This window comes from Halomonas sp. GT, from assembly GCF_002082565.1.
Taxonomy (GTDB): domain Bacteria; phylum Pseudomonadota; class Gammaproteobacteria; order Pseudomonadales; family Halomonadaceae; genus Vreelandella.
Window position 1 is genome coordinate 3,277,637 of sequence record NZ_CP020562.1, and the last position, 57,671, is coordinate 3,335,307.

The 57,671-nt window shown below is 53.7% G+C and carries 32 protein-coding genes and 2 tRNA genes (2 of these 34 running past the window's edge); 14 read left to right on the forward strand and 20 right to left on the reverse strand.

Annotation, left to right across the window (positions count from 1 at the left end):
- The 3 genes from B6A39_RS14985 to B6A39_RS14995 all read right to left on the reverse strand — a co-directional run.
- Positions 1-7,500: the 5' portion of an ESPR-type extended signal peptide-containing protein gene (locus tag B6A39_RS14985; RefSeq protein ID WP_083006959.1), read on the reverse strand. The gene continues 6,330 nt to the left of window position 1, outside the view; 7,500 of the gene's 13,830 nt are visible here — the first part of the coding sequence; the start codon lies at positions 7,498-7,500; its stop codon lies beyond the left edge, outside the window.
- A 419-nt stretch (positions 7,501-7,919) separates the two neighbouring features.
- Entirely contained in the window at positions 7,920-8,747 is an 828-nt protein-coding gene (locus B6A39_RS14990) for an OmpA family protein (protein WP_083006961.1), read from the reverse strand.
- 11 nt (positions 8,748-8,758) lie between these two features.
- Positions 8,759-22,327, reverse strand: a complete 13,569-nt coding sequence (locus tag B6A39_RS14995; RefSeq protein WP_083006963.1) for a YadA-like family protein — start codon at positions 22,325-22,327, stop codon at positions 8,759-8,761.
- Between the two features lie 795 nt (positions 22,328-23,122).
- On the opposite strand from B6A39_RS14995, the gene B6A39_RS15000 reads away from it, so the two are divergent.
- Positions 23,123-23,863, forward strand: a complete 741-nt coding sequence (locus B6A39_RS15000) for a response regulator transcription factor (RefSeq protein WP_083006964.1) — start codon at positions 23,123-23,125, stop codon at positions 23,861-23,863.
- A gap of 113 nt (positions 23,864-23,976) precedes the next feature.
- On the opposite strand, the gene purC is transcribed toward B6A39_RS15000, so the two are convergent.
- The 3 genes from purC to dapA all read right to left on the reverse strand — a co-directional run bounded on the left by purC (position 23,977) and on the right by dapA (position 26,667).
- Positions 23,977-24,690: a phosphoribosylaminoimidazolesuccinocarboxamide synthase gene (gene purC / locus B6A39_RS15005; RefSeq protein ID WP_083006966.1), complete on the reverse strand. Its 714-nt coding sequence runs from the start codon at positions 24,688-24,690 to the stop codon at positions 23,977-23,979.
- Between the two features lie 30 nt (positions 24,691-24,720).
- Positions 24,721-25,701 carry an outer membrane protein assembly factor BamC gene (bamC, locus tag B6A39_RS15010; protein WP_083006967.1) on the reverse strand — a complete coding sequence of 327 codons (981 nt, stop codon included), beginning with the start codon at positions 25,699-25,701 and terminating at the stop codon, positions 24,721-24,723.
- Between the two features lie 81 nt (positions 25,702-25,782).
- Positions 25,783-26,667, reverse strand: coding sequence for a 4-hydroxy-tetrahydrodipicolinate synthase (dapA, locus tag B6A39_RS15015; protein ID WP_083006969.1), 885 nt, complete (start codon positions 26,665-26,667; stop codon positions 25,783-25,785).
- A 383-nt stretch (positions 26,668-27,050) separates the two neighbouring features.
- Between dapA and B6A39_RS15020 the strand changes: the two genes are divergently transcribed.
- Positions 27,051-27,527 (forward strand): peroxiredoxin, encoded by a 477-nt coding sequence (locus tag B6A39_RS15020; RefSeq protein ID WP_083006971.1) that lies wholly within the window; start codon positions 27,051-27,053, stop codon positions 27,525-27,527.
- 87 nt (positions 27,528-27,614) lie between these two features.
- Here B6A39_RS15020 and B6A39_RS15025 read toward each other — a convergent pair whose 3' ends face one another.
- Positions 27,615-28,712 (reverse strand): AI-2E family transporter, encoded by a 1,098-nt coding sequence (locus B6A39_RS15025; protein ID WP_083006972.1) that lies wholly within the window; start codon positions 28,710-28,712, stop codon positions 27,615-27,617.
- The gene (locus B6A39_RS15030; protein ID WP_083006974.1) at positions 28,709-28,987 is read right to left on the reverse strand and encodes a sulfurtransferase TusA family protein; all 279 of its coding nucleotides are present in this window, start codon (positions 28,985-28,987) and stop codon (positions 28,709-28,711) included. The genes B6A39_RS15025 and B6A39_RS15030 overlap by 4 nt, the downstream gene beginning before the upstream one ends.
- Before the next feature lie 233 nt (positions 28,988-29,220).
- On the opposite strand from B6A39_RS15030, the gene B6A39_RS15035 reads away from it, so the two are divergent.
- Positions 29,221-30,681, forward strand: coding sequence for a M48 family metalloprotease (locus B6A39_RS15035; protein WP_083006975.1), 1,461 nt, complete (start codon positions 29,221-29,223; stop codon positions 30,679-30,681).
- Between the two features lie 74 nt (positions 30,682-30,755).
- Here B6A39_RS15035 and nadA read toward each other — a convergent pair whose 3' ends face one another.
- The 9 genes from nadA to purL all read right to left on the reverse strand — a co-directional run bounded on the left by nadA (position 30,756) and on the right by purL (position 41,945).
- Positions 30,756-31,784, reverse strand: coding sequence for a quinolinate synthase NadA (nadA, locus tag B6A39_RS15040; protein WP_083006977.1), 1,029 nt, complete (start codon positions 31,782-31,784; stop codon positions 30,756-30,758).
- A gap of 289 nt (positions 31,785-32,073) precedes the next feature.
- Positions 32,074-32,149, reverse strand: a tRNA-Lys gene (locus tag B6A39_RS15045).
- 51 nt (positions 32,150-32,200) lie between these two features.
- Positions 32,201-32,276: transfer RNA gene (locus B6A39_RS15050), tRNA-Lys, on the reverse strand.
- A 121-nt stretch (positions 32,277-32,397) separates the two neighbouring features.
- The gene (gene rluB, locus B6A39_RS15055) at positions 32,398-33,267 is read right to left on the reverse strand and encodes a 23S rRNA pseudouridine(2605) synthase RluB (protein ID WP_083006978.1); all 870 of its coding nucleotides are present in this window, start codon (positions 33,265-33,267) and stop codon (positions 32,398-32,400) included.
- Positions 33,254-34,054: an SMC-Scp complex subunit ScpB gene (gene scpB / locus B6A39_RS15060; RefSeq protein ID WP_083006980.1), complete on the reverse strand. Its 801-nt coding sequence runs from the start codon at positions 34,052-34,054 to the stop codon at positions 33,254-33,256. Before scpB ends, rluB begins: the two co-directional genes overlap by 14 nt.
- A complete protein-coding gene (locus B6A39_RS15065) occupies positions 34,051-35,010 on the reverse strand; it encodes a segregation and condensation protein A (protein WP_083006982.1) in 960 nt (319 codons plus the stop codon). Before B6A39_RS15065 ends, scpB begins: the two co-directional genes overlap by 4 nt.
- Before the next feature lie 129 nt (positions 35,011-35,139).
- Positions 35,140-36,969, reverse strand: a complete 1,830-nt coding sequence (locus tag B6A39_RS15070; RefSeq protein ID WP_083006984.1) for a DEAD/DEAH box helicase — start codon at positions 36,967-36,969, stop codon at positions 35,140-35,142.
- 1 nt (position 36,970) lies between these two features.
- A complete protein-coding gene (locus tag B6A39_RS15075) occupies positions 36,971-37,762 on the reverse strand; it encodes a crotonase/enoyl-CoA hydratase family protein (protein ID WP_083006985.1) in 792 nt (263 codons plus the stop codon).
- Between the two features lie 226 nt (positions 37,763-37,988).
- Positions 37,989-41,945, reverse strand: coding sequence for a phosphoribosylformylglycinamidine synthase (gene purL / locus B6A39_RS15080; protein WP_083006987.1), 3,957 nt, complete (start codon positions 41,943-41,945; stop codon positions 37,989-37,991).
- A 182-nt stretch (positions 41,946-42,127) separates the two neighbouring features.
- Between purL and mltF the strand changes: the two genes are divergently transcribed.
- Positions 42,128-43,591, forward strand: a complete 1,464-nt coding sequence (gene mltF / locus B6A39_RS15085) for a membrane-bound lytic murein transglycosylase MltF (protein ID WP_083006988.1) — start codon at positions 42,128-42,130, stop codon at positions 43,589-43,591.
- A 49-nt stretch (positions 43,592-43,640) separates the two neighbouring features.
- Here mltF and tadA read toward each other — a convergent pair whose 3' ends face one another.
- Positions 43,641-44,093, reverse strand: coding sequence for a tRNA adenosine(34) deaminase TadA (tadA, locus tag B6A39_RS15090; protein ID WP_269747995.1), 453 nt, complete (start codon positions 44,091-44,093; stop codon positions 43,641-43,643).
- A 110-nt stretch (positions 44,094-44,203) separates the two neighbouring features.
- On the opposite strand from tadA, the gene B6A39_RS15095 reads away from it, so the two are divergent.
- On the forward strand, positions 44,204-45,028 hold the full coding sequence (locus tag B6A39_RS15095; RefSeq protein ID WP_083006991.1) for an acyl-CoA thioesterase: 825 nt from the start codon (positions 44,204-44,206) through the stop codon (positions 45,026-45,028).
- 83 nt (positions 45,029-45,111) lie between these two features.
- On the opposite strand, the gene B6A39_RS15100 is transcribed toward B6A39_RS15095, so the two are convergent.
- A complete protein-coding gene (locus B6A39_RS15100; RefSeq protein ID WP_083006993.1) occupies positions 45,112-46,383 on the reverse strand; it encodes a malic enzyme-like NAD(P)-binding protein in 1,272 nt (423 codons plus the stop codon).
- Positions 46,384-46,882: 499 nt separating this feature from the next.
- Positions 46,883-47,098: a 50S ribosomal protein L31 gene (gene rpmE / locus B6A39_RS15105; protein ID WP_009724828.1), complete on the reverse strand. Its 216-nt coding sequence runs from the start codon at positions 47,096-47,098 to the stop codon at positions 46,883-46,885.
- Between the two features lie 19 nt (positions 47,099-47,117).
- On the opposite strand from rpmE, the gene B6A39_RS15110 reads away from it, so the two are divergent.
- The 9 genes from B6A39_RS15110 to ubiB form a co-directional block, all read left to right on the forward strand.
- Positions 47,118-49,502, forward strand: a complete 2,385-nt coding sequence (locus B6A39_RS15110; protein ID WP_083006994.1) for a primosomal protein N' — start codon at positions 47,118-47,120, stop codon at positions 49,500-49,502.
- Between the two features lie 168 nt (positions 49,503-49,670).
- The gene (argS, locus tag B6A39_RS15115) at positions 49,671-51,356 is read left to right on the forward strand and encodes an arginine--tRNA ligase (protein ID WP_083006996.1); all 1,686 of its coding nucleotides are present in this window, start codon (positions 49,671-49,673) and stop codon (positions 51,354-51,356) included.
- Between the two features lie 3 nt (positions 51,357-51,359).
- Positions 51,360-52,133, forward strand: a complete 774-nt coding sequence (locus B6A39_RS15120; RefSeq protein WP_083006997.1) for an SPOR domain-containing protein — start codon at positions 51,360-51,362, stop codon at positions 52,131-52,133.
- A gap of 225 nt (positions 52,134-52,358) precedes the next feature.
- On the forward strand, positions 52,359-52,892 hold the full coding sequence (gene hslV / locus B6A39_RS15125; RefSeq protein ID WP_009724832.1) for an ATP-dependent protease subunit HslV: 534 nt from the start codon (positions 52,359-52,361) through the stop codon (positions 52,890-52,892).
- A gap of 10 nt (positions 52,893-52,902) precedes the next feature.
- Positions 52,903-54,225 carry an ATP-dependent protease ATPase subunit HslU gene (gene hslU / locus B6A39_RS15130; RefSeq protein WP_083006999.1) on the forward strand — a complete coding sequence of 441 codons (1,323 nt, stop codon included), beginning with the start codon at positions 52,903-52,905 and terminating at the stop codon, positions 54,223-54,225.
- Positions 54,226-54,462: 237 nt separating this feature from the next.
- Entirely contained in the window at positions 54,463-54,864 is a 402-nt protein-coding gene (locus tag B6A39_RS15135) for a gamma-butyrobetaine hydroxylase-like domain-containing protein (protein ID WP_083007001.1), read from the forward strand.
- 121 nt (positions 54,865-54,985) lie between these two features.
- Complete coding sequence (gene ubiE, locus B6A39_RS15140; protein WP_083007002.1) at positions 54,986-55,741, forward strand: bifunctional demethylmenaquinone methyltransferase/2-methoxy-6-polyprenyl-1,4-benzoquinol methylase UbiE; 756 nt, start codon at positions 54,986-54,988, stop codon at positions 55,739-55,741.
- A 22-nt stretch (positions 55,742-55,763) separates the two neighbouring features.
- Positions 55,764-56,435 (forward strand): ubiquinone biosynthesis accessory factor UbiJ, encoded by a 672-nt coding sequence (locus B6A39_RS15145; RefSeq protein ID WP_083007004.1) that lies wholly within the window; start codon positions 55,764-55,766, stop codon positions 56,433-56,435.
- Positions 56,435-57,671, forward strand: partial view of a ubiquinone biosynthesis regulatory protein kinase UbiB gene (ubiB, locus tag B6A39_RS15150; protein ID WP_083007005.1) — the 5' portion only. Its footprint extends 386 nt past the window's final position; 1,237 of the gene's 1,623 nt are visible here — the first part of the coding sequence; its start codon is at positions 56,435-56,437; its stop codon lies beyond the right edge, outside the window. Before B6A39_RS15145 ends, ubiB begins: the two co-directional genes overlap by 1 nt.

Below are 57,671 nucleotides of genomic sequence, written 5' to 3' on the forward strand. Positions count from 1 at the left end.
GTTGGAGGCGGTACCAATGGCAACACCACCCTCTTCGCTAACATTTGCAAAGTTACCAAGCACAAAAGCGTTATCTTGATCGATATTATTAGCCGCACCGATCACTGAGGAGAGATCACCACTAACAGTATTTTGGTGGCCGATAGCCGTTGACACCTGGCCAGAAACTTCATTTCGGTAACCGATTGCACGCGAGAAACCACCCCCGGTGACTTTGTTTTCAAACCCCATTGCAACGGACGTTCGTCCTTCCACTTGGTTACCAATGCCAAATGCGGTTGAGTTCTCATTAGAAATATTGTTCTGGTAACCAAAAGCTGATGAGAATCGGCCGGAGACTTCGTTACGCTGCCCAATTACCGTTGTATTTTGTGCCTGCAACTTGTTTTCGCGGCCAATGGCAATAGCGGTAAATGAGTCTTCTGGTGTGCCTGCACCCAAGGTGTTATTGCCACCTATAGCAACCTGATAGTCACTATTTGTCGTGTTATTCACGCCTAAAGCAACTGAGTTAGTTCCCTCCGCTGTGTTTCCGGTACCCACTGAGGTCGCGTTATCGGCAGATGCTGAGTTACTGCTACCAATTGCTGTAGTGTTATCGGCAGATGCGGTATTTCTATCCCCTACGGCTGTTGCAAAATTGCCCTCGGCCAGGGCATTAGTACCGGCTGCCAGAGCATTAATTCCAGAGGCACCATCATTTTCGTAGTTGCTCTGGGCGGTGCCGGCATCATTTACGCTGTAGTAACGGGTACGATTTTCGTTGAAATAATCCAGATTAAGGGCGTCGCCACCGTTTACTGGCGCGCCAACGTTGGTGATAGTGTCACCGCCCATATCAATGCCGTCGCTGTTCAACGTTGGGCCGCCGGTGATGGCGAGGCTGTCGCTGTTGATGCTGGTGAAAGTGACATCATCCGCGGTGGCGATCTTGATGCCGCCTGCGTCATCGGTCAGCACGATGTTGTCGCCGGTGACGAAGTTGGCGACGTTATCGTTCTCGTCTAGGGTTTTAACCTCGGTGCCATCAATCTGAGTGACCACGGTTTGTAATGCGGAGTCGGCCAGCAGCAGGCTGTCTTGGGTGTCTTGGCTGAGCGCGACTTCATAGTCGGTGACGTTGTCACCATCCGGGCCGGCAGCGACCACATCAACACCCGTGCCTGCAGAGACCGATGCGCCGTCGGCATTCACGGTGTAGATAGCCTGACCATCCGCGCCGGTGGCTTGGTCAACGCTGGCGACGTTGGTGCCGGCTTCAACCTCGGTTTTTGAGGCGGCGGCAGCGCCTTCCAGCTGGCTGAGGTTCACTGCGTCGTTGGCATCTACCCCATCAGCCAAGTTGCTGATAGTGGTGTTGTTCATATCAATGCCGCCACCGGTCAGCGTGGGGCCGCCGGTGATGGCGAGGCTGTCGCTGTTGATGCTAGTGAAAGTGACATCATTCGCGGTGGCGATCTTGATGCCGCCTGCGTCATCGGTCAGCACGATGTTGTCACCGGTGACGAAGTTGGCGACATTATCGTTCTCGTCGAGGGTTTTAACCTCGGTGCCGTCGATCTGTGTGACCACGGTCTGGAGTGCGGAGTCGGCCAGCAGCAGGCTGTCTTGGGTGTCTTGGCTGAGCGCGACTTCATAGTCGGTGACGTTGTCACCATCCGGGCCGGCAGCGACCACATCAACACCAGTGCCTGCAGAGACCGATGCGCCGTCGGCATTGACGGTGTAGATAGCCTGGCCATCCGCGCCGGTGGTTTGGTCAACGCTGGCGATATTCGTGCCGCCGGTGACTTCAGTTCTTGAAGCTGCGGCGCTGCTCTCCAACTGGCTAACGTTAACGGCGTCGTTGGCATTCACCCCATCAGCCAAGTTGCTGATGGTGGTGTTGTTCATATCAATGCCGCCACCGGTCAGCGTGGGGCCGCCGTTGATGGCGAGGCTGTCACTGTTAATGCTGGTGAAGATGACATCCTCGGCGGTGGCGATCTTAATGCCGCCTGCGTCATCGGTCAGCACGATGTTGTCGCCGGTGACGAAGTTGGCGACGTTGTCATTCTCATCCAGCGTCTTAACCTCGGTGCCATCAATCTGTGTGACCACGGTCTGGACCGCGGAGTCGGCCAGTTCCAAACTGTCTTTACTGGCTTGGCTGAGATCCACTGCATAGTCGGTGACGTTATTGGCATCGGGGGCAGCGGCAGTCACATCCACCGCACCGGAACCGGCACTCACCGATGCGCCATCGGCATTGACGGTGTAGATAGCCTGGCCATCCGCGCCGGTGGTTTGGTCAACACTGGCGACGTTGGTGCCTGCTTCAACTTCGGTTCGGGAAGCCGCGGCCGCGCCTTCTAATTGGCTGAAGTTAACGGCGTCGTTGGCATTCACCCCATCAGCCAAGTTGCTGATGGTGGTGGCGTTCATATCGATACCGCCACCGGTCAGCGTGGGGCCGCCGGTGATGGCGAGGCTGTCGCTGTTGATGCTGGTGAAAGTGACATCATCCGCAGTGGCGATCTTGATGCCACCCGCGTCATCGGTCAGCACGATATTGTCACCGGTGACGAAGTTGGCGACATTATCGTTCTCGTCGAGGGTTTTAACCTCGGTGCCATCAATCTGAGTAACGACGGTTTGTAGCGCGGAGTCGGCCAGTTCCAAACTGTCTTTACTGGCTTGACTGAGATCCACCGCGTAGTCGGTGACGTTATCGGCATCGGGGGCGGCGGCAGTCACATCCACCGCACCGGAACCGGCACTCACCGATGCGCCCTCGGCATTGACGGTGTAGATAGCCTGGCCATCCGCGCCGGTGGTTTGGTCAACACTGGCGACGTTGGTGCCGGCTTCAACTTCGGTTCGGGAAGCCGCGGCAGCGCCTTCTAATTGGCTGAGGTTAACCGCGTCATTGGCGTTAACACCATCGGCGAGGTTGCTGATGGTGGTGTTGTTCATATCGATACCGCCACCGGTCAGCGTGGGGCCGCCGGTGATGGCGAGGCTGTCGCTGTTGATGCTGGTGAAAGTGACATCATCCGCAGTGGCGATCTTGATGCCGCCCGCGTCATCGCTGAGTACGATATTGTCGCCGGTGACGAAGTTGGCGACGTTATCGTTCTCATCGAGGGTTTTAACCTCGGTGCCATCAATCTGAGTGACCACGGTTTGTAATGCGGAGTCGGCCAGCAGCAGGCTGTCTTGGGTGTCTTGGCTGAGCGCGACTTCATAGTCGGTGACGTTGTCACCATCCGGGCCGGCAGCGACCACATCAACACCCGTGCCTGCAGAGACCGATGCGCCGTCGGCATTCACGGTGTAGATAGCCTGACCATCCGCGCCGGTGGCTTGGTCAACGCTGGCGACGTTGGTGCCGGCTTCAACCTCGGTTTTTGAGGCGGCGGCAGCGCCTTCCAGCTGGCTGAGGTTCACTGCGTCGTTGGCATCTACCCCATCAGCCAAGTTGCTGATAGTGGTGTTGTTCATATCAATGCCGCCACCGGTCAGCGTGGGGCCGCCGGTGATGGCGAGGCTGTCGCTGTTGATGCTAGTGAAAGTGACATCATTCGCGGTGGCGATCTTGATGCCGCCTGCGTCATCGGTCAGCACGATGTTGTCACCGGTGACGAAGTTGGCGACATTATCGTTCTCGTCGAGGGTTTTAACCTCGGTGCCGTCGATCTGTGTGACCACGGTCTGGAGTGCGGAGTCGGCCAGCAGCAGGCTGTCTTGGGTGTCTTGGCTGAGCGCGACTTCATAGTCGGTGACGTTGTCACCATCCGGGCCGGCAGCGACCACATCAACACCAGTGCCTGCAGAGACCGATGCGCCGTCGGCATTGACGGTGTAGATAGCCTGGCCATCCGCGCCGGTGGTTTGGTCAACGCTGGCGACGTTGGTGCCTGCTTCAACTTCGGTTCGGGAAGCCGCGGCCGCGCCTTCTAATTGGCTGAGGTTAACGGCGTCGTTGGCATTCACCCCATCAGCCAAGTTGCTGATGGTGGTGTTGTTCATATCAATGCCGCCACCGGTCAGCGTGGGGCCGCCGTTGATGGCGAGGCTGTCACTGTTAATGCTGGTGAAGATGACATCCTCGGCGGTGGCGATCTTAATGCCGCCTGCGTCATCGGTCAGCACGATGTTGTCGCCGGTGACGAAGTTGGCGACGTTGTCATTCTCATCCAGCGTCTTAACCTCGGTGCCATCAATCTGTGTGACCACGGTCTGGACCGCGGAGTCGGCCAGTTCCAAACTGTCTTTACTGGCTTGGCTGAGATCCACTGCATAGTCGGTGACGTTATTGGCATCGGGGGCAGCGGCAGTCACATCCACCGCACCGGAACCGGCACTCACCGATGCGCCATCGGCATTGACGGTGTAGATAGCCTGGCCATCCGCGCCGGTGGTTTGGTCAACACTGGCGACGTTGGTGCCTGCTTCAACTTCGGTTCGGGAAGCCGCGGCCGCGCCTTCTAATTGGCTGAAGTTAACGGCGTCGTTGGCATTCACCCCATCAGCCAAGTTGCTGATGGTGGTGGCGTTCATATCGATACCGCCACCGGTCAGCGTGGGGCCGCCGGTGATGGCGAGGCTGTCGCTGTTGATGCTGGTGAAAGTGACATCATCCGCAGTGGCGATCTTGATGCCACCCGCGTCATCGGTCAGCACGATATTGTCACCGGTGACGAAGTTGGCGACATTATCGTTCTCGTCGAGGGTTTTAACCTCGGTGCCATCAATCTGAGTAACGACGGTTTGTAGCGCGGAGTCGGCCAGTTCCAAACTGTCTTTACTGGCTTGACTGAGATCCACCGCGTAGTCGGTGACGTTATCGGCATCGGGGGCGGCGGCAGTCACATCCACCGCACCGGAACCGGCACTCACCGATGCGCCCTCGGCATTGACGGTGTAGATAGCCTGGCCGTCGGCGCCGGTGGTTTGGTCAACGCTGGCGACGTTGGTGCCTGCTTCAACTTCCGTCTTCGACGCCGCAGCAGCGCCTTCCAACTGGCTGAGGTTCACTGCGTCGTTAGCATTCACCCCATCAGCCAGATTGCTAATGGTGGTGGCGTTCATATCAATGCCGCCACCGGTCAGCGTGGGGCCGCCGGTGATGGCGAGGCTGTCGCTGTTGATGCTGGTGAAAGTGACATCATCCGCAGTGGCGATCTTGATGCCGCCCGCGTCATCGCTGAGTACGATATTGTCGCCGGTGACGAAGTTGGCGACGTTATCGTTCTCATCGAGGGTTTTAACCTCAGTGCCATCAATCTGAGTAACGACGGTCTGGAGCGCGGAGTCGGCCAGCAGCAGGCTGTCTTGGGTGTCTTGGTTGAGCGCGACTTCATAGTCGGTGACGTTGTCACCATCCGGGCCTGCAGCAACCACATCAACGCCAGCACCCGCAGTGACACTCGCCCCATCGGCATTCACAGTGTAAATAGCCTGGCCATCCGCACCGGTGGTTTGGTCAACGCTGGCGATATTCGTGCCGCCGGTGACTTCAGTTCTTGAAGCTGCGGCGCTGCTCTCCAACTGGCTAACGTTGACGGCGTCGTTGGCATCTACCCCATCAGCAAGATTACTGATGGTGGTGGCGTTCATATCAATGCCGCCTCCGGTCAGCGTGGGGCCGCCGGTGATGGCGAGGCTGTCGCTGTTAATGCTGGTGAAAGTGACATCATCCGCGGTGGCGATCTTGATGCCGCCTGCGTCATCGGTCAGCACGATATTGTCGCCGGTGACGAAGTTGGCGACGTTGTCATTCTCGTCGAGGGTTTTGACCTCGGTGCCGTCGATCTGTGTGACCACGGTCTGGAGTGCGGAGTCGGCCAGCAGCAGGCTGTCTTGGGTGTCTTGGCTGAGCGCGACTTCATAGTCGGTGACGTTGTCACCATCCGGGCCGGCAGCGACCACATCAACACCCGTGCCTGCAGAGACCGATGCGCCGTCGGCATTCACGGTGTAAATGGTACCGCCGTCAGCGTTTTCGCTCACTACAACATCGGCAATGTTAGTTCCTGCTTCAACCTTAGATTGTGCAGCGACTAACTGGCTGACGTTGACCGCATCATCAAGTTCGGTACCTGCTGCTACACTGGTGATCTGGCGGCTTCCGATATCTACCGCTGACTGAGTGGCCACCGTACCATTAATTGCGGCTGTGTCTGCTGCCGTCGCGCCAAAGGGTACATATCCCGCTATGCCTGCTGCGGTATCTGCTACCGAACCAGAGCCTAGCGCCACTCCTCCCGCTTGTGTGACATCCGCATTATTACCCACCACCATGGCATCGGAGACATTGATGTTATTGTCGTTGCCAATAATGCGACTGCCATCAGCGGTAGCCGCAAGGATGTTACGGTTACCGAAAGCACCGGCCTCGTCAGCGTCGATGGTATTGTCGTTGCCCAGTGCGTAGCTGCCTGCGCCCGTGATGATATTAGGATCACCGATAGCGCCAGAACTTGTTCCAGAAACTTCGTTAGCAAAACCAATACTGATCGTTTTGTCACCAGAAGCGATTGCACCCGTGCCTATTGCCAGAGAGTCGCCCCCTGATGCCTTGGAGTCCAAACCTACCGCGATACTTTGCAACTCAGTAGCTTCCGCCCTCTCCCCCAACGCCAAGGAGGAGTTACTTGTAGCTTGACTGTTTGAACCAAGCGCCAAGGCAACGGACCCCATAGCTTGTGCTTTATCCCCAATGGCAATTGAACGCTCGCCCAGGGCATGAGTTTTCTCTGCATTATTATAATTAGTTCCACCACCTGCACCACCGATTGCAATGGCCTTCAGACCTTCTGCCGTAGCAGAGTGCCCAATAGCTAGTGAAGACTCTCCGATCGCTGCAGAAACATTTCCTATTGCTTGTGCATAATCTGCGCCCGCAAATGATTGTCGGCCGAATGCCAGCGATGTTTGATTTGCGGCTTTACTAGCAGGCCCTAAAGCAAGCGAATTCACGCCTGCGCTTGCATACGCTCCTATCGCAACACCGACTCTTTCAGTATTGGCATTCCCACCAATAGCTACCCCTCCCCCAAGCGCCGAGGCATTTTCCCCTAATGCAACCGATGCAGAACCAATATTATTGAAAAGAATATTGCCATCTAAATCGGGAGCGTAAAAAGGATTCCCTCTATTTAATAACGTAATACTAAGGTCATTGGAAATCGACTGAGCCCCAATAGCAATATTGTTATTCTCACATGCCTCCGCGTCTTGGCCGATCGCAATACGGGTATTATTCCCGTTAGCACAATTATTCGCCCCAGCAGCAGTATAGGCGTTAGCATTTTGCGGTGTAAAAACTGTGATACCTAAGGCAACGATTGTTGTAAATAGGATAGTGATATTTAAGGAGCTAGTGCGTTGCAACGTTGGCACTTGGCCAATTTTATTTCTACCCGCTCCAGCTTTTTGCTTAGAGTTAGCCGCTTCTGAAGCAACGACTAGACGACCTAACGCCCGCTTCCAGATTAATCGAAATACGTTGTTCATTGCGCTTACTCCCCTGCCCTTTAAACGGACAACACACTAATCTATTAATCCAGGAAAACTAGAAACATGCCTGCTATCAGCAAACATAATTAACAATTCTTCCCCAAACATTAGCGTTATGAATATCAAAGCAAGGTCGCCAATAAAAATTTAAAAACATAATCAATAAACTAATTGGCGTAGACAATCATCTAGCAAGAAATCTTGCCCCTTTTCTTCATTGTTATCAGCAGAAGGTTTTCACACAAGCAAGAGAGACAATTGTTAACACTAAAAAAATCATTAACCAAAGCTACTAAAAAAACTTCTAAACAACCCTCCAGCATAAAGAATTAAATTATATTAAATAAAAAACCGAAGCTTAAAAAAGCTTCGGCTTAATAATTTTCATTAGCAAAAAGTTTAGTCCTATACGTCGATTAACTATTGGTAACTATTACCTCCACTCTACGGTTAGGCCGTAAGCACTCCTTCACACTTAGCGTGGCCACTTGGCCTGGGCAATCAACTACAGGATCAGCCTCCCCCCTTCCCAGCAATGTCAAATCACGGCGGGCCATCCCCTGCGTCACTAGATAGCTGCCGACTGCCTCCGCACGCGCCTGAGATAAGTTAATATTATACTGATCCTCACCAAACCGATCCGTATAACCGACAACTAACACACTAGGTGATGAGTAGGCATCAAGAACCATATCTGACACCCGTTCCAAAGCTCGCCTCCCCTCTAACGAGAGCTGGTCGCTATCAAAGTCAAACAATACATCGCCTGATAAGGTTAGCTTCTCCGCGCGCGGCTCAGCAGCAATCTCTTCTACTTCAATTGGCACTAACAGCGCTGGACACTGTGCGTCTCGCCAACGCGTGCTTTCTAACGCCATCTCATCGTCATAATGCACTTGGTATTGGCAGGTGATGTACTCATTGCCGTTACCCGTGTACAAGTTGAACACATAGTTCCACTCTCGAACGCCAAAGAACCCTTCCGAATAATGGGGATTTCCAATCAACTGGCGTACTTGGTCCTTCGTCTGGCTTTCCTGAATACGTAAGATGTTTTCAGGATCAACAAACTTGCCGCCGTCATACCAGTTACCCGCTAGTGCTGGAAAGCCATCTCCGGCGTCACGTAACTCGGTTCGGTCGTTATTAGGTGGGCTAGCGCAGCCCGTCAAAACGAGAACGGCGGCGATACTGGCGGCCCCGAGGGCCGCCTTGGTCATCATGCTGTTACTAAGATTATTCACGTCGTTCTCCTTTACCAGTGCCAGCCAGCGCCAACACCAGCGCCGAAGTTGCTTTGCGAGTCGCCCGTCACCTTGCCTTGGATAATCCAGCGACCATTGTCGGACAGACGCGAGATCCCCACCGATACCGCCGACTCACCGCCATAGGTACCAGCCCCCACTCCGACCATGCTCTTACCGGGCATCCAGGCTTGTGGCACCGTGGAGGCGGCGATGGCACTGGCAGAGCCGGCATTGGCATTGCGCTCAACATCGTCGATACGGCCATACACGTTGACAATCTCGTTTTCAAAGCGACGGCCAAGATCATTCAACTGCCCCACGTTGGCAGCATCGTTAGCATTGATGCCAGGCGCCACATTGGTGATGGTGGTGCCCTCATCACCTTTCAGGGTGATGGTGCTGTAGTCAACATTGCCGTCTTCATCACGGTCATAGTTCACCGCACCGCGCTGAACCGCATCCAACTGGCGAACGTTAACTGCATCAGTGGCTTGGGTACCGCCTGCCACGTTGGTGATCTGACGCTCATTCCCTTCACTACCCACAGAAACAGCGCCCTGTGTGGAAGCAACAGATTCGTTGGAGAAGCGCTCTCGTTCACCGTTCATGCCTTCACGGTCAGCAACAGAATCCGCACCGAGGGCAACGCTGCCGTCAGCCGTTGCTTGGGCACCGGCACCTGACGCTACGCTTCGATCGCCTGCCGCAACGCTGCTTGGCCCCATGGCGATGCTGTCAGCACCTTGTGGGTCTGCGGCAGGGCCGTCGCTATTGGCGCGGAAGTACTTGGAGCCCCCTTGTTCAATGTTGGTGATTTGGTTCTGCACATCCCATAGCTGGCTACCGTTCACGGCATCCGAGCTATTTTGCGCAATATCACCGGGGGCAACATTGGTGATCTTCGTGCCGCCATCGCCTTCCAAGGTAATCGTGTCATAGTTAACACTACCGTCATCGTTGCGGTCATACGCCACCGCACGGTTACCCAGGTCTTCCAGGTCGTTAGTAATATTGTTGATATCGCCTTCGACGCTGTTGACGCGGTTGTCGAGCGCCCCGACCGCTTGATTAGTGGCATACAATTGGCTGCCGTTAATCGCATCGGTACTCTCTGCCGAAATTCGGCCTGCTGAGACGTTCGTCACCGTACGTTCAGCCCCGACGCTACCAACGCTAACGGTGGCGACCGGAGAAGCCCCCGCAAACTGGTAGGTTTGACCCGCGATTTCTACCGAAGCGGTACCAACCGCAGCGGCAGTGCGAGCACCTTCCCCTAGCGCAACGCTGCCTTGATGTGAAGCAACCGCGTCGTACCCCATCGCCAATGCACGATCTGCTGAAGCGACAGCTTCGTAGCCAACAGCGGTGGAGCCTTGCCCTTGAGCAAAGGCATCGCTCACTGCTAAGCCACTGTCGTTGGTGCGCACGTAGCGAATGCCGAGACCGTTATTGGTGATGTACTCATCGCTTCCGTCACCCACTACATTTGTAACACTGTTTTCTAACACTTCGATCCACTGATTCGTGGCGTAAAGTTGAGAGCCGTTGATGGCATCTTTGCTATCGGCTGATACACCACCTTCGGCTAAGTTAGTAATCCCCTCGTTACTAATAACAGGCCCGTCTTGCCCTACGGTAAGGCTATTACCGATCGATAAATCATCGGATAGTCCAAACGCGACTTCTTCACGATCATTTACCGTAGCCTGAGTAATGAGTATGTTACCGTCATCACTTAAGAGGTTAACTTCCCCCGTCGGAGCCACATTACTAGCGTCACCATCTTCAACGCTCAAGTTCCATCCAGCGTTCGCCGTAGCACTTACCTCTTCAATAGCCTGGTTAGAAGCGAAAAGTTGGCTGCCATTAATGGCATCAGTGCTGGTCGCACTAACTCGCCCCGCTGCCACATTGGTGATCGTGCGCTCATTACCCACACTACTAACGCTAATGGTGCTCGTCGGTGTAGTGCCAGCAAATGAGTAATCATTGCCAATCAGCGTAATGCCCTGAGTCGCAACCGATTCATCCGTGGTGCTGTTACTGCCGAGCGCTACACTTTGATCGTGACTGACCGTCGCACCTGCGCCAAGAGCGATACCCTGTTGGGCTTCGGAGCGGGCATTGCTACCAAACGCTATTCCGTCTGACAGCAGTACTTCGGCACTATCGCCAATGGCAGTGCCGCCTGGAGCCATTTGACCAACAATCGCGCCATTACCAATGCCAATGCCGTTATCACCGTTGGTAACAGTGGTCGGGCCAACTGCAATGCTGTCGTTACCAACCGCGGCGGCATCTGGCGCGCTGGAGTTCGCGCGGAAGTATTTGGTACCAGACTCGACGACTGATCCAACGGCGCCTTGTAGTTGGCGAACAGTGACAGCATCTTGCGCTTGGGTGCCATCTGCGACGTTGGTGATCTGACGGTACGAGTCGCTATCGCCTACCGAGATAGCACCGAGCAGTTCTTTGTCAGTGGTGTTGAATTCAATCGTGGCTGCCCCCGCCGGGATAAAGCCAGAGTCTGGAGCCAGCGCGCGATCAACCACCGAGCCGCTACCCAACGCCAGGCTGTCACGAATCGGTGCATTCGCCCCAAACCCCATGGCTACGGCACCGTCGCCGCTGGCACTAGCATCTACCCCACTAGCGATGGCATTCAACCCAGTGGCACCATCGTTATTAAAGTTGCCACCAACAGTGCCGCCGTCGTTCACACTGTAGTAACGGGCACGGTTTTCATTGAAATATTGAAGGTTAAGCGCATCACCGTCATCCACTGGTGTGCCTACATTGCTGATGACTTGGTTATTGGCATCAATACCACCACTCGCGGTGATGCTGGGTCCACCAGCAATGGTGAGTCCATCGCTGGTGACGGTGGTAAGGTTGCCGTTGCCATCATCGACGCTTAAGCCTGCGCTGGTGAGTTCGCTGTTGCCGGCGGTGACGCTGTCGAGATCAAGGTCACGATTAAGAGTGATTTCCACTTCACCAGCATCATCGATGCCAGTCTGCGCGACAGTGAGATTGCTATCCCCTGTGAACGTTACCTCGCCATTAGGGCCGATATTGGCGGCATTGGTACCGTCGGTGACGTTCCAGCCCGCATTAGCTGCGGCACTTACTTCTTCAATGGCTTGGTTAGAAGCAAACAGCTGACTACCGTTGATAGCATCAGTGCTGGTTTCACTCACACGACCAGCCGCTACATTGGTCAGCGTGCGCTCGTTCCCCGCACTACCAATGCTGACGGTGCTATCCGGGGTGTTGCCTGCAAATGAGTAATCATTGCCAATCAGCGTAATACCCTGAGTAGCCACCGGCTCATCCGTTGTACTGTTGCTACCTAACGCTACACTTTGATCGTGGCTAACCGTCGCACCTGCGCCAAGAGCAATGCCCTGCTGGGCTTCGGAGCGGGCATTAGTGCCGAACGCGACTCCGTCGGAGAGCAATACCTCGGCATTATTGCCAATGGCCGTGCCGCCTGGGGCCATTTGACCAACAATCGCGCCGTTCCCCATACCAATACCATTATCACCGTTAGTGACCGTGGTTGGCCCAACGGCAATACTGTCGTTACCTACCGCAAGTGAGTCTGGCGCCGTAGAGTTGGCGTGGAAGTACTTAGTCCCGGTTTCAACTACGGAGCCTATTGCCCCCTGTAGCTGGCGAACGGTGACGGCGTCTTGTGCTTCAGTACCATCGGCAACATTAATAATCTGGCGGTAAGAGTCGCTATCCCCGACAGAAATCGCGCCAAGCAGTTCTTTGTCGGTGGTGTTAAATTCAATAGTTGCCGAGCCGGCTGATATAAAGCCCGATTCAGGCGCTAAGGCTCGGTCAGAAACCGAGCCACTACCAATCGCTAAGCTGCCACGTACTAGAGCGTTCGCCCCAAAGCCCATCGCCACTGCACCCTCGCTATCGGCAATAGCGCCTACGCCGCTCGCCATCGCATTCAAACCGGTGGCACCGTCGTTATTGAAGTTACCGCCGATGACACCGTTATCGTTCACGCTAAAGTAGCGAACGCGGTTTTCATTAAAGTATTGAAGGTTTAGTGCATCACCATCATTCACTGGGTCGCCCAGGTTGGTGATGGAGTTGCCACCCATATCAATGCCGTTACCATTAAGCGTTGGGCCGTTGTTGATCGTCAGGCTATCAGCAGTAAGATTAGAGCTTGTGGCGATCTCAATCGCGCCGCCGTCATCGCTCAGTTCAATATTCTGGCCGCTGATAAAGTTGGCGACGTTATCGTTCTGGTCGAGGGTTTTAACGTCGGTGCCATCAATCTGAGTGACCACAGTTTGGAGTGCGGAATCAGCCAGCGTCAGGCTGTCTTTGCTAGCTTGGCTGAGATCCACCGCGTAGTCGGTGACGTTATCCGCATCCGGGGCAGCGGCGGTAACATCTACTGCGCCGGAACCGGCACTCACGGAAGCGCCGTCCGCATTAACGGTGTAGATAGCTTGGCCGTCAGCACCTGTGGCTTGGTCAACGCTGGCCACGTTAGAGCCACCCGCAACCTCTGTCCTCGACGCTGCCGCGCTATTTTGCAGTTGGCTAAGGTTAACGGCATCTTGAGCATCCAAACCATCGGCAAGGTTGCTGATGGTGGTGCTGTTCATATCAATACCGCCGCCGTTCAACGTAGGACCACCAGTGATGGCCACATTATCAAAAGCTACGCTATCAGCTGTGGCAACAGTGATATCCGTGCCGTTGCGGGTGATATCAACATTTTTGCCATCTAGGAGCTGGACCGTGTCGCCTGGGGCAACGTTGGTAGCAGCATCCCCATTGGCCTGGATATCCCAGCCCGTATTGGCAATCGTGCTGACCTCTTCTATCGCTTGGTTAGAGGCAAACAGTTGGCTGCCATTGATGGCATCGGTACTCGTCTCACTCACGCGGCCTGCCGCGACATTGGTCAACGTGCGCTCGTTGCCTGTACTGCCAATACTCACCGTGCTATCCGGGGCGGTGCCAGCGAAGGTGTAGCTATCACCGGCAATCGTGACGCCACTGGTGGCGACCGTGTCTTCTGTCACGCTGTTGCTACCCAGAGCGACACTTTGATCGTGGCTAACCGTCGCGCCTGCGCCCAGGGCAATGCCCTGCTGCGCTTCAGAACGCGCGTTAGTGCCGAACGCAACGCCATCGGAGAGCAGTACCTCAGCATTGTTACCGATCGCAGTACCACCTGGGGCCATTTGCCCGACAATCGCGCCGTTGCCCATGCCGATGCCATTGTCACCATTGGTGACTGTATTAGGCCCAATAGCAAGGCTATCGTCTCCGGCTGCAATGGCGTCAGGGTCATCGGAGTTGGCACGATAATATTTTATGCCGGTGGTAATCACTGAGCCCACCGCGCCTTGCAACTGACGAACCGTCACCGCATCTTGTGCTTCAGTGCCGTCGGCAACGTTAGTGATCTGACGGTAAGAGTCATCATCACCCACCGAGATAGCACCAAGCAGCTCTTTATCGGTGGTGTTGAACTCAATCGTTGCGGACCCTGCGGGGATAAAGCCGGAGTCCGGTGCCAGCGCACGATCCACTACCGAGCCACTGCCCAACGCGAGACTGTCATTAATCGGCGCACTGGCACCAAAGCCCATAGCCACCGCACCGTTACCACTGGCGGTGGCATTAACGCCGGAGGCAATGGCGTTCAGACCCGTCGCGCCATCGTTATTGTAGTTGCCGCCGATGGTGCCACCGTCATTCACACTGTAGTAACGGGTGCGGTTTGCATCGAAGTAATCCAGGTTGATGGCATCACCACCGTCTACCGCCTCTCCAACATTGGTGATGCGGTTATCGTTCATATCAATGCCATTATCATTGAGCGTCGGACCACCATTGTTGATGGTCAGGCTATCCGCCGTCAGGTCTGCGCTAGTGGCGATTTCAATCGCGCCATTATCATCACTCAGTTCGATATTGTTACCGCTGATAAAGTTGGCGACATTATCGTTCTGGTCGAGGGTTTTCACCTCAGTGCCGTCGATCTGGGTGACCACGGTTTGTAGCGCCGAGTCGGCCAGCGTCAGGCTGTCTTTGCTGGCTTGGCTGAGATCCACCGCGTAGTCAGTAACGTTATCCGCATCCGGGGCGGCGGCAGTCACATCCACCGCACCGGAACCGGCACTCACTGATGCGCCGTCGGCATTCACGGTGTAGATACCCTGGCCATCCGCGCCGGTGGTTTGATCAACACTGGCGACGTTGGTGCCTGCGGTGACTTCCGTTCTTGAAGCCGCGGCCGCGCCTTCTAATTGGCTGAGGTTAACTGCATCCTGCGCATTCACGCCATCAGCCAGGTTACTGATGGTGGTGTTGTTCATATCAATGCCACCACCAGTGAGTGTCGGACCGCCGGTGATGGCCACATCATCAAAGGCCACACTATCAGCGGTGGCGACGGTGATGTCCGTGCCATTGCGGGTAATCTCGACATTCTTGCCATTGAGCATCTGGACGGTATCGTCAGGCGCTACGTTAGTTGCCGTGTCTCCATTGGCTTGGATGTTCCAGCCGGTGTTGGCCACATCGCTCACTGCTTTGAGCTGATCTTCACTGGCCGCTTGGCCGGAGGTGAAGTTATCTGGATCAAAGGTGAGGTTGCTCAGCCCGTTAATGGTGTCACCACCACCAGTATTGACAGTGACATTGCCGAACTGGGGTGAATCAACAGTGGCGACTGTAATATCCGTGCCGTTGCGGGTGATGGCGATGTTTTGACCATCAATCATCTGAACGGTGTCACCGGGAGCCACGTTGGTAGCAGTGTCGCCGTTAGTCTGGATATCCCAGCCCGTATTGGCAATCGTGCTGACCTCTTCTATCGCTTGGTTAGAAGCAAACAGTTGGCTGCCGTTGATGGCATCAGTACTCGTCTCGCTCACGCGGCCTGCGGCCACATTAGTCAACGTGCGCTCGTTGCCTGCACTGCCAATACTCACTGTGCTATCCGGGATGGTGCCAGCGAAGGTGTAGCTATCACCGGCAATCGTGACGCCACTGGTGGCGACCGCGTCTTCTGTCACGCTGTTGCTACCCAGGGCGACACTTTGATCGTGACTAACCGTCGCGCCCGCGCCCAGAGCAATGCCCTGCTGGGCTTCAGAACGCGCGTTAGTGCCGAACGCAATGCCATCGGAGAGCAGTACCTCAGCATTGTTACCAATCGCGGTGCCGCCCGGGGCCATTTGCCCGACAATCGCGCCGTTACCCATGCCGATGCCATTTTCGCCGTTAGTGACGGTGGTAGGGCCAACCGCAATGCTGTCGTTACCTACTGCCAGCGAATCAGGCTCGGTGGAGTTTGCGCGGAAATACTTAGTACCACTATCAATCACAGAGCCAACAGCCCCTTGTAACTGGCGAACTGTCACCGCATCCTGTGCTTCAGTGCCGTCGGCGACGTTGGTGATCTGGCGGTACGAGTCATCATCACCCACCGAGATAGCACCAAGCAGCTCTTTATCGGTGGTGTTGAACTCAATCGTTGCGGACCCTGCGGGGATAAAGCCGGAGTCCGGTGCCAGCGCACGATCCACTACCGAGCCACTGCCCAACGCGAGACTGTCATTAATCGGCGCACTGGCACCAAAGCCCATAGCCACCGCACCGTTACCACTGGCGGTGGCATTAACGCCGGAGGCAATGGCGTTCAACCCCGTTGCACCATCGTTGTTGAAGTTGCCGCCGATGGTGCCACCGTCATTCACACTGTAGTAACGGGTGCGGTTTGCATCGAAGTAATCCAGATTGATGGCATCACCACCGTCTACCGCCTCTCCAACATTGGTGATGCGGTTATCGTTCATATCAATGCCGTTGTCATTGAGCGTCGGACCACCATTGTTGATGGTCAGGCTATCCGCCGTCAGGTCTGCGCTAGTGGCGATTTCAATCGCGCCATTGTCGTCACTTAGTTCGATATTGTTACCGCTGATAAAATTGGCAACGTTATCGTTCTGGTCGAGGGTTTTAACCTCAGTGCCGTCGACCTGAGTGACCACGGTTTGCAACGCGGAGTCGGCCAGCGTCAGGCTGTCTTTGCTGGCTTGACTGAGATCCACCGCGTAGTCGGTGACGTTGTTGGCATCGGGGGCGGCGGCAGTCACATCCACCGCACCGGAACCGGCACTCACTGATGCGCCGTCGGCATTCACGGTGTAGATATCCTGGCCATTCGCGCCGGTGGTTTGATCAACACTGGCGACGTTGGTGCCTGCGGTGACTTCCGTTCTTGAAGCTTCGGCCGCGCCTTCTAATTGGCTGAGGTTGACAGCATCTTGGGCGTTCACGCCATCGGCGAGATTGCTGATCGTCGTATTGCCCGCATCAATACCGCCCACCCCAATGTTAACCGGACCTGCCGTCATTGTGTCGGTTTGAACATCCGTGAAAGTAACATTGTCTGCCGTGGCGATTTCAATCGCACCGCCATTGTCGCTCAGCTCAATGTTCTGGCCGCTGATGAAGTTGGCGACATTATCATTCTGGTCGAGGGTTTTAACCTCGGTACCGTCGATCTGGGTGACCACCGTTTGCAGTGCAGAATCAGCCAGCGTCAGGCTGTCTTTGCTGGCTTGACTGAGATCCACCGCGTAGTCGGTGACGTTGTTGGCATCGGGGGCGGCGGCAGTCACATCCACCGCACCGGAACCGGCACTCACTGATGCGCCGTCGGCATTCACGGTGTAGATATCCTGGCCATTCGCGCCGGTGGTTTGATCAACACTGGCGACGTTGGTGCCTGCTTCAACTGCCGTGCGGGAAGCCGCGGCCGCGCCTTCTAATTGGCTGAGGTTGACAGCATCTTGGGCGTTCACGCCATCGGCGAGATTGCTGATGATGGTGTTACCCGCATCAATGCCGCCCGCCCCAATGTTAACCGGGCCTGCCGTCAGTGTGTCGGTTTGAACATCCGTGAAAGTAACATTGTCTGCCGTGGCGATTTCAATCGCGCCGCCGTCATCGCTCAGCTCAATGTTCTGGCCGCTGATAAAGTTGGCGACGTTGTCATTCTGGTCGAGGGTTTTAACCTCGGTACCGTCGATCTGGGTGACCACCGTTTGCAGTGCAGAATCAGCCAGTGTCAGGCTGTCTTTGCTGGCTTGGCTGAGATCCACCGCATAGTCGGTGACGTTATCCGCATCCGGGGCGGCGGCAGTCACATCCACCGCACCGGAACCGGCACTCACTGATGCGCCGTCGGCATTCACGGTGTAGATATCCTGGCCATTCGCGCCGGTGGTTTGATCAACACTGGCGACGTTGGTGCCTGCTTCAACTGCCGTGCGGGAAGCCGCGGCCGCGCCTTCTAATTGGCTGAGGTTGACAGCATCTTGGGCGTTCACGCCATCGGCGAGATTGCTGATGATGGTGTTACCCGCATCAATGCCGCCCGCCCCAATGTTAACCGGGCCTGCCGTCAGTGTGTCGGTTTGAACATCCGTGAAAGTAACATTGTCTGCCGTGGCGATTTCAATCGCGCCGCCGTCATCGCTCAGCTCAATGTTCTGGCCGCTGATAAAGTTGGCGACGTTGTCATTCTGGTCGAGGGTTTTAACCTCGGTACCGTCGATCTGGGTGACCACCGTTTGCAGTGCAGAATCAGCCAGTGTCAGGCTGTCTTTGCTGGCTTGACTGAGATCCACCGCATAGTCGGTGACGTTATCCGCATCCGGGGCGGCGGCAGTCACATCCACCGCACCGGAACCGGCACTCACTGATGCGCCGTCGGCATTCACGGTGTAAATGTCTTGGCCATTCGCGCCAGTGGTTTGATCAACACTGGCGACGTTGGTACCTGCGGTGACTTCCGTTCTTGAAGCTGCGGCCGCGCCTTCTAATTGGCTGAGGTTGACAGCATCTTGGGCGTTCACGCCATCGGCGAGATTGCTGATCGTCGTATTGCCCGCATCAATGCCGCCCGCACCGATGCTAACCGGGCCAGCCGTCAGCGTGTCGGTTTGAACATCGGTGAAAGTAACATTGTCTGCGGTGGCGATTTCAATCGCACCGCCATTGTCGCTCAGCTCAATGTTCTGGCCGCTGATGAAGTTGGCGACATTATCATTCTGGTCGAGGGTTTTAACCTCGGTACCGTCGATCTGGGTGACCACCGTTTGCAGTGCAGAATCAGCCAGCGTCAGGCTGTCTTTGCTGGCTTGGCTGAGATCCACCGCATAGTCGGTGACGTTATCCGCATCCGGGGCGGCGGCAGTCACATCCACCGCACCGGAACCGGCACTCACTGATGCGCCGTCGGCATTCACGGTGTAAATGTCTTGGCCATTCGCGCCAGTGGTTTGATCAACACTGGCGACGTTGGTACCTGCGGTGACTTCCGTTCTTGAAGCTGCGGCCGCGCCTTCTAATTGGCTGAGGTTGACAGCATCTTGGGCGTTCACGCCATCGGCGAGATTGCTGATCGTCGTATTGCCCGCATCAATGCCGCCCGCACCGATGCTAACCGGGCCAGCCGTCAGCGTGTCGGTTTGAACATCGGTGAAAGTAACATTGTCTGCGGTGGCGATTTCAATCGCACCGCCATTGTCGCTCAGCTCAATGTTCTGGCCGCTGATGAAGTTGGCGACATTATCATTCTGGTCGAGGGTTTTAACCTCGGTACCGTCGATCTGGGTGACCACCGTTTGCAGTGCAGAATCAGCCAGCGTCAGGCTGTCTTTGCTGGCTTGGCTGAGATCCACCGCATAGTCGGTGACGTTATCCGCATCCGGGGCGGCGGCAGTCACATCCACCGCACCGGAACCGGCACTCACTGATGCGCCGTCGGCATTCACGGTGTAAATGTCTTGGCCATTCGCGCCAGTGGTTTGATCAACACTGGCGACGTTGGTACCTGCGGTGACTTCCGTTCTTGAAGCTGCGGCCGCGCCTTCTAATTGGCTGAGGTTGACAGCATCTTGGGCGTTCACGCCATCGGCGAGATTGCTGATCGTCGTATTGCCCGCATCAATGCCGCCCGCACCGATGCTAACCGGGCCAGCCGTCAGCGTGTCGGTTTGAACATCGGTGAAAGTAACATTGTCTGCGGTGGCGATTTCAATCGCGCCGCCGTCATCGCTCAGCTCAATGTTCTGGCCGCTGATAAAGTTGGCGACATTATCATTCTCATCGAGGGTTTTAACGTCAGTACCGTCGATCTGGGTGACCACGGTTTGGAGCGCGGAGTCGGCCAGCAGTAGGCTGTCTTTGCTGGCTTGGCTGAGATCCACCGCGTAATCGGTGACGTTATCCGCATCCGGGGCAGCGGCAGTCACATCCACCGCACCGGAACCGGCACTTACTGAAGCGCCGTCGGCATTCACGGTGTAGATGGTTCCGCCATTGGGATTTTCTTCCTCAACCACATTGGCGATGTTAGTACCTGCGTCAACAGAAGATTGTGAAGCAATCAACTGACTGACATTGACCGCATCATCATTTGCGGTGCCTGCCGCCACGCTGGTGATCTGTCGACTTCCAACGTCTACGGCTGCCTGTGTCGCTACCGTATTGTTGATCGCGGTAGTATCAGCGGCTGTCGCGCCAAAGGGGATATAGCCATTGATACCTGCGGCAGTATCTGCCGTTGAGTTGGAGCCTAGTGCGACGCTATCTTCAAGCACCGCATTGCTTTGATCGCCAATTGCTGTTGAGCTTTCCGCATCTGCAGTTGAAAAACTACCTATCGCTGTTGCATATATCGCGTTTGCATTACTCTCGCCACCAAGAGCAGTGGCATAGTCAGCAAGCGCAAAAGCACCTCGGGAAATAGCAATAGCGCTGAGTCCAGAGGCCTCTGCTGCGGTTCCCAGAGCGACAGCGTCTTGCCCTGATGCATCTGTGTTATGACCAGCCGCAAACGACTGTAAGCCCGATGCTACCGAGTCCCTACCGATGACAACGGCTGCTTCACCGGAAGCCACAACGCCACTACCAATAGCACTCGAGTCAACGCCTTGAGCTGAACTTAGGTAACCACCGGCATAGGATTGGTTACCAGACGCATCCGTTTGATAGCCAACCGCGGTAGAAAAGTTTCCTACTGCATTAGCTTCGGTACCTAAAGCGCTTGAGCGATCGCCCGTTGCTGTTGCGGTTTGACCATAGGCGGAAGAGTTATTACCACTGGCGGTACTGAACTCACCGAATGCTTGACCTCCATTACTAGCATTTGCGCCGGTACCTACCGCCCAGGAGCCTGTTGCTACGGCACCACGGCCTATCGCACCGGTGTCAACGCCCGATGCGATACTATCTTTACCTATAGCAATGGAATTTTCTGCCGTTGCCTGAGCAGACGTACCAAAAGCAAGTGAATCATTTCCCGTGGCTTGGGTATTATTAACCGTGTCTTGCTTCCAACCACCGTCATCGATAGATGATGAACCCAAGGCAAAGGCACGATCGCCACTCGCTAACGCAGATGTACCGAGAGCAATTGATTCTTCACCCGTAGAGGTTGATACAGGACCAATCGATAAACTTCGTGCACCTGTGGCGGCGCTTTGATAGCCAATAGAGAGAGATTGCGTGCCCGTCGCATAAGCAGCCGGACCGAGGGCAAAGGCACTGTTGTTAGAGGCAACTGCTGATCCACCAATCGAAACACCAAGAATGCCGCTTGCCTGACTATTAGAGCCTATCGCAATTCCACCACTTGCTACGCTAGCTTCAGCACCTAACGCAATAGGGGCGTTAACAACACTTTCGACATTACTATCCACGCCGTTATTATCTTGACGACGATAGGCATAGACACCAGCCCCATTTACTGATGACTGGCTACCAATTGAGATCCCACGAGCACCTGCCGCTTCTGCCTGACCACCAATCGCAATAGCATTAGCAAATGTTGCTTGGGCGCCTTTGACATCATCAGCACCGATGGCAATTGAGTACAGACCTGAGGCCGTTGTAGAGTTAGCAACAGAAAGCGGGTTGGCATTATCTGCACCACCCGCGCCACCAATCGCAACAGCGTTACGTGCAGTGGCTTGACTACCAAAGCCCAAAGCAGTGCCAGATATTCCAGTCGCACGGCTTTCTAAACCAATCGCCGTCGCCCATTGAGCAGCACTGGTATTAAAACCGAAGGCGGCTCCACCACTTCCTGTCACCTCGCTAAATGTACCGTAGACAGTTGCTGCTGATTGAGTGTTACCATCGGCATTACACCCTGCAACGGTTGAGTAGGTGCCACTGCCATCGATAGGATCTGCGGTGGTATTGCCAGTTGTTAACCTGCCAATTGCTATCCCTCCTCCTCCAGACACACAACTGCCACCATCTGAGGCAAATTTCCTTGCTTCAGCATCGAGACTTCCCAGCGGAGAAAGCATTGTCGCGAATGCGAACACAACACCTAATGTAACAGGCCGAAGAAAAAACGTTATCGGTGAATGAATTGTTGAAGCTTCTGCCACTCGACCAATTTTTCCACTAGCTCCCGACTTACTACGACTACGCGCCGCTTCTGAAGCTACCACCAGCCGCCCAAGTGAACGATTCCAAACTAAACGAAATACATTATTCATTCCCGTGCTCCCATTAACGTTGTTAGGAATTATTGTGATTAGTTTTTCTAGCTTCTTGGGCGGTAGGTAGGGGTTACCTAATTAAGCTCACTCTTATCACCAAGCCTAAAAGGTCACATAACCCCTATCTCACAATTTTTTTGTGAAACGATTATTAACTATTTGCAGAAAAAACAGCGGCGCCTGAAACTTTATTTAATACTGAAGCTAGCACAGGGAAGTGGCCGCCTCCACACTATGAATAAACGTAAATTGAAAAATCAGAGGAAATCTTTTTTCAGACTTTGGTGATAGAAATAAGCAGCAATCAACAAAAGCACCTACGCATCAACCGTCGATTTCAATTAGACGCTATCGATATGTAGGTTAAACTGAGAGTAAGCACTTACTAATTAAAATCCAAAAAATCGATTAAAACAAAAAAAATCAATCGTTAACTAAAATTATTTATTTACACCTTTGACACCAATTTACATTTCAGCCGACATGCGTATTCTGGGAAGTAGCTGACTTGCAACGTCGTTCGAACACGTTTGGGGTTGAACATGCTGTTTCGACAACATTGGTAGAGGAAAGATAAGGGACTACTAAACACGACTTGGCAGGTATGCTCAGTGCCTGCTGTTATCATCAGTCGTTAATAAAAGAGGGGCTTAACGAGCTTTTCTACTTGCAAAGCTCATAGTTCAGAGCAAGTATCTAATTATGGCACTTTGACGCTCTTTTTAGATCTAAGTAAAAAATGCAACCTATGCTGCTCACTTTCACTGACGAGACCTGACTTGGATACAGCCTATGCGCATTGCAGTAGTAGAAGATGAGAAGGTGGTATCGGAGCGCATCGAAAAAGCGCTTACAGATGGCTTTGCCGAGCGAGGCATAGAGGCAAACATCTTCTCTTTCGAGACCAGTAAGGCATTTATTCATACTGCCAGCCGCAATACATTCGATTTAGTCATACTTGATTGGCACTTGCCTGACGGCACCGGTATTGCGCTGCTTAACTGGATGAAAACCTACCTACAGATTATTCCTGCTGTGCTAATGGTGACTCTGCGGCAAGAAGAATCTGATATTATTCAAGCCTTAAACGCGGGGGCTGACGACTTCATCAGCAAGCCTTTTAGACCGCGCGAACTGGCAGCAAGAGCCTATGCATCAACTCGACGCCATTCGCTACGCACTCCAAGTGTTGCTCAGCAGCAAACATTGGAGTTTGGCCGCATTAAGCTTAATACCAATCGTGAAACAGCCTACGTGGACGGAGAAGAAGTATCGTTAACAAGGCAGGAGTTTCGCTTAGCCTTTCTTCTACTAAACCAGCTAGGCAGCCCGCTTTCACGCTCTTACCTATATGAGTATGTATGGGGTAAAAGTGATCCACCCGGCACACGTACACTAGACGTGCATATTCACCGAGTGCGCAAGAAACTTAGCCTTACGTCGGAGTTTGGTTGGAATCTTGTTTCGGTATATGGCTATGGCTACCGATTACAGGCGCTTGATGAGCTAACTGACGAATCTTCAGACGAATAAAACACGCTATCAGACTTTAATAGAAAAACCCGCTTCGGAAACAGTTATCCCAAGCGGGTTTTTACTATACGAGCGTATCAGCACAAACGTGCTATGACAGATATGCTATGGCATTAATCAATATGAATACCAATCCGTCGTGCTACTTCTTCATACGCTTCAATGACACCGCCTAACCCCTGGCGGAAGCGATCCTTATCAAGCTTTTCTCGGGTATTGGCATCCCATAAGCGACAGCCATCCGGAGAGAACTCATCGCCAAGGATTACATCGCCTTTAAAGACGCCAAACTCAAGCTTGTAATCGACTAGCAACATATCGCCTTCAGCAAAAAGCTGCTTAAGCACATGGTTCACTTTAAAAGTAAGTGACTTCATTTTTACCAGTTGCTCGGGGGTTGCCCAACCAAAGGTTTCTGCTAGCGACTCGTTAATCATTGGGTCTCCCTTCTCATCGTTCTTTAAGAACAATTCAAAGGTAGGCGGATTCAAACTGATGCCCTCTTCCACCCCCAGACGCTTAACTAGGCCTCCTGCTGCAATGTTGCGAACAACGCATTCAACTGGAATCATCTCCATCTTTTTTACTAAGCTTTCAGTGTCAGAAAGCTGCTTCTCAAAATGGGTAGGAATCCCCGCCTCTTCCAGGCGCTGCATAATGAAAGCATTGAAAATGTTGTTCACTTTGCCTTTACGGGCAAGTGACTCTTTCTTTTTACCATCAAAAGCACTGGTATCATCACGAAAGTGCAGTACCAACAAATCAGGGTCGTCGGTGGTATAAACTGATTTCGCTTTACCAGCGTAGAGTTCTTGGCGCTTTTCCATAGGGGCTCCGAAATATTTCAAAATTAAAAATTAACGTAGGTAGCCGGAGACACGCTCAAGCAGCTCGCGCTGATCATCAGCATTGAAACTACGCTCACTGGCATTAATCGCACGCAGAATGGTCTTGTCACCGTTAGGTTGAAGGGCAAGACGAATTTGCTGCGACATACGGCGTACATCGGGACTGAAAACAATTTGCAGAGGATTGCGGCCTCGCTCAGTCTCGGTCATATACTCAACCAAGAATTCATAGTTTTCAGCAGAAGTGGCTAATAGGTCACGCTGACCTTCGACACTAAAGTCGAGCTCAAGATAGTGATCCAGCTCCGCCCAAACTCGATCAATAGATTGAGGGATCACAACTTCCCACTCGTCGCCCTGCTGACGCATTTGAAGCGCCTGATCTTGTGCGAGTCGTTGAGCCGTCCAAGAAGATGCGCTAGCAGTGGCACTGCGTGCGCCTAGATACTGCTCTAGGGCATCAAGACACCCAGCCACGCTTTGCCCTGCTTGCTCACAGCGCACCTCACTACTGCCCGCCCTAAGCGCGCTTTGTAGTTTCAACGTGGCTTGAGAGGTCACTATGACACCTTGATTCGCATCGCTTTGCTGAATACCTAGCTGCCGACTATTCGCGAACGCTTCTAACTGAGGCCAAACGGCTCCCGTATCTGCCGCGATCACCAACCATGTTTGATTACCCACCTGACGGCGCTCTACGAATTCAGGTTCTAAACCGCTCCCAATCGTCAACGTCTGAGGGGGGGCAATTTCGGCCGCCTCATCAATACGGCTACCTTGCATCGCTACCTGGGGTACAGGCATGGCATCACGGTAACGCTGAGTATTGCGAGTTTCTGGAAGTAATAAAGGGGGCGCTGGAGCAGCTTCAGTGTAATCCAAATTGCGGTCGTGGTAGTAACCATCGCGCGCACATCCAGCAAGCGTGACAGCCGTTGCGAGAACCAGCGGTATCCATTTAAGCGCACGTTTTTCAAGCACAGAGCTCATCAAGCCACCTTAACAGTCAACAGATCGAGTACTCGACGCGTTAACAAACCACGCCGAGTAACAAAAGGGGATTACGTCGAATTACTCCTCTACGACGCCCGCCAGCTGCAGCGCTTCACTAACAGTGGCGTGGTACTTTTCCGACAGCCAAGTTAACGGCAGACGAATCCCTGCGTCCATATACCCCATGCGATGCAGTGCCCACTTAACCGGAATAGGGTTCGCTTCAATGCCCAAATTGGTATGTAACGGCATCAAACGCGTATTAATTTGGTGAGCCTTGTCCGAATCACCTGCCACGGCTGCAGCACAGAGTTCATGCATCGCTTTAGGCGCTACGTTCGCAGTAACAGAAATATCTCCGTGGCCACCCATCAACATAAAGTCGCAGGCAGTGGCATCGTCGCCGGAGTAGAGCATAAAATCACTGCCCTTCAAGCGAGTAATTAGATCCTCAGCGCGCTCAAGGTTCCCAGTAGCATCTTTCAAACCGATAATATTCTTTACCTCGGCTAAACGTACTACCGTTTCATTATATAGATCAGAACAAGTACGGCCGGGAACGTTATATAGAATTACCGGCAATTTGCTTCCTTCAGCCACCGCTTTGAAATGCTGATAGAGGCCTTCTTGAGTCGGCTTGTTGTAGTAAGGGCAAACCGATAGACAGTAATCTGCGCCGACTTCGCCAGCGTAGCGAGCTAATTCAACCGCCTCTGATGTAGCGTTCGCTCCCGTTCCAGCGATCACTGGAATGCGACCGTTCACTTCTTCTACCACGCTGCGGATCACATCAAAATGCTCAGCAAATGACATGGTAGTAGGTTCACCCGTGGTGCCCGCTGCGACAATGGCATCAGTGCCATTATCGAGGTGGAAGTTCACCAGGCGACGAAGCGCCTCCCAGTCGATGTCGCCATTGACCTTCATCGGCGTCGCCAGGGCGACAATGCTGCCTGTGATCATCCGTTTGTTCCTCACCTGCAAAATTAAAAATTAAGCTGCTGACGATGTTCATTGAAAATCGAGAAGCTTCGACCATAAGGGCTCTGTTTATAAGAGCCTGTTTATAAGAGCCTGCCCATACGAGCCTATCCACAAAAGCCCTGACGAGTAGAACGAGCACATCGGGGCGATTTAACCTACTGCCATTTTATGCTTTGGGCACTGTGCTGTCGTCCCAAGGCATGTTGCAGACAGCAAATGGTACTCAGGCGGCTCGAACCTGTACAGCGTAAAGCGCTGAGAGTTTTTTCGCCTACTCATTACTGGGCAACCATTCGCTTTGACATAATAGCGTTACTTGCGTGTAATCAACTAAGTAAACCACCTTATTAAAGGAGCTATTCATGTCCGTAAAACTCAACCAACCGGTACCTGACTTTTCCGCCCCAGCCACTAATGATACGACGGTGACGCTCTCTGAATTGCGTGGCAAGCAGGTGGTTATCTATTTTTATCCAAAGGCCAGCACCCCGGGATGTACTACCGAAGGCGGTGATTTTAGAGACCGAAAGCCACGATTCGATGCTGTCAACACGGTCATTATTGGCGTTTCTAGAGATGGCATCCGTGCTCAGGAGAATTTCAAAGCTAAGCAAGATTTTAATTTCGAGCTTATCTCCGATAAGGACGAAACCGTGTGCCAGATTTTTGACGTTATCAAACTTAAAAAAATGTACGGTAAAGAGCATCTTGGTATTGAGCGCAGTACCTTCTTAATCGACAGCGAAGGTAAACTTGTTCAAGAGTGGCGCGGCGTTAAAGTACCAGGGCATGCTGATGAAGTACTAACAGCAGCTGAAGCGCTTTATGCCAACGAATAAAGCCAAGAGCGCTGCATCCTTAGCGGGTGACTGATCCGCGGGCGCCTTTCCCGTTCGACCCTTGCGTACTACGGTAGATGGCGCCTGCTAATGTTCGACCAATGGAAGCTGCTTTTCTCCTTCTCTCTCAGCTATTCCTCTTGGCCAAGCATACACCAGTGCTTTTAGCAGGGTAGCCAGGGGGATCGCGAAGAAAACGCCCCAGAACCCCCATATACCGCCAAAAAACAGCACCGCGACAATAATGGAAACGGGGTGGATATTATTTGTTTCTGAAAACAAAACCGGTGCAAGCACATTCCCATCAAGCGCTTGAATAACGCCGTAAGCGACAAGCACATAAGCAAACTGCTCACTGATTCCAAAATGAAACCCTGCAACGGCTGCCACTGGTATGGTAACCACCGCTGCTCCAATATATGGCACCAGAACAGAAAACCCCACAAGCACAGCTAGCAAGGCGGTGTAAGGCAGACCAAAAAAAGCGAAGGTAAAAAAAGCCACCGTACCAACGATGATTATCTCTATCGATTTGCCACGTATGTAATTAGCAATCTGACGATCCATTTCATGCCAGATACGAGTTAGTAACGTGCGTTTTTGCGGTAACAACGACAGCGTAAAACCTACCAATGACTGGCGATCCTTCAGCATGAAGAACACCAGTATCGGTACTAATACTAAGTAAATAATCAACGACATAATATTGCCGAGCGATGCCAGTGAAAGTGTTAATGCACGCTGCCCCAACTGGCTTATTTCCCGGCTGGCAACGCCAATCCAACTTTGCATTTGATCAGGGGTTATTAAATTAGGATAGCGGGCCTGAAGTTCGTCTAACCACCCTTGACCGCTAGCAAACATGCGAGGTGATTCTTGAACAAGCCCAACAAGCTGATTCCAGATCAGTGGCATCAAAATAAAAGCCATTGTTAGCAACACACTAACAAACGCCACAAATACAACAATGACCGCTAGCAAATGAGGCACACCACGCCTGGTAAAAGCACTCACGACACCCTGCAGCAAAAATGCGATGACAAGCGCAGTGAAGAACGGTGCCAACATCCTGCCAAACCAAATAATGGCTGCAAAACCAGCGACCAATACCAAGAGAAGAATCAACGCTTCTTCGTCTGAAAAGTAGCGATCAATCCAACTTTTCAGAATAGTGCGCATGGTCATGAGTGAGACATCCCTGCTTTACGTATCCAAAAATAGTACACATCGCCATGCTGCTCGCGTGCTTCTAACACATGGTCACTAAGATCAGTGAAAGACGCCATATCACGCCACGAACCAGCATCGGTAGCCCTCACTTCAAGCAATTGACCTGGAGCCAGCCCTGCCAATGCTTGTTTAGCTTTTAATAATGGCAACGGGCAGTGCAACCCGGTAGCATCCAACACTGTATCGGGGTTAATGCTTTCGTTTGACCTAGGCTCTATGTATTCGGACATACCCTCTCCCTCAAAATACCTACTTGATCGAAATACCTACTTGATCGAAATACCTACTTGATCGAAGTACCTACTTGATCGAAATACCTACTTGAATACGGCATTGTTACATAAACTATTTATTTAAAATGGTCGTAGAGAATTTGATTTAACGGCACTTCCCTGCCTGAATCAATGTCACACCCCTGTTTGCTGTGCTTATTACTTGAAATCAGGAACATCATGAGGATGCCATGCCGCACCTTCGATTCGCACTTTCTCGCCGGGCCTACGCATTCGCGCTTATGCTGAGTATCGCCAGTGTTAGCTCGCCTAGCATTGGCTTCGACGATTATCAGCTCCCTAGCCTTGGCGGCGCATCAACCTCTGTTAGTAACGAGGAGTATCGCCTGGGTCGCGCTTGGCTTCGTCAATTCCGTGCCCAGGCACCACAGTGGCAAGACCCTATTGTAAATGACTACCTAAATAGCTTAGTTGCACGCCTTGCTCCCCATAGTCAGCTTGGCAGTCTTCGAACAACAACCGTGATGGTTGATAACGCCTCTCTCAATGCTTTTGCAGTTCCTGGGGGCGTCATTGGCATTAATTCAGGATTATTCGCCTTTGCTGAAGACGAGGGGGCCTTTGCATCGGTCATCGCCCATGAATTAGGCCACCTATCTCAACGGCACTACGCCAGGGGCAGTGCACGTGCAGAGCAAACACAGCTCCCTGCAATGGCCGCTATGCTGGCAGGCATGCTAATTGCCGCTAGCGGAGGCGGAGATGCGGGCATGGCCGCCGCTATGGGCTCCCAAGCGGCGCTAATTCAAGACCAATTGTCTTATTCACGACGCTTTGAACAAGAAGCCGACCGAGTTGGCCTACAGGCAATGGCGAGTGCAGGATACAACCCAGATGCTATGGTGCGCATGTTCGGTGCTATGCAGCGGATGGCACGACTCCAGGGCGGCACCCCCCCAGAGTTCTTACTCACCCACCCGGTGAGCGATAGCCGACTAAGTGATGCTCAAGCACGAGCGTCACAGCTAAGTATCGCCGACACTTATACCAGCAACACTTTATACGACATGATGCGCGCCCGCGCACTTTTAAGTATTTATCACAACACACCGCAACAAGCTGCTTCACGACTTGCTCAAGAGAACAGCGAAGAGCAAGCGCAACGGTATCTGTCAGCGCTAATTGCAGCTCGAAATGGCCAAACAGACAACGCGCTGCAAACTATCGATCAACTGGCCCGGGAGTTACCGGACTACGGTATGCTACCTGCTTCTGCCGCCACCGTTGCGCTAGAAGCACAACGCTATGAGGAGGCTATTACGCGTAGCCAGCGCCTTCTGCGCATCATGCCTAACTATTTACCTGCTCAATTGGTGTTAGCCGAAGCACAGCTCCAGCGCGATCCGCAAGCAGCTTATGAGCTATTACGTGATATTACTACTCAGCACCCTGAAATCCCTCAGGGATTCAATTTACTTGCCGAAGCGGCTGGTCGCAGTGGCTATAACGGCTGGGGGCACTTAGCGCGAGCAGAGCACTTACAGCTAACGGGCAGAATTGACCGCGGCATTCGTCAGTTGAGCATCGCCAAAGATGCCGCACAGCAAGAGAATGATCAACAGGCCCTGGCGCGTATTGAACAACGCAGGGAAGCGTTCATTGACTATCGCGAAGCACTAGAAAAGTTTTGACGTTTCAAAAAAACAGCCCGAACGCTTATCGCATTCGGGCTGTCGTTTTCTAACAGCTATGGCGAGTTTATACGCTAGGCATTAAAACTCAGCATCCGCTCTAGTGGTTTTAACGCTTGCAGTCGCAGTGTGTCATCAACAAAAATCTCACCACTACCGTCACGCAATGCACCAGCTAAGTTATCCAGAGCGTTCATCGCCATCCACGGGCAATGTGCACAGCTACGGCACGTCGCACCGTTACCTGCAGTGGGCGCCTCAAACAGTATCTTATCGGGTACCGCCTGTTGCATTTTAAAGAAAATGCCGCGATCAGTAGCAACGATTAGTTTGTCATTGGGCAAGATTTGGGCGGCTTTGATCAATTGCGAAGTGGAGCCTGCCACGTCAGCCAAAGCAACGACCGCATCCGGCGACTCGGGATGTACCAGCACCGCAGCTTCGGGATAAAGACGCTTAAGATCTTCAATCCCTTTTGCCTTAAACTCTTCGTGAACGATACAGGCACCGTCCCACATCAGCATATCTGCACCGGTTTTTTTCTGGATATAACCGCCTAAATGCTTATCTGGCGCCCACAGTATTTTTTCACCTTTGGCTTGAAGATGCTCAATAACGTCAACCGCAATCGAAGAAGTGACAACCCAGTCAGCCCGCGCTTTTACGGCAGCAGAGGTATTGGCGTATACCACAACGGTACGATCAGGATGCGCATCACAAAAAGCACTGAATTCGTCGGCAGGACAGCCAATATCCAGCGAACAGGTAGCGTCCAGAGTAGGCATTAAGACGCGTTTTTCCGGCGATAGAATTTTTGCCGTTTCTCCCATGAAGCGCACACCTGCAACCACCAGTGTTGTTGCATCGTGTCGCGCACCAAAGCGCGCCATTTCAAGGGAGTCAGCAACACAACCACCCGTCTCTTCGGCCAACTGTTGAATGGCATCATCTGTGTAGTAATGGGCGACGAGCACCGCATTATGCGCTTTCAGCAACTGTTTTATTTCAGCCACCCTCGCCTCATCTTCCGCAGGAATGCGGGTGGGGCAGTACGGGCTGGGTAGCGGAGCGTCAAGCTCAGCTTGAGTAGTCATAATAGTCATCGTGTCTACCACTGTGACGAACAGGGAATCCCCCTGTTAAACACCGGCCACGGCGTATGCACTCCGCAAACGCCGCACTCGATGCGACAAGCCTCTGCGTCTCTCGCGGTGACTCGTCGCTCTGCCCGCCATTAGCCCGGGCAGCGCTACCGTGACATCATTGGTAGCTATAACTAAGACTATTGTGGTGTTAAATCGTTGCCCGCTGCAAGCATAAAGTGTGCGGTAGAACGCTTTATCACCGAATAGCAAAACGCCCCTGGCAGCAAGCTACCAGGGGCGTTAAATTTGGTGGGTCGTGTAGGATTCGAACCTACGACCAATTGATTAAAAGTCAACTGCTCTACCAACTGAGCTAACGACCCAAATTTTGCTACGCACCTAGTTGACTACTTGGCGCTATAAATCAGTTCGATTGGTGGGTCGTGTAGGATTCGAACCTACGACCAATTGATTAAAAGTCAACTGCTCTACCAACTGAGCTAACGACCCCCTCGAACGGATGCATATAGTACGGATAGAGCTCGCCAATAGCAAGCCTTTTTTACCTTTCAACAATAGGCATCCGTCAAAATCACTCTTTTTAGCTACTTCCAACCATTCTTAATTATTCCTAGCCACGTTTAGGCTTACGCATGGCTTGAACCGGGCGGCGTTTATGTTTATCACGGCTCCAGCGATTTTTTTCGTCGGGTGTTAGTGCAGGTACCTTGCGAGTTTCCAAGTTTGCTAACGTAGCTAGGTCGTCGACCTCATCCTGGGAAAGCTCAACCCACTCACCTGCTTTGGCTCGCTTATCAAGGAAGATGTTGCCGTAACGAACCCGCTTCAAACGACTAACTGTTAGCCCCTGAGATTCCCACAAGCGGCGCACTTCGCGGTTACGGCCTTCTAAAATCACTACGTGAAACCACGTGTTAATGCCTTCGCCGCCAAACTCTTGTACGTCAGTAAAGCGCGCTGGGCCATCCTCCAGCATTACGCCGTCAACCATGGCGACAATATGCTCACGCTTGACCTCACCCATCACCCGAACCGCGTACTCACGCTCTACCTGGGTGGATGGGTGCATTAGCCGGTTTGCAAGCTCACCGTCAGTGGTGAATAGCAGCAAGCCGCTGGTGTTAATATCCAAACGACCAATGGCAATCCAGCGCTCGCCTTTCAGGCGCGGAAGACGTTCAAACACCGTGCGACGCCCTTCTGGGTCTTTGCGCGTGCACAACTCACCTTCCGGCTTGTTGTACATAATCACACGACGTGGCACTTCCTCTTCAGGCCGCAGCGACACAGGGCGGTCATCAAAACTTACTTTGTCGCGGGCTTCTACCCGGTCGCCTAATTTGGCTACTTGGCTATTAACCTTTACCCGGCCGTCGGAAATGGCTGTTTCCATTTCACGACGAGACCCCAGCCCTGCCCGGGCCAGTACTTTTTGCAGCTTTTCGCTGGTGGGGGGCGTGGTGTTATTACTCTGACTCATGGTCGTCTGACCTCACATCGTTAGTCTGCGTGCGCGCATCATCATCGTTACGCAGCGCACGTGCCGCTAGGCGTGCCTCTAAATCGGCAAAACTCAGCGGCTGGGTTAACGCCGTCTCGGCGTGTTTATCAGCTATCTCTGCTGCAGCAATCTCAGCTGAAGCTATCTCTTCACTCTGGGGTGGCGCATCCTGCACGGTTTCAAGCATTTCGTCCAGTGCTGGTTGCGCTTCATCTTGCTCAATAACCGTATCGCTATCATCGGTGTTAGCCAATGCATGCATCGGCGGTAATGCATCTAAGGTTTTCAAACCAAAATCATCTAAAAAGCTGCGGGTAGTGGCATAAACGGCTGGCCGCCCAGGCACATCTCGATGGCCTACCACACGAATCCACCCCCGCTCTACTAGCGTACGCATAATAGAACTGCTGACACTCACACCGCGCACGTCTTCAATATCGCCCCGCGTTACCGGCTGGCGATAGGCAATCAGCGCCAGCGTTTCCAGCAGTGCCCGAGAGTAACGCTGCGGCCGCTCGTCCCATAGGCGCGATACCCAATGAGAGAGACGAGGCCGAATACGCAGCTGAAATCCAGACGCCGTTTCCACGAGTTCCAGCGCCCCGTCTTCATGACGCAAAACAAGGCGAGACAACGTGTCGCGAAGTGCTTTTTTGGAGGGGCACTCACCCTCTAAAAACAGCGTTTCAAGCCGCTCTAAGGAAAGCGGCTCGCCAGCGGCAAGCAGCGCTGCTTCAATAATATCGTCTAACGTGGTGTCTCTCACGGCGACCCCTCGTCAGGTTCAAATACCGGCTCTTCAAACGCAGACTCTGAGGCGTCATCGTCTGAGTCAGCCTCTTCAAATGCGTTCTCTTCTCCATCCGTGAGGGCTGCACGTCGCGCACGCACATGAATGGGCGACAGTGGCGCATTCTGAACAATTTCGATCATAGCTTCTTTAGCTAACTCTAAAATGGCCATAAACGTCACTACTACTCCAGCGCGCCCTTCTTCCAGCGTAAACAACGCTTCAAACGGGGTATAGCGCTGGAGGTCTCCATCGTGGTGTAACTGCTCCATAATTTTCAGCATACGTTCGCGGGTAGAGAGAACCTCTCGGCTGATTTGGTGGGCCTGCGCCAGCTCAGCGCGTTTCAGAATATCCGACAGCGCTCCGAGAAGCTCGTCTAACCCTACATCAGGATGAATCACCCGCGCTTCTAACGGGGGCAGTCCCGCTTGCACACTAAACCAGTCACGTCCTACCCGAGGCAGCGTGTCCAACGTTTCGGCGGCTTCCTTTAAGCGCTCATACTCTTGCAGACGGCGAATCAGCTCAGCTCTAGGATCCTCTTCCTCTTCGCCTTCTGCTTTCGGTGGACGTGGCAGCAGTGTGCGAGATTTAATTTCCGCTAGCATGGCCGCCATTAATAAGTACTCTCCGGCCAGCTCAATCTCCATGGCTTTCATCAGTTCAACATACTCAATGTACTGATGAGTAATGGTCGCCACATTAATCGTTAAAATATCTAGGTTCTGACGGCGAATAAGATAAAGCAACAGGTCAAGAGGCCCCTCAAAGGCCTCTAGAAACACGCGCAGCGCCTCTGGAGGTATATAGAGATCCTCCGGCAACTGCATGATGGGCTCATCAAACAGACGCCCAAGCGCCTCCACTACCGGTTCAGCAGTTGGCTCTATAAGTTCGTGATCAACGGGTGCGGTTGGCGTCTCGCTCACGCGGGGCGTGTTCCTTTTTAGTTAAATATCCATGGCTAGTTAAATATCCATGGTTAGTTAAACGTCCATGGTTAGGTAAGTGTCCATGCTCGCCAGTGTAACAGCGTGTCGCCTATCGAGGCATTATCGCTAGCCTGCCTCAGCCGCCTTGCGATAACGCCCTTGGTAGTCAAACAGCTTATCGCGAAGCTTCCAGTGCCGTCCGACTTTACGACCTACAACAAAATCGGGATGACGTAGGCGGCGCTGCTCTTCGACCACCTCTGCCGGGGAAGCAGGCTGCCACTTAGCGCCTGGGGCACGCAGGTGATTGCGTAAAAAAACAGCATAAAATGCACGCCGCTGAGCAGGTGTTTCCAACGCAAACCACTCCGCCAAGCTCGCGCCATCTTCATCGTAATAGGTCACTTTTAGACGTGGCAGCCCCCGCCCGTTGGTCGTGGCCTCTAATTGCATACCGCTGACTCGCAGCACTTTGGCATCTTTTAATTTAAGCGCATCTTTGAGTTTATCGTCAGCATCTACCAGCAGTTGCTCGCAGCCGTGACAGCGGCGGGCGGCAATATCATTTTCAGCACCACATTGCTCGCAGACCTTAAAGCGAAAACGAAAATCACACTGCTTTTGATCGGTGCTCTGCCTGCCCTTGCCCGGCTTCACAGAAGGATTGGGATTATCTACCAGCCCCTGGCAACGACGGCCAAAATGCTCAATCACCAGCTCTCCATCTCGTTTACCCCAGAACAGATTGGCATGGCCACACGCCGGACACTCAACCTGGACCGGTTCGCTGTTGCTATCCGGTTTTGGCTCGCCGACTTCGGGCGCATAAAGGTCCCAGGGATTGCCGGCGAAATCCAGCACCAGGCAGTTGGTTTTACCCGGTGATAAACGCAGCCCTCGACCAACAATCTGCTGGTAAAGGCTCACCGATTCTGTGGGACGCAGAATAGCAATTAAATCAACATGAGGTGCATCAAACCCAGTCGTCAGCACGGCGACGTTGACCAGAAATTTAAGCTCACGCGCTTTGAACGCTTCAATAAGAGAAGTACGCTCCTGTGAGGCCGTCGCACCGGTAATCAGCGCCGCTTGGTTCCTAGGTAAGTAGCTAATAATTTCTTCAGCATGAGCGACCGTTGCGGCAAAAATCATTACCCCTTGCCGTTCTTCAGCGTACTCAACCACCTGCTGAATAATTCTTGGCGTAGCGCGGCTACCAGCAACGACACGATTGAGCTCTTCTTCACGAAATAGACCGCTAGATGCAGGGGCCAACGCGGAAAAGTCGTAGCCTACGATGGCCATATCCAGACGCTTAGGCTCCGCCAAAAAACCTTGTTTCACCATTAATCGTAGCGGCTGTTCAAAAACGCAATCGGCAAAGAAGCACGCTTCATCGCCGCGCACCATGCCATGGTGATGGCGGTGGTAGATAAACCCCTGCCCTAATCGAAACGGCGTAGCGGTTAAGCCGAGAATTTTAAGTTGCGGGTTTTGACGCTGAAGATGCTCAATCACTTGGCGATAGCTGGCATCTTTTTCCAGCGATACCCGGTGGCATTCATCAATCACCAATAACGTAAAACTAGCGTCACTGAAGCGCTCCAGATTACGCACCACTGATTGCACCGAGCCAAATACCACTTGTCGGCTGGCTTCTTTACGCTTGAGGCCCGCGCTAAAAATATCTGCCTCAAGCCCGTAGGCTTGGTACTTGGCATGATTTTGCTCGACCAGCTCACGCACGTGGGCCAGCACCAGCACACGGCCACGGGCTAGCCTGGCAAGCTCCGCAATCACTAGCGATTTACCGCTACCCGTGGGCAGTACCACCACCGCAGGCGCGCTGCTTGCACGGAAGTGGCCCACCACACGCTTTACCGCCTCCGTCTGGTAGGGGCGCAAACGAGGTGGTGTGCCAGAAACAGGCGCAGTGGAAGGGCTGAATCGTTGCATCTCAGTCGAAACTCGGGACGCGACGCTCCATTCGTGCGCTTACCACTTCTCGATGCTCGGCACCGGCTAAAAGCTGCTGCTGCAAAAGCGCTTCGAGCGCTAGTCGATCGCGAGGAGCCAAATCCGGACCACGAGCAAACAGTTCCCGAGCAGCAGCGACGGCTTGAGGTGAGCGTGCGGCAATGAGCGCTGCGGTTTCTCGGGCGACTTCCTGGGGCGTATCGCTCAGGCGGCTACCTAGGCCCAACTGATAAGCCTCTTCACCTGACACCTTGCGCCCGCTTATCGCCAGTTCTTGGAGCACATCCTGACGCAGCCCCGCTCCAGTCACGCTAATGGCCATATCGGGGATGATCCCCCAGTCGATCTCAAGCAGCGCCAGACGTGCGCGGGGGTGGAGAATGCGGATATCGGCGCCCAAGGCTATCTGCAAGCCGCCGCCGTAAACATGCCCGTGCAGAGCAGCCACCACGGGAACGCCCGCCTCGCGCCAACCTAAAGCCAAGCGCTGAACCGGGTTGATACCCGCTTCGTCGGGTGCCAGCAGAGTGGGCAATCGTTCCGCCTCGCTCATGATCGACGCCATATCGAGCCCCGCGCAAAAGCTGTCACCATCACCGGTTAAAACCACCGCCCGCAGCCCAGCAAGCTGGGGCAGATGCTGCTGAGCTGCCAGCAGGCCATCGATCATGGCCCAATCCAGGCCGTTATGATGTTCGGGTCGCGACAACATGACCTCAGCCACGTGATCGGTGAAGGACAGCGTTACACGTTCATTGAGGTTGTGATGCATTCGAGCTCCCAGAAAGTTCCTTTGGCTCGCCATCGATGGGCGATAGCTGAGCTTGTGAAGTAGTCCGCTTATGAAGTGATAAACGCGCTTGTGAACTGAGTGTGGCGCGAAGACGAAGCATTTTCAAACACACGTTTAATTCTATCGCAACCACCACCAAGATCACTTCTTCACCACAGGAAAAAAGCGGCCCGCAGGCCGCTTTTCTTTAGCATGGCAGGGCGTATCAGCCCAGCCATACACGGGCGTTACGGAATAAGCGCAGCCAAGCGCCATCCTCAGTCCATTCGGCCGGACGCCAGGAGTTGGTGACCGCGCGAGTCACCCGCTCTGGGTGAGGCATCATAATGGTTACACGGCCATCCGGTGTGGTGAGGCCGGTGATTCCTGACGGCGAGCCGTTAGGGTTAGCTGGGTAGCGGGTTGTTACTTGACCATAGTTGTCGATATAACGCAGCGCTATCTGGCTGCTGGACTGCATACTGCGCAGATGCGCGGTATCACGGAACTCAGCACGTCCTTCGCCGTGAGCCACAGCAATCGGCAACTTAGAACCTTCCATGCCCGCCAGCAGAATCGACGGGCTTTTCTCTACCCGCACCATCGCCACACGTGCTTCGAACTGCTCAGACTCGTTACGCTCAAACGCAGGCCAGCTTTCAGCCCCCGGAATCAGTGTCTTTAGCTGCGAGAGCATCTGACAACCATTGCACACGCCCAGCGAGAAGCTGTCATCACGGATGAAGAAGTTGGCAAACTGCTCACGGGCACGCTCATTGAATAGCACCGACTTCGCCCAACCGCCGCCAGCCCCCAGCACGTCGCCGTAAGAGAAACCACCGCAGGCGACTAGCCCTTTGAACTCATCAAGGGAAACACGCCCTTCCAGGATGTCACTCATGTGCACATCCACTGCGTCAAAGCCCGCTTTATGGAATGCCCAAGCCATCTCGACCTGACCATTAACACCTTGTTCGCGCAGCACGGCAACAGCAGGCTTGGCAGTGTTGATAAACGGCGCGCTGATATCATCGTTGATATCAAAGCTAGGCGCGGCGCTTAGGCCAGGATCACGAACATCCAGCAGGTTATCGAATTCGTTCTTAGCGCATTCGGGGTTATCACGCAGCGCCTGCATGCGGTAACTGGTTTCCGCCCAGGTGCGCTGAGTCAGCTGGCGTGTGGTTTCCAACAGCGGCTCTTCAAACAGCGTTACCCGCACCTGGTCGTCATAACGGGGACGCGCAATAACACCGCATGTTTCGATACCTGCAACAGCAAACTGAGTGAGCACCTCTTCAGTGTGTTCTCGGTTTACTTGAATCACTGCACCCAGTTCTTCTGAAAACAGTGCATTGAACGCTTCCACCGGCTCATCAATCAGCCAGTCCAGCTTGATCTCAAGGCCTGCATGGGCAGCAAACGCCATTTCCAACAATGTGACCAGCAGGCCGCCATCGCTGCGATCGTGATAGGCCAGCAGTTTGCCGTCACGGTTGAGCCCCTGAATAACCTCAAAAAACGCCTTCAAGTCTTCTGGGTCATCAACATCGGGACACTCGTTACCGACTTGACCATAGACTTGCGCCAGCGCAGAGCCACCTAGGCGGTTTTGGCCATTACCCAAGTCGATCAGAATCAGGTCAGACTCATCCTGCTCCAGATTGATTTGCGGTGTCAGCGTCGCCATTGCATCGGTCACCGGCGCAAACCCAGTCACCACCAGCGAAAGCGGCGATGTAATGCTCTTTTCGTCGGCACTGTTTTTGCCCGTACTGTTTTCGTCCGAACTGCCGCCTTCCTGCCAGGCGGTGCGCATGGACATGGAGTCCTTGCCGACCGGAATGGCAATGCCGAGTGCTGGGCACAGCTCCATGCCTACCGCATGCACGGCGTCATAAAGCGCTTGATTTTCACCAGGATGGTCAGCGGCGCTCATCCAGTTCGCTGAAAGCTTAATATCTGACAATTTGGCAATCGGCGCCGCGGCTAAGTTCGTAATCGCTTCGGCAACGGCCAGACGGGCGCTTGCAGCGGGGTTAATCAGCGCCACTGGCGGGCGCTCGCCCATTGCCATGGCTTCACCTGCGTGGGTGTCGAAGCTAGCGGTGGTCACGGCAACGTCGGCCACCGGCACTTGCCAAGGGCCAACCATTTGGTCACGAGCGACTTGACCAGTAATTGATCGGTCGCCAATGGTAATCAAAAAGCCCTTCGATGCCACAGTCGGCAGGCGCAACACTCGATCCATCGCTTCGCGCAGATCAAGGTTGTCGAGCATGACGCCAGAAAGCTCTAGAGTTTGACGCTCAAACGAACGCGTCATCTTCGGCGGTTTGCCAAATAACACGCTCATCGGAAGATCGACCGGCTTGGTATCAAAATGGCCGTCACGAACTTCCAGGTGGTGATGCTCCATGGCCTCGCCTACCACCGCATAGGGGCAGCGCTCGCGCTTACACAATGCATCAAAGGTAGCCAGATCGTCAGGAGCAACAGCCAGCACATAACGCTCTTGGGCTTCGTTACACCAAATTTCCAGCGGGCTCATTCCCGGCTCGGCGTTAGGCACCGCACGTAAGTCAAACAGACCACCGCGATTACCGTCTTTAACTAGCTCCGGCAGGGCGTTAGAAAGTCCGCCTGCACCTACATCGTGAATAAAGCGAATCGGGTTTTTATCGCCCAACGCCCAACAGCGGTCGATGACCTCCTGAGCGCGACGTTCAATTTCCGGGTTTTCCCGCTGCACTGAGGCAAAATCCAAGTCCGCGCTAGACTCGCCTGACGCCATGCTAGACGCTGCACCACCGCCCAGGCCAATCAACATGGCCGGGCCGCCCATCACGATGAGCTTGCCACCAACGGGAATCTCACCTTTTTGCACATGGTGGGCACGAATGTTGCCATAACCACCGGCAAGCATAATCGGCTTGTGGAAGCCGCGACGCTCGATACCATCGTCGCTCAACGTATCCTGCTCATAGGTACGGAAGTAGCCCGTCAGATTAGGACGGCCAAATTCATTATTAAACGCCGCACCACCGATGGGGCCGTCCAGCATAATTTGCAGCGCCGACTGCATACGCTCGGGTTTGCCGTAGTCAAAGGCTTCCCAAGGTTGCACGAACTCTGGAATGCGCAAATTGGAAACAGTAAAGCCTGACAGACCCGCTTTCGGCTTACCGCCGATACCGGTCGCCCCCTCATCACGTATTTCACCGCCAGAACCCGTCGCCGCGCCTGGGAATGGTGCAATCGCTGTAGGGTGGTTGTGGGTTTCCACCTTCATCAGAATGTGAATGGGCTCTTGGTGTGCGTCGTAGCTAGCCCGCTCTCCCTCAGCGCCAGTCAGCGGCGTGGGGAAGAAGCGCCCCCCCTGGCTACCTTTAATGACCGCAGCGTTGTCGCTATAGGCCGACAGCACGTTATCCGGCGAGGTCGCAAAGGTATTCTTAACCATCTTGAACAACGAGTGACTCTGGGCTTCGCCATCAATAACCCAGTCCGCGTTGAAGATTTTGTGGCGGCAGTGCTCCGAGTTCGCCTGGGCAAACATCATCAGCTCAACATCACTAGGATTGCGGCCAAGCTCAATAAACGCTGCCACCAGATAGTCGATTTCATCGTCGGCAAGCGCCAGCCCTAACTCTCGGTTGGCTGTCGCCAACGCTTCGCGGCCGCCCTCCAAGATATCGACACTGCCCAGTGGTGCAGGGGTGTGATGAGCAAACAGCTTAACCGCGTCAGCAACGTCAGCCAGCACGTTTTCGGTCATGCGGTCGTGAAGCAGTGCTCCGATCGCGTCCAGGTTCTCAGCGCTGGGTGTGCCGCTCAACGCCACCCGATAATCAACACCGCGTTCGATGCGATCAATCTGGTGCAGCCCACAGTTATGAGCAATATCAGTTGCTTTAGAAGACCATGGCGACTGGGTGCCTAAACGTGGCACAACCAGGAAGCGCTGGGCGTTTTCAGAAGTGTCTTGGCTCGCGTGGCTGCCATAATCAAGCAGCTTGGCCAAACGCTCCTGAGCAGCAGCATCCAGTGTCTCGCGGTGGTCTATGAAGTGGATGTAATGGGCGGACAGCGCCTCCACCTCAGGAACACGTTCACGCAACACCGTTAACAGCCGTTCATGGCGGAAGGCAGAAAGGGCGGGTGCGCCTCGCAGTTCGAGCATATCTGGGAGCCTCTAAAGCAGGAAGAGTTCGTGCGGGATATCAATGAGCCGCAGCGCGGCCCTCTTTAATGACACTAATGGGGGCTATGATACTGGAAAGCGGCGGCCACACGAAATCAACAAGGTGACAGCTTCTCTCAGGCTGGGTATCGTGGCAGCTTGTTTCATGCCGACAAGACGCCATGCTGACGTTGATTTGCCGACATTTTATAGCGCGTTATCGCGCCTATTTTGCAGTATTTGTTACGCTTTTCTTAGCGTTAATTCCGCGCGCCACGCCGATACCGCAAGGTGAGCATCTCGCTCATATCATCGCGAAAGATTTTATTACTATTCATACCCGCAACACACCTACCACTTACTATGAAGGGCGCCAAGGCCCCACAGGCTTTGAATATGAACTGATGCATAGGTTTGCTGACTATCTGGGGGTTAGCTTAAATCTCAATGCAAGCCACCACCCTGAAAGCGTATTGCCTGCAGTGCGAGGTCAAGGCGACCTAGGCGCCGCCGCACTGCCCTTACTGCCCGACTCACCCAGCATTCATTACACCCGTTCAATTATCCAGATGCAGCCACTGGTGGTTTATCGTCGCGGCTTAAACGGCATTAACGAGCCAAAAAATTTAGTCGGTTTAGAGCTAGGCACGCTTAGCGAAGCAGGCACCAGCCAAGCACTTCTCGCCCTTCAGAGCGACTACCCAAGCTTAAGCTGGAAAGAGTCCCATGAGCTTGAAGTAGCAGAACTGCTAGCACGGGTGGAAAACGGCACGCTGGATGCCGCGATTATTTTTGATCATCAGTTTCGTCTCAACCGGCTCTTTTTCCCTAACGTCGAGCGCGGTTTCTTTTTGGGAGAGCCGCTATCATTAGCCTGGGCGGTTCCCAGTGGGCGCGGGCTGGGACTATTAGAAGCTGCCAATCAGTTTCTTCAAGAACTACAGGAAAATGGCACGCTGGAGCAGCTCGTCAGCCGCTATTTTGGCCATGACGATTATTTGGAGTACGTGGGAACGCGTACGTTTTTAGCCCATCTTGATGAACGACTGCCAACCTACACCGAACTTTTCAAAAAGGCCGCCCGAGACACGGGGTTTGACTGGAAACTATTGGCTGCTGTGGGCTATCAGGAATCTCACTGGGACCCTGATGCTGTTTCTCCCACCGGGGTGCGTGGCTTGATGATGCTCACCAACCCAACCGCCAGCGAGATGGGCGTAGCTGACCGTACTAACCCAGCCCAAAGCATTGATGGTGGCGCCCGTTATTTACGTAGTATTAAAGATCGCCTGCCAGAGAGCATTGTCGGCAATGACCGACTCTACATGGCGATGGCAGCCTATAACGTGGGACTTGGGCACCTATACGATGCCCGCAAGATCACCGAAATGCGCGGCGGCAATCCAGACAGCTGGCAAGATGTCCGCGCAGCGCTACCGTTACTCCAGCAGCGGGAATGGCACAGCCAGACTCGCCATGGCTATGCACGCGGTGGAGAGCCTGTGATCTATGTGCGCAACATTCGCCGCTACTACGAGATGATTGAGTATGTCGAACGCAGTCGCCAGCAGTTTTTCCAGTTGGAACAAACGCTCGTTAGCGATGAGCCTTTGCTACTCTTTGATATTATTCCACCCGTGGAATAACGATCAGCTGCTAACACCAATACCGCCACTCGTTGACGATGGCAGCAAGTTAGCGCTTCGAGGCAAAAAACTGTTTTAACAGCTTTTTTGCTGGCGCAGCCAGAACGCCACTGGTAACTACCACTTGATGATTGAACCACGGCTGCGCAAGCAGGTTGGCTTTTGATTCAACCATTCCCGTTCGCGGCTCTGCCGCACCATACACCAAGCGTGTTAAGCGAGCGTGGACCATGGCACCCGCACACATCATGCACGGCTCCAGCGTCACAAATAGTGTGCAGCCCTCTAAGCGATAGTTGCCTACCTGCTGACCCGCCTCTCTTAGCGCGCGAATTTCCGCGTGACCGCTGGGGTCGCAACTCGCTACCGGTGAGTTTCGCCCTGCTCCTATAATAGATCCCAAAGCATCCACCACTACGGCCCCCACTGGCACCTCGCCCTCTGCAAAGGCAAGGTGCGCCTGGTCAAGCGCTCGGTGCATGTAAAATTCGTCGCTGCGTATCAAGGCAAACTCCGCTAAGGTAGCAAAACGATCGTTTTAATTGTGCCATAGCCGCATAGACACCCTGGCAGACATTAGCGGCCAAACGGACAGCACTAAGGATACCGAGAATGAACGATGCGCTGAAGTTACTGGTAAGCTTACTAGAGCTGGAAACACTTGAAGAGACGCTATTTCGTGGCCAAAGCCAAGACCTCGGCTTCCCACAACTCTACGGCGGCCAGGTATTAGGCCAAGCATTAGCAGCAGCGGCCCGCACCGTGCCCGATGATCGCCGCCCACACTCACAGCATGGCTATTTTCTGCGTCCCGGCGACCCTCACCGACCAGTCGTCTACCAAGTAGACACCATTCGCGACGGTGGTAGCTTTACTACTCGACGCGTTACCGCTATTCAAAAAGGGCGCCCGATCTTCTTCTGTAGCGCTTCGTTTCAAAGCGCCGAAGAGAGCATTAGCCACCAGCGTGTCATGCCCCACGTGCCTACGCCAGAAGCGTTAATCGAAAGCGGGGATGTTAAACATGCACGTTTCCCAGGCCATCCTATCGAGTTTCTACATTTAAAAGGCAATCCAGACAATGCATTGCCTGCCGGTCAGTGCCTATGGTTTCGCCTAGCGGGCGGAACGCTGCCCGATGATCCAGCCCTGCATCGCCACCTGCTTTCCTACGCATCGGACTTCAACCTACTAACGACCGGACTGGTTCCCCACAGTATCAAGTTTACCGATCCTAAACTGCGCATCGCCAGCCTGGATCATGCGCTGTGGCTACACGAAGATACTCGTCTGGATGACTGGTTACTTTACGTGATTGACTCCCCCTGGGCTGGCGGTGCCCGCGGTTTAGCACGCGGTCATATTTATCGTCGCGATGGTCGCTTAGTGGCCTCTACCGCTCAAGAAGGGCTGGTGCGTTACCCGCAACAGCACTAAACCGCAATCAATAAACCGGTACGCAAAAACACCGACGCCCGCGATAAGCGGGCGTCGGAGAACATCAACGTGCCATGAAAAGTTTATGCACCGTAAACGTCATTAATAGTTTTGAGCGGATAGTGCGCCGGATAAGGCTTACGCGCCACACCTGAGTCTACAGCCGCCTGAGCCACCGCTGAAGAAACTCGGTCTAGCAGGCGAATATCGACCGGTGTCGGGATAATGTACTCACGCCCAAAGCTCATTTCAGTGCGCTCGTAGGCGTCTAACACTTCTTGAGGAACCGGCTCTCGGGCTAGATCCTTCAGAGCGTGGACCGCTGCAAGCTTCATGGCTTCATTGATGCGTGTCGCCCGAACATCCAAAGCACCTCGGAAAATAAACGGGAAACCCAATACGTTATTTACCTGATTCGGGAAGTCCGAACGGCCAGTGGCCATGATCACATCAGGGCGTGCCTCGCGGGCCACAGCCGGATGAATTTCCGGGTCTGGGTTAGTACAGGCGAAAATAACCGGATCTGCGGCCATTTTTTTCACTTGCTCGGCAGAAAGCAGCCCGGGGCCAGAAAGACCAATAAACACATCAGCACCGTCGATGGCATCGTCTAGCGTGCGCATATCAGTATGTCGGGCGAACTCAGCCTTATACTCGTTAATGCCATCGCGATCGGTGTGAATAACACCACGACGGTCAAGCATCACTAAATTCTCTTTACTAGCGCCACAAGACACTAGCAAACGCATACAGGCAATCGCCGCGGCTCCCGCGCCCATGCAAACAATCTTCACATCTTCAATACGCTTATTTGCAATATCCAGCGCATTAAGCATACCGGCAGCGGTCACAATGGCCGTACCATGCTGATCATCGTGAAATACAGGAATATTGCAGCGATCAATCAAGGCTTTTTCGATTTCAAAGCACTCGGGTGCTTTAATATCTTCCAGATTAATGCCGCCCCATGTGTCCGCAATTCGCGCCACCGTATCGATGAACGCCTTAGGGCTTTCAGCATCCACTTCAATATCGACTGAATTAATGCCTGCAAAACACTTAAAGAGAACGCCCTTGCCTTCCATAACGGGCTTACTAGCCAATGGACCAAGGTTGCCAAGGCCTAGAATGGCAGTTCCGTCAGAAATGACAGCGACCAGATTCCCTTTACCAGTGTAGCGATACGCATTTTCCGCCTCACGAGCGATTTCGCGGACCGGCTCAGCAACGCCAGGGCTATACGCCAGCGCCAGATCACGCGCGGTAGCCGTGGGTTTGGTTAACTCCACAGATAGCTTACCGGGAATCGGTTTAGCGTGATAATCCAAAGCCGCTTGCTTATTTGCATCCATCATGGTCAAGGTCCAATCAGCCTAAAGTAGAAAAGTCACTCCAGAATATAGAAAAAACCCATGCGTCTCAAGCACGTAGTAAACTTTGCAGGAAAACACTCGTTTTAACACCATTTCCAACATGTTCGTAACTTTTCAACACTATTTACTGAAACTTATGCGTAAGCACATCAGCCATAAAGGTTTGCTTATTGATGCAATGCGGCATTTTATGGAAATTAATTCCATTTGAAAAGATAAAAAGCTAACTTTTCCAAAGGCCACCCTCTGCAAAAGCCCCTAGTAAGAAAGCACCTGTGAAAAAGCACCCATTTAAAGCATCTGAGCAAAGTGCCTGTAAGAAGCATCTATGGATGCATCATTGCTCGGCAAATAAGCCGTCAAAAGGCCTATTAAAAAAGAAGGGAGACATGAGTATCGCTAAAAATAAAAAGCCCACGCCGTAGCGTGGGCTTATATTGCAAACACATTGTGTGTTTGCAGCAGCGCAAATCCGTTAGGATTAGCCGCGCTTAACGGCAGCGCCGAAACGCTTGTTAAAGCGCTCTACACGGCCACCAGTGGTCGCTTGCTTCTGCTTACCAGTGTAGAACGGGTGGCAGTTGGAGCACACGTCCAAAGAGAAGTCCTGACCAGAGGTAGAACCGACCTGGAAGCTTGCCCCGCAAGAACAGCTAGCGGTGACCGTGTTGTAATTCGGGTGGATACCTTGTTTCATCTTGAGCCTCATGAGCTGTATGCCGCCACCTGATCCGTTGCCAGGCACCGCATACGGGTTTGAAAAAACTGCTAACCGGTTAACCGCTCCATCCTATAGATTCAGAGCGGCCGCGCATTCTAGCAAACTAAACGCCGGAGGCCAATTGCCCGACTCTGTTTCTAACCAGACACGCCCTCAAGGCGAGTTTTCAGTACCTTTTCAAGTGCTAAAAGTCGCTCTACCATCACCACTGCGGCGTTTATTTGACTATTTACCAACACGCCAACCACCCGCTTGCGGCTGGCAGATAGGCCTTAGAGTGCGCGTCCCCTTTGGCCGCAGAGAAGTGGTCGGCGTGGTGGCAGAACTTGCCAATGGCAGCGAATTGCCTCAGGGAAAACTGCGCGCTATTAGTGAGGTGCTCGACGACGCCCCCCTGCCCAACGACTGGCAGTGGCTATGCCATTTCGCAGCCCGTTATTATCAGCACAGCTTAGGCGACACGATGCAGCTGGCCATGCCCGCTCGGATGCGCCAGGGTCATCCAATGGGAGGACGAACGCAAACCCTTTGGCTACCGCTATCACCCGGGGATGAACTGCCGCTTCAACGAGCACCAAAGCAAGCCGAGCTGTATGCCCTGCTCCGTCAACACCCACATGGGCTGGCTGCCCGAGCAGTCACTGCTCACGGCTTCACCCGTGAGCAGCTTCTAGCCTTGCAAAAAAAGGGCTTCGCCCGCTCCCAGGAAACCACACTAACCGCAACACCTCTCGCAGGCGGTAACTTACTTGCCTCGCCATCACTTCCGCTGAACAGAGAGCAGGCATCGGCACTTGCCGTATTGCATGAAAAACTCGAAAGCTACCATCCTTGCTTACTTGAAGGTGTGACCGGAAGTGGTAAAACCGAAATTTATCTTCAGCTAATTGAAGCCCTCGCCGCGAAGGGCAAGCAGTCTCTGGTACTGGTGCCTGAAATAGGCCTTACTCCTCAGACCCTAGCGCGTTTTAAGAGCCGCTTCAGAGTACCGGTTGTGGCGCTACACTCGGGGCTTACCGACCTGGAGCGCCTGGATGTGTGGGAAGCCGCTGCTAATGGCCGCGCGCTGGTGATTATCGGCACCCGCTCGGCTATTTTCACTCCACTCAAAAACCCAGGGGCCATTATCGTTGACGAAGAGCATGATGGCTCCTATAAACAGCACGACGGGCTTCGCTACCACGCTCGAGACTTAGCCGTTGCCAGGGCTCACTACCACAACATTCCCCTACTGCTAGGCAGTGCAACGCCTTCTTTTGAGAGCTTGCAGCAAGCGCTTTCCGGCCATTACCGCCATCTGCGCCTCACCCAGCGTCCCAGCCAGCATCCGCCTGCCAAACTTGAATTGATTGACCTACGTCATCAGCGTCGCCAGGGTGGGCTCCTGCCTGGCGCTATCGCTGCTATCAAAAACACCTTAAAAGTAGGCAAGCAGGCGCTCGTTTTTATTAACCGACGGGGGTTCGCACCAACGCTGGCTTGCCATAGCTGCGGGTGGATCGCCGAGTGCGGGCAGTGCGACTCACGCATGACGCTGCACCGACAGCCCCCACTCTTGGCCTGCCACCATTGCGATAGTCGGCGCGCGCTACCAGACGCTTGCCCCGAGTGTGGCAGCGGTGACCTACGCGCCCTGGGCAGCGGCACCGAAAGAACCGAAGAAACGCTGCAAGGCTTGTTCCCAAACGTAACCGTTCACCGTATTGATCGCGACAGTACGCGCAAAAAAGAGAGTTTTGAGCAGATTCTCAAAGAGATTCAGCGAGGCGAGCCATGCTTACTCGTTGGCACACAGATGCTGGCGAAAGGTCATCACCTACCCCATGTCACACTGGTCGTCGTCGTTAATGCCGACGGTGGACTTTACGCTGCTGATTTTCGCGCGCTGGAACACAGCGCGCAGTTGCTGGAGCAAGTCGCTGGTCGCGCAGGGCGTGCCGCTCACCCGGGGCGGGTTCTGGTACAAACACTACACCCAGATGACCCGCATCTGGGCCAACTTGCAGAGCATGGTTATAGCGCACTCGCCCGCAGCCTTTTGGAAGAGCGCCGCCTCGCTATGCTGCCACCTTTTTGCTTTATGGCATTGCTACGCATTGAAAGCCCTCATGAAGAAGCTGCCCTTGCTTTGGGTCAGCAGGCTGCTCAAGCACTTCGCCAATGGTTAACAATGGTAAAACTACCAGTGCGCTGCTTAGGCCCCGTTCCAGCGCCCATGGAGCGCCGTCAAAACCGTTATCATGTACACATCATGCTGGCAGCGGACAAACGTAGCCAGCGCCATACTGCTGCTAACTGGCTGGTACAGTGGCTAGAGGCCAATCGTGAGGCGCGCAAAGTCCGTTGGTCAATCGACATTGACCCGCAAACTCTCGCGTAGAGTCTCGCGTAGAGTCTCGCGTAGAGATAGGTATATCGTGGACCATTGGCTCGCCCTGTAACGTAATACGGCTTTGAAACTGCGCGCCAATTGCCGATAATGACCGTTTTGCCGCTGCCTAACATGAGCGCATGCACACGCCGCCACTGACGACATTCGGATATTTAAATGAAAGACACAATTGTTACTTTGCTAGAAGGCGCGATTGACGCGCTTAAGCACCAAGGCGTGCTGCCCGACGATCTACAGCCGACGATTAAAGTTGACCCCACTAAAGATAAAGCGCACGGCGACTACGCCACCAATCTAGCCCTTATGCTGGCAAAGCCCGCAGCAAAGAAGCCTCGCGAGCTAGCCGATCTACTGGTAGCCGCCCTCCCCGCGAGCGATGCAATTCAAAAAACCGAGATCGCTGGCCCCGGGTTTATTAATTTTTTTGCTGCCACGGATGCGGCCGCTCAAATTGTTGCTCAGGTGCTCGATAGCGGCGATGCCTTTGGCCGCAGCCTGATTGGCAAGGGCGAGAAAGTCCAGGTAGAGTTTGTTTCTGCCAACCCAACAGGACCTCTTCATGTTGGCCATGGCCGTGGCGCAGCAATAGGCGACTGTATTTGCCGCCTGTTAGAAGCCACCGGCTACGATGTGACTCGCGAGTTTTATTACAACGATGCCGGCGCCCAGATCAAAAACCTGGCGCTTTCTGTTCAAGCTCGCGCCAAGGGCCTTGGGCCAGATGATCCCAGCTGGCCAGAAGACGGCTACCGCGGCGAGTACATCGTTGATGTGGCTAATGACTACATGGCAGGCAAAACGGTGGCAGCCGATGACCGTGAAGTCACCGCTAAAGCAGATGCTAATGACCTGGATGCCATTCAGGCTTTCGCTGTCGCTTGGCTACGCCGAGAACAGGATTTAGACCTGAAAGCATTTGGCGTTGAGTTTGACGTCTACTTCCTTGAGTCATCGCTTTATCAAGACGGCAAAGTAGACGCGACCGTTGAGAAGCTCGTTGCGAATGGCCATACGTACGAAGAGGATGGTGCCATGTGGCTACGCACCACTGACTTTGGCGATGACAAAGACCGCGTGATGCGCAAACGGGAAGGTGGCTACACCTACTTCTTGCCTGATGTGGCCTACCACCTTAATAAGTGGCAACGCGGCTTTAAAACCGTGATTAATGAGCAAGGTGCTGACCACCACTCCACGGTTACCCGTGTTCGTGCAGGCTTGCAGGCACTGGAAGTCGGCATTCCAAAAGGCTGGCCCGACTACGTTCTGCACCAAATGGTGATGGTGACCCGCTCAGGCGTAGAGGTAAAACTTTCCAAACGTGCTGGCAGCTATGTCACCGTGCGCGACCTGATTGATGAAGTTGGCCGTGATGCTACCCGCTTCTTCCTAGCGGCCCGCCGAGCGGATTCGCAGCTTACCTTTGATATCGACTTGGCACGCTCGCAGTCGAACGATAACCCTGTTTATTACATTCAATATGCCCATGCGCGGGTATCCAGCATGCTGCGCAAAGCCGAAGATGCAGACCAGCCATTCAACCACGGCGTTGCTCTAGCTAACCTCGCGCTGCTCGATAGCGACCAGGAAAAAGCCGTGCTTAATCGGTTGGCGCGCTACCCAGAAGTGGTTGAGAACGCAGCTAAAAATCGCGAGCCCCAGCAGGTTGCTCAGTATCTATTGGATCTTTCAGGTGATTTCCACACGTGCTACAACGCCGTTAAAGTCATGGTTGAAGACGATACCCTACGTAATACACGCTTAGCCCTTGGCCTAGCGACCAAGCAAGTACTTCGCAACGGCCTTGATCTTATGGGGGTCAGCGCCCCAGAGGAGATGTAAGCGATGGCCAGCCCAAAAGAGAAGCCAGCCCGCCGAGGCGCCACCTCTCAGCGCAAAACCAGCAAAAACTCAGGCGGCGGATTCAACATTCCTGGTTGGCTTTGGGGGATAGCAGGTTTAGCGGCAGGCTTTTTCCTTGCGCAGCATCAGCATGGTACTGCGCCATGGCAAGAACAGGAAGATACGCCTCAGGCAACTGTCCTACCTAAGCCTGCTGACAGCGATGAGCGCAGCGCAGCGCGTCAAACAGAGGGCGCTTCCGAGCCAGCAATGCCGACATTTGAGTTCTACACGCTGCTGCCAGACACAGAAGTTATTGCCCCTGGCGTGTCGCTGCCATCAACCGTGAACCGCCCTGAAGCAGCAACACAGCAGGCACAAACGACGGCAAGTAACGACGCAGCAACCAATGAAACTGCGTCAAGTAATGCAAATGCGCAGTCGAATGATGACCCTATTGCTCAGGTTATTGCAGCTAACATGCGTCCAGAAGAGCAAGTGGCCGCTGCTCAACAAGCACCTGCCAGCGCTTCCAGCACACCCAACCGTTACATGCTGCAGGCCGCATCATTTCGGGAATTAAGCGATGCCGAGCAGTTGCGCAGCCGCCTGCGCAACTTAAGCTTGCTTGCCCAGGTTAGCGAGGTGAAAGCCAATGGCGATATCTGGCACCGTGTTCAAGTAGGTCCTTATGAGGACACGCGAGAGCTAAACCGCGCCCAGGACCTAATGAGCACGCAAGGCATAGAGCCTCTGCTGATCCAATTGCAGAACTAGCCTATTTATAGAGCTGCAATAACCACAGGCAACGCTAATCAAAGGGCTAGGCGGTTTTTGTTTTCACAAACCCCGTCTAATAACACTTTATCTGAAGGCTTTACTTAGCGGGCGGTTGATTTTTTATCAGCCGCCCGCATTTTGTTGTGAATCGCTTTTTTTACGGTCTTTTATAATGGCCGATCAGTCATCGGGAGCATGAGCCTCCCACAAGGAGTTATCTCCATGACCACTATTGTATCCGTACGCCGCGGTAATCAGGTTGCCCTTGCAGGCGACGGCCAAGTTTCACTGGGCAACACCGTAATGAAAGGTAATGCAAGTAAAGTACGCCGCCTATACCGCGGCAAAGTACTGGCAGGTTTTGCTGGTGGCACTGCCGATGCCTTCACGCTATTTGAACGTTTTGAAGCGCAGTTGGAAAAATACCAGGGCCACCTTACCAAAGCAGCCGTCGAGTTAGCCAAAGACTGGCGCACCGACCGGGCGCTGCGCCGCCTGGAAGCGCTACTGGCCGTGGCGGACCACAGTGCCTCGCTGATCATTACCGGTAACGGTGATGTGGTTGAGCCTGAACGCGGCATTATTGCTATTGGCTCTGGCGGCAATTTTGCCCAGGCAAGTGCCCGCGCGCTGTTGGAAAACACCGAGCTTTCTGCTCGTGAAATTACTGAAAAGTCTCTCGAAATCGCCGGCGACATCTGCGTATTTACCAATCACCACGTGACGCTCGAAGAGCTGAACATCAACGACCGTTGAGGCCCTTTTTATGACTCAGATGACACCCCGCGAAATCGTCCACGCCCTGGATCAATACATTATTGGTCAACAAGATGCCAAGCGCGCTGTGGCCATTGCTCTGCGTAACCGCTGGCGCCGCATGCAGCTGGACGATGAGCTGCGCCCGGAAGTGACGCCAAAAAACATTCTGATGATTGGCCCTACCGGCGTAGGTAAAACTGAAATCGCTCGCCGCCTCGCCAAGCTGGCCAGAGCGCCCTTCATCAAAGTCGAGGCCACTAAGTTTACCGAAGTGGGCTATGTAGGCCGGGACGTCGAGTCGATTATTCGCGACTTAATGGAAGCCGCGATCAAAATGGTTCGCGAGCATGCGAAGGAAGAAGTCGGCCATCGCGCTGAAGATGCCGCTGAAGACCGCGTTCTAGATGCACTTTTGCCCCCTCCCCGTGGCCAGGAAGATAAGCCTCGGGAAGATAACGGTACGCGTCAAACCTTCCGCAAAAAACTTCGGGAAGGTCAACTGGATGATAAAGAGATCGATATCGAAATCTCTTCCCATGGGCAAGGCATCGACATAATGACGCCGCCAGGCATGGAGGAGATGACCAACCAGCTGCAGAGCCTATTCTCCAACATGGGCCAGCAAAAACGTGAACAGCGCCGTGTAACGGTGAAAGAAGCACTGGTTCTGCTGCGCGATGAAGAAGCGGGCAAACTGGTTAATGAAGAAGAGATCAAAGCTCGTGCCGTCGAAGCCGTCGAGCAACACGGAATTGTCTTCTTGGATGAGATCGACAAAGTTGCCAAGGGTAGCGGCCAGTCTAGCGGTGGAGAAGTCTCCCGTGAAGGCGTTCAGCGTGACCTGCTGCCGTTAATCGAAGGCTCTACCGTTTCAACCAAATACGGCATGGTCAAAACCGACCATATCCTGTTTATTGCTTCAGGTGCCTTCCACCTATCACGTCCCTCAGATCTTATTCCAGAGCTGCAAGGACGATTGCCGATCCGTGTTGAACTGGATGCGCTGACACCTGGCGATTTCCAGCGGATTCTAACCGAGCCATCCGCCTCACTCACCAAGCAGTATCAAGCGTTACTGGCTACCGAAGGGCTGGATATCGAGTTCACTCCAGACGGTATCGAACGTATTGCCGAGATTTCCTGGCAGGTGAACGAAGGCACCGAGAATATTGGCGCTCGCCGCCTGCATACAGTGCTGGAACGACTGCTCGAAGAAGCCTCATTTAAAGGCGGCGATATGGATAGCCCTCTGGTTATCGATGCCGATTACGTCAATGCCCAACTGGGTGAGCTAGCAGTAGACGAAGACCTATCGCGCTATATTTTGTAAACGTGCTTATATCGGTATAGTCCGCAGCAGCTTGCCCGCTTTTTACGCACGCAAATGCTGCTGTCCAGGCTTCGCTGCGTCTAACGTTACGCACGAGAACAGCATCCCTGTTGCTCGTGCTTGATCAACGTACTGTCGATCAGACGTTAGCCGCGGCACTTACCTTCACGCATTTGCTAGAGCGTAAATAGTCGGTCAACCCGTTTTAGCTCAATATCGTAAAAGGTGACGTCATCAATGAACGCCCCTATTTCTACGAATGCCCCCACCCCAACGCGGGTTCACTACCATAAACAGGCTCGCGAGCTAGAACTTGGCTACGCTAATGGCGAAAACTTTCGTCTGCCTGTCGAATTTTTACGGGTCTATTCCCCTTCAGCCGAAGTGCGTGGCCACGGCGGCGACACGGCTGTACTGCAAGTGGGTAAAAAAGATGTCGGCCTGCAAAACATTACCCAAGCCGGCAATTACGCCCTGAAATTGCATTTTGACGACGGCCACGACAGCGGCCTTTACAGCTGGAACTATCTTTACGACTTAGCTCAGCACCAAACAGTTTATTGGCAAAACTACCTGCAACGCCTCGAAGAGGCCGGGGCTTCCCGCGAGCCAGCCAGCATCCAATTCAAGCAGCTGTGACGCTTCACCCCAGTTGAAGCGCAGACAAGTTGGGGGTGAGAAGGCTACAATGTCGCTAACCATTTATTGCGACGACCTTTTGGTCGACTATTACCGCCTCGAACTCGGGAGCTAGAGCCCCATGAGCCCCACTGAAAAACGCACTACCCATTTTGGTTATCAGGAAGTTGCAGTTGACGAAAAAGCGTCTCGTGTTGCCGGTGTCTTTCATTCGGTAGCTGCGCGCTATGACATCATGAACGACTTGATGTCTATGGGTATCCATCGCGTCTGGAAACGCCTCGCTATTGAGCGCGCAGGCGTTCGCCCCGGCCATCATGTGCTGGATATTGCTGGCGGCACTGGCGATTTAACGCTCAAATTTTCCCGTCTGGTCGGCCCGCGCGGAAAAGTGGTGTTGGCCGACATTAATGCCTCCATGCTCAACGTTGGCCGCGACAAACTGATGGACAATGGCGTCGGTGGCAACGTTGAGTATGTACAAGCCAATGCCGAGTGCCTGCCGTTTCCCGATAACAGTTTTGACTGCATTACGATTGCTTTCGGACTGCGCAACGTTACCGACAAGGACGCTGCGCTGCGCTCCATGACACGCGTGCTCAAGCCCGGCGGACGGTTACTAGTACTTGAGTTTTCAAAGCCAAATAATGCTTTGCTGTCAAAAGCATACGATGAATACTCCTTCCGCCTTCTGCCGAAAATGGGCGAGCTAGTGGCCGGAGACGGTGAGAGTTATCGCTACCTCGCCGAATCTATTCGCATGCATCCCGACCAGGAAACCCTGAAAGGCATGATGGAAGCTGCTGGACTGGATCGGGTTGAATATACCAACCTAACCGGCGGTATCGTTGCCCTTCACCGCGGCATTAAATTATGAACTCACCGACAATGAGGTCAGCATGCTAGTCACCCCGACCCTGTTGCTGGCCGGATGTGAACGCACGTTGAATGCCTTGCTTGCCCACGATCCGGCTTCGCCTGCGCGCTTGTCGGCGTTAGCGGGTAGTCGATTACTGGTAAGGCTCGAAAAGCCTCACCTTCAGCTGGTGCTGCACTACCACCATGCGGGCATTGATCTGCTGCGTGGCGATGATTTAGACGAAACTGACGTCGACGCCATCGTCGAGCTCACTCCTGAAACACTCTCTGAGTGGTTAAGTGGCGCCTCCATTGAGCGATTGATGTTTGATGGCAAACTTTCTGTGCGTGGTCGCATCCACCTGCTGGAAGCCACCCGTGACCTGCTCTTTGATCTGGATATCGACTGGGAAGGCGAGCTAGCTCGCTGGCTGGGCGATATGCCCGCCCACTCACTGGCCGAAGGTATTCGACGCGCCGCGCGCTGGGGGCTAAGAGCGAAAGACGAGCTGCTGCAGGACGTTTCTGAATACGTATTTGAAGAAGCCCGCATACTCCCCGGCCGCCAACAGCGCGATGTGCTCCGAGATCATTTGACCGAACTTGAGATCGCGACCGACCGCTTGGAAGCCAGGCTCAATCGCTTGCATAAGCGTTTGACACAGTTAACAGCCACGCCGACCGAGCAGTTGCACCCTGAGGAGCCGCACTGATGAGCCTGCGGTTATTGAAGATTTCTTGGATAGTGGCTCGCCATCGTTTAGATACGTTGATACCCATTGAGCGGCTACCGTTCTGGCTGCGTATCTTAATGACGCTTTCGCCTCTAAAGCTATTTCCCGTTGGGCAACGCAGTCGCGGCGAGCGATTGCGCCTAGCTTTGGAAGCGCTTGGGCCGATTTTTATTAAATTTGGCCAAATGCTCTCAACCCGTCGAGATCTATTGCCCGAAGATATCGCCGATGAATTAAAACGGCTGCAAGACCAAGTGCCTCCTTTCCCTGGCGAATTAGCTGCCGCACGGGTCGAAAAAGAGCTTGAAATGTCGCTGGTTGAAGCATTCGCCGCCTTTGACCGAACCCCTCTCGCTTCTGCATCGATTGCCCAGGTGCATGCGGCAACGCTGCATAGCGGTGAAGATGTCGTCGTCAAAATTATTCGCCCCGGCATCGACCGCATTATGCGCCAGGATATGGCGCTAATGTATCAAATCGCTAAGTTGCTGGGTAAAGTGCCTGACGCCAAACGCTTACGCCCCGTAGAAGTGATTCGTGATTACGAAGCCACCTTATTTGACGAACTAGACCTCTACAAAGAAGCGGCAAACACGTCGCAACTTAAGCGTAACTTCAAAGAATCACCGCTGCTGTTTGTACCGACAATTTATTGGCCCTACACCCGCCGCCATGTCATGGTTCAAGAGCGCATTCGCGGTGTCCCCGTGGCTGATTTAGACACCCTTATTGCGCGTGGAACCAACCTTAAGAAGCTGGCTGAACGCGGCGTAGAAATCTTCTTCACCCAGGTCTTCCGAGATAATTTCTTCCATGCCGATATGCATCCCGGCAATATCTTTGTTAACTGCGATGATCCTGAAGATCCTCAGTATATCGCCATCGACTGCGGTATCGTAGGGAGCCTTACCAGAGAAGATCAAGACTACCTTGCGCGCAACTTACTGGCCTTTTTTCATCAAGATTATTACGAAGTGGCGGCATTACATATTGAGTCCGGATGGGTGGGCGAAAACACACGCGCTAACGAGTTCGCAGCCGCTATTCGTACCGTATGCGAGCCCATTCTTGAAAAGCCGCTAAAAGATATTTCGTTTGGGCAGGTGCTGTTAGGACTGTTTCAAACGGCGCGACGCTTTAATATGGAAGTACAGCCACAGCTAGTATTGTTGCAAAAAACGTTACTTAACATCGAAGGGCTGGGTCGTCAGCTTT

Coding starts and splice junctions, on each gene's coding strand:
- B6A39_RS14995 (WP_083006963.1), bottom strand. CDS start 22,327: ATGAATAATGTATTTCGTTTAGTTTGGAATCGTTCACTTGGGCGGCTG.
- B6A39_RS15000 (WP_083006964.1), top strand. CDS start 23,123: ATGCGCATTGCAGTAGTAGAAGATGAGAAGGTGGTATCGGAGCGCATC.
- purC (WP_083006966.1), bottom strand. CDS start 24,690: ATGGAAAAGCGCCAAGAACTCTACGCTGGTAAAGCGAAATCAGTTTAT.
- bamC (WP_083006967.1), bottom strand. CDS start 25,701: ATGAGCTCTGTGCTTGAAAAACGTGCGCTTAAATGGATACCGCTGGTT.
- dapA (WP_083006969.1), bottom strand. CDS start 26,667: ATGATCACAGGCAGCATTGTCGCCCTGGCGACGCCGATGAAGGTCAAT.
- B6A39_RS15020 (WP_083006971.1), top strand. CDS start 27,051: ATGTCCGTAAAACTCAACCAACCGGTACCTGACTTTTCCGCCCCAGCC.
- B6A39_RS15025 (WP_083006972.1), bottom strand. CDS start 28,712: ATGACCATGCGCACTATTCTGAAAAGTTGGATTGATCGCTACTTTTCA.
- B6A39_RS15030 (WP_083006974.1), bottom strand. CDS start 28,987: ATGTCCGAATACATAGAGCCTAGGTCAAACGAAAGCATTAACCCCGAT.
- B6A39_RS15035 (WP_083006975.1), top strand. CDS start 29,221: ATGCCGCACCTTCGATTCGCACTTTCTCGCCGGGCCTACGCATTCGCG.
- nadA (WP_083006977.1), bottom strand. CDS start 31,784: ATGACTATTATGACTACTCAAGCTGAGCTTGACGCTCCGCTACCCAGC.
- rluB (WP_083006978.1), bottom strand. CDS start 33,267: ATGAGTCAGAGTAATAACACCACGCCCCCCACCAGCGAAAAGCTGCAA.
- B6A39_RS15070 (WP_083006984.1), bottom strand. CDS start 36,969: ATGCAACGATTCAGCCCTTCCACTGCGCCTGTTTCTGGCACACCACCT.
- B6A39_RS15075 (WP_083006985.1), bottom strand. CDS start 37,762: ATGCATCACAACCTCAATGAACGTGTAACGCTGTCCTTCACCGATCAC.
- purL (WP_083006987.1), bottom strand. CDS start 41,945: ATGCTCGAACTGCGAGGCGCACCCGCCCTTTCTGCCTTCCGCCATGAA.
- mltF (WP_083006988.1), top strand. CDS start 42,128: ATGCTGACGTTGATTTGCCGACATTTTATAGCGCGTTATCGCGCCTAT.
- B6A39_RS15095 (WP_083006991.1), top strand. CDS start 44,204: ATGAACGATGCGCTGAAGTTACTGGTAAGCTTACTAGAGCTGGAAACA.
- B6A39_RS15100 (WP_083006993.1), bottom strand. CDS start 46,383: ATGATGGATGCAAATAAGCAAGCGGCTTTGGATTATCACGCTAAACCG.
- rpmE (WP_009724828.1), bottom strand. CDS start 47,098: ATGAAACAAGGTATCCACCCGAATTACAACACGGTCACCGCTAGCTGT.
- B6A39_RS15110 (WP_083006994.1), top strand. CDS start 47,118: ATGCCGCCACCTGATCCGTTGCCAGGCACCGCATACGGGTTTGAAAAA.
- argS (WP_083006996.1), top strand. CDS start 49,671: ATGAAAGACACAATTGTTACTTTGCTAGAAGGCGCGATTGACGCGCTT.
- B6A39_RS15120 (WP_083006997.1), top strand. CDS start 51,360: ATGGCCAGCCCAAAAGAGAAGCCAGCCCGCCGAGGCGCCACCTCTCAG.
- hslV (WP_009724832.1), top strand. CDS start 52,359: ATGACCACTATTGTATCCGTACGCCGCGGTAATCAGGTTGCCCTTGCA.
- hslU (WP_083006999.1), top strand. CDS start 52,903: ATGACTCAGATGACACCCCGCGAAATCGTCCACGCCCTGGATCAATAC.
- B6A39_RS15135 (WP_083007001.1), top strand. CDS start 54,463: ATGAACGCCCCTATTTCTACGAATGCCCCCACCCCAACGCGGGTTCAC.
- ubiE (WP_083007002.1), top strand. CDS start 54,986: ATGAGCCCCACTGAAAAACGCACTACCCATTTTGGTTATCAGGAAGTT.
- B6A39_RS15145 (WP_083007004.1), top strand. CDS start 55,764: ATGCTAGTCACCCCGACCCTGTTGCTGGCCGGATGTGAACGCACGTTG.